General features: G+C 53.0%; 55 protein-coding genes and 2 pseudogenes (1 of these 57 running past the window's edge). 24 read left to right on the top strand and 33 right to left on the bottom strand.

What is annotated here, in order from left to right; all coding sequences use genetic code 11:
• From potD to potA, 4 genes are all read right to left on the bottom strand, one after another.
• Positions 1-1,021, bottom strand: the 5' portion of a protein-coding gene (gene potD / locus DBY68_RS14070) for a spermidine/putrescine ABC transporter substrate-binding protein PotD (RefSeq protein WP_108475714.1). It extends 26 nt beyond the left edge of the window; only the first 1,021 of its 1,047 coding nucleotides appear in the window; it begins with the start codon at positions 1,019-1,021; its stop codon lies off the left edge, out of view.
• Positions 1,022-1,088: 67 nt separating this feature from the next.
• Positions 1,089-1,880, bottom strand: a complete 792-nt coding sequence (potC, locus tag DBY68_RS14065; RefSeq protein WP_108475713.1) for a spermidine/putrescine ABC transporter permease PotC — start codon at positions 1,878-1,880, stop codon at positions 1,089-1,091.
• Positions 1,877-2,734, bottom strand: coding sequence for a spermidine/putrescine ABC transporter permease PotB (gene potB / locus DBY68_RS14060; RefSeq protein WP_108475712.1), 858 nt, complete (start codon positions 2,732-2,734; stop codon positions 1,877-1,879). Before potB ends, potC begins: the two co-directional genes overlap by 4 nt.
• Entirely contained in the window at positions 2,718-3,854 is a 1,137-nt protein-coding gene (potA, locus tag DBY68_RS14055; RefSeq protein ID WP_108475711.1) for a spermidine/putrescine ABC transporter ATP-binding protein PotA, read from the bottom strand. Before potA ends, potB begins: the two co-directional genes overlap by 17 nt.
• 266 nt (positions 3,855-4,120) lie before the next feature.
• Here potA and pepT point away from each other — a divergent pair, with 266 nt between their 5' ends.
• Entirely contained in the window at positions 4,121-5,350 is a 1,230-nt protein-coding gene (gene pepT, locus DBY68_RS14050; protein WP_108475710.1) for a peptidase T, read from the top strand.
• 58 nt (positions 5,351-5,408) lie between these two features.
• On the opposite strand, the gene DBY68_RS14045 is transcribed toward pepT, so the two are convergent.
• From DBY68_RS14045 to rluE, 9 genes are all read right to left on the bottom strand, one after another.
• On the bottom strand, positions 5,409-6,530 hold the full coding sequence (locus DBY68_RS14045; protein ID WP_108475709.1) for a cupin domain-containing protein: 1,122 nt from the start codon (positions 6,528-6,530) through the stop codon (positions 5,409-5,411).
• A 75-nt stretch (positions 6,531-6,605) separates the two neighbouring features.
• The gene (gene phoQ / locus DBY68_RS14040) at positions 6,606-8,069 is read right to left on the bottom strand and encodes a two-component system sensor histidine kinase PhoQ (RefSeq protein WP_108475708.1); all 1,464 of its coding nucleotides are present in this window, start codon (positions 8,067-8,069) and stop codon (positions 6,606-6,608) included.
• The gene (phoP, locus tag DBY68_RS14035; protein ID WP_015964830.1) at positions 8,066-8,740 is read right to left on the bottom strand and encodes a two-component system response regulator PhoP; all 675 of its coding nucleotides are present in this window, start codon (positions 8,738-8,740) and stop codon (positions 8,066-8,068) included. Before phoP ends, phoQ begins: the two co-directional genes overlap by 4 nt.
• A 103-nt stretch (positions 8,741-8,843) precedes the next feature.
• On the bottom strand, positions 8,844-10,376 hold the full coding sequence (locus DBY68_RS14030; RefSeq protein WP_108475707.1) for a cyclic diguanylate phosphodiesterase: 1,533 nt from the start codon (positions 10,374-10,376) through the stop codon (positions 8,844-8,846).
• 182 nt (positions 10,377-10,558) lie between these two features.
• Entirely contained in the window at positions 10,559-11,929 is a 1,371-nt protein-coding gene (purB, locus tag DBY68_RS14025; protein ID WP_108475706.1) for an adenylosuccinate lyase, read from the bottom strand.
• Positions 11,930-11,932: 3 nt separating this feature from the next.
• On the bottom strand, positions 11,933-12,574 hold the full coding sequence (hflD, locus tag DBY68_RS14020; RefSeq protein WP_108475705.1) for a high frequency lysogenization protein HflD: 642 nt from the start codon (positions 12,572-12,574) through the stop codon (positions 11,933-11,935).
• 81 nt (positions 12,575-12,655) lie between these two features.
• Positions 12,656-13,762 carry a tRNA 2-thiouridine(34) synthase MnmA gene (gene mnmA, locus DBY68_RS14015; RefSeq protein WP_146745460.1) on the bottom strand — a complete coding sequence of 369 codons (1,107 nt, stop codon included), beginning with the start codon at positions 13,760-13,762 and terminating at the stop codon, positions 12,656-12,658.
• A gap of 53 nt (positions 13,763-13,815) precedes the next feature.
• Positions 13,816-14,277, bottom strand: a complete 462-nt coding sequence (locus tag DBY68_RS14010) for an NUDIX hydrolase (RefSeq protein ID WP_108475703.1) — start codon at positions 14,275-14,277, stop codon at positions 13,816-13,818.
• 12 nt (positions 14,278-14,289) lie between these two features.
• Positions 14,290-14,940, bottom strand: a complete 651-nt coding sequence (gene rluE, locus DBY68_RS14005; RefSeq protein WP_108475702.1) for a 23S rRNA pseudouridine(2457) synthase RluE — start codon at positions 14,938-14,940, stop codon at positions 14,290-14,292.
• 214 nt (positions 14,941-15,154) lie between these two features.
• Between rluE and icd the strand changes: the two genes are divergently transcribed.
• Together icd and DBY68_RS13995 are read left to right on the top strand one after the other, a co-directional pair.
• On the top strand, positions 15,155-16,405 hold the full coding sequence (icd, locus tag DBY68_RS14000; protein WP_015964823.1) for an NADP-dependent isocitrate dehydrogenase: 1,251 nt from the start codon (positions 15,155-15,157) through the stop codon (positions 16,403-16,405).
• A gap of 259 nt (positions 16,406-16,664) precedes the next feature.
• Positions 16,665-17,237: a DapH/DapD/GlmU-related protein gene (locus DBY68_RS13995; protein ID WP_108475701.1), complete on the top strand. Its 573-nt coding sequence runs from the start codon at positions 16,665-16,667 to the stop codon at positions 17,235-17,237.
• A 94-nt stretch (positions 17,238-17,331) separates the two neighbouring features.
• Here DBY68_RS13995 and DBY68_RS13990 read toward each other — a convergent pair whose 3' ends face one another.
• Together DBY68_RS13990 and fhuE are read right to left on the bottom strand one after the other, a co-directional pair.
• Positions 17,332-18,462, bottom strand: coding sequence for an MFS transporter (locus DBY68_RS13990; RefSeq protein ID WP_108475700.1), 1,131 nt, complete (start codon positions 18,460-18,462; stop codon positions 17,332-17,334).
• A 113-nt stretch (positions 18,463-18,575) separates the two neighbouring features.
• Positions 18,576-20,762 (bottom strand): ferric-rhodotorulic acid/ferric-coprogen receptor FhuE, encoded by a 2,187-nt coding sequence (fhuE, locus tag DBY68_RS13985; protein WP_108475699.1) that lies wholly within the window; start codon positions 20,760-20,762, stop codon positions 18,576-18,578.
• Between the two features lie 351 nt (positions 20,763-21,113).
• On the opposite strand from fhuE, the gene DBY68_RS13980 reads away from it, so the two are divergent.
• Positions 21,114-22,205: a hypothetical protein gene (locus DBY68_RS13980; protein WP_108475698.1), complete on the top strand. Its 1,092-nt coding sequence runs from the start codon at positions 21,114-21,116 to the stop codon at positions 22,203-22,205.
• 48 nt (positions 22,206-22,253) lie between these two features.
• On the opposite strand, the gene DBY68_RS13975 is transcribed toward DBY68_RS13980, so the two are convergent.
• Genes DBY68_RS13975 through DBY68_RS13965 form a run of 3 tightly spaced genes read right to left on the bottom strand, consistent with a single transcriptional unit; the run spans position 22,254 to position 23,152 of the window.
• Complete coding sequence (locus DBY68_RS13975; RefSeq protein ID WP_108475697.1) at positions 22,254-22,436, bottom strand: DUF1869 domain-containing protein; 183 nt, start codon at positions 22,434-22,436, stop codon at positions 22,254-22,256.
• A gap of 5 nt (positions 22,437-22,441) precedes the next feature.
• Positions 22,442-22,795, bottom strand: a complete 354-nt coding sequence (locus DBY68_RS13970) for a DUF1971 domain-containing protein (protein ID WP_108475696.1) — start codon at positions 22,793-22,795, stop codon at positions 22,442-22,444.
• Positions 22,796-22,825: 30 nt separating this feature from the next.
• Entirely contained in the window at positions 22,826-23,152 is a 327-nt protein-coding gene (locus tag DBY68_RS13965; protein WP_108475695.1) for a DUF1971 domain-containing protein, read from the bottom strand.
• Between the two features lie 184 nt (positions 23,153-23,336).
• Here DBY68_RS13965 and DBY68_RS13960 point away from each other — a divergent pair, with 184 nt between their 5' ends.
• Positions 23,337-23,600: a DUF2534 family protein gene (locus DBY68_RS13960; protein WP_015964815.1), complete on the top strand. Its 264-nt coding sequence runs from the start codon at positions 23,337-23,339 to the stop codon at positions 23,598-23,600.
• 41 nt (positions 23,601-23,641) lie between these two features.
• Here DBY68_RS13960 and DBY68_RS23255 read toward each other — a convergent pair whose 3' ends face one another.
• Positions 23,642-23,758, bottom strand: coding sequence for a hypothetical protein (locus tag DBY68_RS23255; RefSeq protein WP_308434222.1), 117 nt, complete (start codon positions 23,756-23,758; stop codon positions 23,642-23,644).
• A gap of 292 nt (positions 23,759-24,050) precedes the next feature.
• Between DBY68_RS23255 and DBY68_RS13955 the strand changes: the two genes are divergently transcribed.
• Positions 24,051-25,535 (top strand): GGDEF domain-containing protein, encoded by a 1,485-nt coding sequence (locus tag DBY68_RS13955; protein ID WP_233503891.1) that lies wholly within the window; start codon positions 24,051-24,053, stop codon positions 25,533-25,535.
• A gap of 88 nt (positions 25,536-25,623) precedes the next feature.
• On the opposite strand, the gene DBY68_RS13945 is transcribed toward DBY68_RS13955, so the two are convergent.
• Both DBY68_RS13945 and DBY68_RS13940 read right to left on the bottom strand, forming a co-directional pair.
• Entirely contained in the window at positions 25,624-25,728 is a 105-nt protein-coding gene (locus DBY68_RS13945) for a YoaK family small membrane protein (protein WP_108475694.1), read from the bottom strand.
• 45 nt (positions 25,729-25,773) lie between these two features.
• Positions 25,774-26,790, bottom strand: a complete 1,017-nt coding sequence (locus tag DBY68_RS13940) for a sensor domain-containing diguanylate cyclase (RefSeq protein WP_108475693.1) — start codon at positions 26,788-26,790, stop codon at positions 25,774-25,776.
• A 293-nt stretch (positions 26,791-27,083) separates the two neighbouring features.
• On the opposite strand from DBY68_RS13940, the gene DBY68_RS13935 reads away from it, so the two are divergent.
• Together DBY68_RS13935 and DBY68_RS13930 are read left to right on the top strand one after the other, a co-directional pair.
• Positions 27,084-27,332 (top strand): DUF333 domain-containing protein, encoded by a 249-nt coding sequence (locus tag DBY68_RS13935; protein ID WP_108475780.1) that lies wholly within the window; start codon positions 27,084-27,086, stop codon positions 27,330-27,332.
• Between the two features lie 71 nt (positions 27,333-27,403).
• Positions 27,404-27,709 (top strand): hypothetical protein, encoded by a 306-nt coding sequence (locus DBY68_RS13930; RefSeq protein WP_108475692.1) that lies wholly within the window; start codon positions 27,404-27,406, stop codon positions 27,707-27,709.
• Between the two features lie 32 nt (positions 27,710-27,741).
• Here the strand turns inward: DBY68_RS13930 and DBY68_RS13925 are convergent, their stop codons facing one another.
• On the bottom strand, positions 27,742-28,086 hold the full coding sequence (locus DBY68_RS13925; protein WP_108475691.1) for a DUF488 domain-containing protein: 345 nt from the start codon (positions 28,084-28,086) through the stop codon (positions 27,742-27,744).
• 139 nt (positions 28,087-28,225) lie between these two features.
• On the opposite strand from DBY68_RS13925, the gene DBY68_RS13920 reads away from it, so the two are divergent.
• On the top strand, positions 28,226-28,933 hold the full coding sequence (locus DBY68_RS13920) for a CTP synthase (protein ID WP_108475690.1): 708 nt from the start codon (positions 28,226-28,228) through the stop codon (positions 28,931-28,933).
• 4 nt (positions 28,934-28,937) lie between these two features.
• Here DBY68_RS13920 and DBY68_RS13915 read toward each other — a convergent pair whose 3' ends face one another.
• Complete coding sequence (locus DBY68_RS13915; RefSeq protein WP_108475689.1) at positions 28,938-30,119, bottom strand: CynX/NimT family MFS transporter; 1,182 nt, start codon at positions 30,117-30,119, stop codon at positions 28,938-28,940.
• A gap of 96 nt (positions 30,120-30,215) precedes the next feature.
• On the opposite strand from DBY68_RS13915, the gene DBY68_RS13910 reads away from it, so the two are divergent.
• Positions 30,216-31,007, top strand: coding sequence for a helix-turn-helix transcriptional regulator (locus DBY68_RS13910; RefSeq protein ID WP_167405918.1), 792 nt, complete (start codon positions 30,216-30,218; stop codon positions 31,005-31,007).
• Here the strand turns inward: DBY68_RS13910 and DBY68_RS13905 are convergent.
• From DBY68_RS13905 to yeaG, 6 genes are all read right to left on the bottom strand, one after another.
• On the bottom strand, positions 30,991-31,437 hold the full coding sequence (locus tag DBY68_RS13905; RefSeq protein WP_015964805.1) for a DUF441 domain-containing protein: 447 nt from the start codon (positions 31,435-31,437) through the stop codon (positions 30,991-30,993). The two genes, DBY68_RS13910 and DBY68_RS13905, sit on opposite strands and share 17 nt — an antisense overlap.
• A 122-nt stretch (positions 31,438-31,559) precedes the next feature.
• Positions 31,560-32,063 carry a YbaK/prolyl-tRNA synthetase associated domain-containing protein gene (locus DBY68_RS13900; protein WP_108475687.1) on the bottom strand — a complete coding sequence of 168 codons (504 nt, stop codon included), beginning with the start codon at positions 32,061-32,063 and terminating at the stop codon, positions 31,560-31,562.
• A 69-nt stretch (positions 32,064-32,132) separates the two neighbouring features.
• On the bottom strand, positions 32,133-33,632 hold the full coding sequence (gene dgcJ / locus DBY68_RS13895) for a diguanylate cyclase DgcJ (protein WP_108475686.1): 1,500 nt from the start codon (positions 33,630-33,632) through the stop codon (positions 32,133-32,135).
• Between the two features lie 102 nt (positions 33,633-33,734).
• A complete protein-coding gene (gene uspF / locus DBY68_RS13890) occupies positions 33,735-34,169 on the bottom strand; it encodes a universal stress protein UspF (protein WP_108475685.1) in 435 nt (144 codons plus the stop codon).
• Positions 34,170-34,356: 187 nt separating this feature from the next.
• Positions 34,357-35,628: a YeaH/YhbH family protein gene (locus tag DBY68_RS13885; protein WP_108475684.1), complete on the bottom strand. Its 1,272-nt coding sequence runs from the start codon at positions 35,626-35,628 to the stop codon at positions 34,357-34,359.
• A gap of 117 nt (positions 35,629-35,745) precedes the next feature.
• Positions 35,746-37,680, bottom strand: coding sequence for a protein kinase YeaG (gene yeaG / locus DBY68_RS13880; protein WP_015964800.1), 1,935 nt, complete (start codon positions 37,678-37,680; stop codon positions 35,746-35,748).
• A gap of 439 nt (positions 37,681-38,119) precedes the next feature.
• On the opposite strand from yeaG, the gene DBY68_RS13875 reads away from it, so the two are divergent.
• Positions 38,120-38,866 carry a MipA/OmpV family protein gene (locus DBY68_RS13875; RefSeq protein ID WP_108475683.1) on the top strand — a complete coding sequence of 249 codons (747 nt, stop codon included), beginning with the start codon at positions 38,120-38,122 and terminating at the stop codon, positions 38,864-38,866.
• A 143-nt stretch (positions 38,867-39,009) separates the two neighbouring features.
• Positions 39,010-39,861, top strand: coding sequence for an aldo/keto reductase (locus DBY68_RS13870; protein ID WP_108475682.1), 852 nt, complete (start codon positions 39,010-39,012; stop codon positions 39,859-39,861).
• Positions 39,862-39,938: 77 nt separating this feature from the next.
• Here DBY68_RS13870 and DBY68_RS13865 read toward each other — a convergent pair whose 3' ends face one another.
• Together DBY68_RS13865 and gapA are read right to left on the bottom strand one after the other, a co-directional pair.
• The gene (locus DBY68_RS13865) at positions 39,939-40,823 is read right to left on the bottom strand and encodes a D-hexose-6-phosphate mutarotase (RefSeq protein ID WP_108475681.1); all 885 of its coding nucleotides are present in this window, start codon (positions 40,821-40,823) and stop codon (positions 39,939-39,941) included.
• A 73-nt stretch (positions 40,824-40,896) separates the two neighbouring features.
• Positions 40,897-41,892, bottom strand: a complete 996-nt coding sequence (gene gapA, locus DBY68_RS13860; RefSeq protein WP_015964796.1) for a glyceraldehyde-3-phosphate dehydrogenase — start codon at positions 41,890-41,892, stop codon at positions 40,897-40,899.
• A 339-nt stretch (positions 41,893-42,231) separates the two neighbouring features.
• Here gapA and msrB point away from each other — a divergent pair, with 339 nt between their 5' ends.
• Complete coding sequence (gene msrB, locus DBY68_RS13855) at positions 42,232-42,645, top strand: peptide-methionine (R)-S-oxide reductase MsrB (protein ID WP_015964795.1); 414 nt, start codon at positions 42,232-42,234, stop codon at positions 42,643-42,645.
• Between the two features lie 43 nt (positions 42,646-42,688).
• The gene (locus tag DBY68_RS13850; RefSeq protein WP_015964794.1) at positions 42,689-42,967 is read left to right on the top strand and encodes a YeaC family protein; all 279 of its coding nucleotides are present in this window, start codon (positions 42,689-42,691) and stop codon (positions 42,965-42,967) included.
• A gap of 6 nt (positions 42,968-42,973) precedes the next feature.
• Here DBY68_RS13850 and DBY68_RS13845 read toward each other — a convergent pair whose 3' ends face one another.
• Positions 42,974-44,896, bottom strand: coding sequence for a sigma-54-dependent Fis family transcriptional regulator (locus DBY68_RS13845; RefSeq protein ID WP_108475680.1), 1,923 nt, complete (start codon positions 44,894-44,896; stop codon positions 42,974-42,976).
• Between the two features lie 274 nt (positions 44,897-45,170).
• Between DBY68_RS13845 and ssuD the strand changes: the two genes are divergently transcribed.
• The 8 genes from ssuD (at position 45,171) to DBY68_RS13805 (ending at position 54,493) form a co-directional block, all read left to right on the top strand.
• The gene (ssuD, locus tag DBY68_RS13840) at positions 45,171-46,343 is read left to right on the top strand and encodes an FMNH2-dependent alkanesulfonate monooxygenase (protein WP_108475679.1); all 1,173 of its coding nucleotides are present in this window, start codon (positions 45,171-45,173) and stop codon (positions 46,341-46,343) included.
• A 22-nt stretch (positions 46,344-46,365) separates the two neighbouring features.
• A complete protein-coding gene (locus DBY68_RS13835) occupies positions 46,366-47,748 on the top strand; it encodes an FAD-dependent oxidoreductase (RefSeq protein WP_108475678.1) in 1,383 nt (460 codons plus the stop codon).
• A 70-nt stretch (positions 47,749-47,818) separates the two neighbouring features.
• Positions 47,819-49,225: an LLM class flavin-dependent oxidoreductase gene (locus DBY68_RS13830; protein ID WP_108475677.1), complete on the top strand. Its 1,407-nt coding sequence runs from the start codon at positions 47,819-47,821 to the stop codon at positions 49,223-49,225.
• Positions 49,222-50,241 carry a methionine ABC transporter ATP-binding protein gene (locus tag DBY68_RS13825; protein ID WP_108475676.1) on the top strand — a complete coding sequence of 340 codons (1,020 nt, stop codon included), beginning with the start codon at positions 49,222-49,224 and terminating at the stop codon, positions 50,239-50,241. Before DBY68_RS13830 ends, DBY68_RS13825 begins: the two co-directional genes overlap by 4 nt.
• On the top strand, positions 50,238-50,933 hold the full coding sequence (locus tag DBY68_RS13820; protein ID WP_108475675.1) for a methionine ABC transporter permease: 696 nt from the start codon (positions 50,238-50,240) through the stop codon (positions 50,931-50,933). The genes DBY68_RS13825 and DBY68_RS13820 overlap by 4 nt, the downstream gene beginning before the upstream one ends.
• On the top strand, positions 50,933-51,808 hold the full coding sequence (locus DBY68_RS13815) for a MetQ/NlpA family ABC transporter substrate-binding protein (RefSeq protein WP_108475674.1): 876 nt from the start codon (positions 50,933-50,935) through the stop codon (positions 51,806-51,808). Before DBY68_RS13820 ends, DBY68_RS13815 begins: the two co-directional genes overlap by 1 nt.
• A gap of 47 nt (positions 51,809-51,855) precedes the next feature.
• Positions 51,856-53,271 carry an MFS transporter gene (locus DBY68_RS13810; RefSeq protein WP_108475673.1) on the top strand — a complete coding sequence of 472 codons (1,416 nt, stop codon included), beginning with the start codon at positions 51,856-51,858 and terminating at the stop codon, positions 53,269-53,271.
• A gap of 10 nt (positions 53,272-53,281) precedes the next feature.
• Positions 53,282-54,493 (top strand): acyl-CoA dehydrogenase family protein, encoded by a 1,212-nt coding sequence (locus tag DBY68_RS13805; protein WP_108475672.1) that lies wholly within the window; start codon positions 53,282-53,284, stop codon positions 54,491-54,493.
• Between the two features lie 36 nt (positions 54,494-54,529).
• Here DBY68_RS13805 and DBY68_RS13800 read toward each other — a convergent pair.
• A pseudogene (locus tag DBY68_RS13800) lies at positions 54,530-55,408 on the bottom strand (LysR substrate-binding domain-containing protein).
• 251 nt (positions 55,409-55,659) lie between these two features.
• Here DBY68_RS13800 and DBY68_RS13795 point away from each other — a divergent pair.
• Together DBY68_RS13795 and DBY68_RS13790 are read left to right on the top strand one after the other, a co-directional pair.
• A complete protein-coding gene (locus DBY68_RS13795) occupies positions 55,660-56,262 on the top strand; it encodes an SDR family oxidoreductase (protein WP_108475779.1) in 603 nt (200 codons plus the stop codon).
• A 238-nt stretch (positions 56,263-56,500) separates the two neighbouring features.
• A pseudogene (locus tag DBY68_RS13790) lies at positions 56,501-56,837 on the top strand (STM2901 family protein); the annotation flags it as partial.

Below are 56,837 nucleotides of genomic sequence, written 5' to 3'. Positions count from 1 at the left end.
AATACTCTTCATAAATCGCGCTGGCCGCACCAACGTCGTTCTGCCATTCGCCTTTGCTGATGGTATCAGCGTCAGGGTAGAGCGATTTATCGTTAGCCACGTCCGGGCTCAGCAGCTTACGTGCCGCGAGGTTTGGCGTTGGGTAGCCGATGGTTTCCGCGACCTGTTTTGCCACTTCCGGGCGTAGCAGGAAGTTGATGAGCTTCAGCGCACCTTCCTTGTTTTTGGCATTTGCTGGAATTGATAGGCTATCCATCCAGAAAATTCCACCTTCTTTCGGCCAGACGACCTCCAGCGGCGTGCCGTTCTGACGCGCGACCCACGCCGAGCCGTTCCACACCATACCCAGATTCACTTCGCCTTCCATATACGGGTTTGCCGGGTTATCCGAGTTGAAGGCGGCCACATTTGGCATCAGTTTTTTCAGCTCGTTATAGGCCGCTTCAATCTCTTTTGGATCGGTGGTGTTGCCTGAATAACCCAGCTTGCGCAGCGCCATCTGGAATACTTCGCGCGCATCGTCGGTTAACAGCAGGCTATTTTTATATTCTGGCTTCCACAGATCGGCCCAACTGGTGATGCTTTTCGGATCGATACTGTCGCTGTTTACACCGATAGCGGTCGCCCCCCAGATATACGGAATGGAGTAATCATTATTCGGGTCGAACGGTTTATTGAGCATTTCCGGATCGAGGTTGTTGAAGTTGGTTAACTTCGTCTTATCGATCTTCTGGATCATACCCTCTTTGCGCATTTTATCGACGTAGTAGGTGGAAGGCACCACCAGGTCATAGGCGCCGTCTTTGTAGGTTTTGAGTTTGGCGTACATGGTTTCATTCGATTCATAGGTCGAATAGATAACCTTGATGCCCGTCTCTTTCGTGAACTGTTCTAGCAGTCCCGGCGGAACATATTCCGTCCAGTTGTAGAAGTAGAGGGTTTTCGTGTCATCAGCGTGAGCGGTGCTCATTCCCAGTGCTAAAGCACCCGCTGCGAGCAGGTGGCGTGACCATTTTTTCATTTAACGTCCCCTGATTGAGCCCCGAAAGGCTGCTGTGTTGATTGGCCTGAATTCAGGCCAATTCCCATTATGCCTGGCGCGCCAGACCTTTCGTTTTATCGCGTGCGATAAGCTGGCTGGCAATCACCAGTACCAGTGACAGCACCAGTAAAATCGTCGCCAGCGCATTCACTTCCGGCGATACGCCCACTTTCACCATTGAGTAAATCTTCAATGGTAAAATTTCATAGCCCGGCCCGGTCACAAACGACGAAACCACCACATCATCCATCGAGAGCGTGAAGCTCAACAGCCAGCCGGCGGCCACCGCAGGCATCGCCAGCGGTAAAATGATTTTACGCAGGATGGTGAATTCGCTGGCACCTAAATCTTTCGCCGCTTCCAGCATCCGCACATCAAACCCTTTCAGGCGCGAGTAGACGGTGACCACCACAAACGGCAGGCAGAAGGTGATATGCGAGAACAGCAGCGACCAGAAGCCGAGCTGGATCCCCAGTAGCATAAACAGTACCAGCAGCGAGATGGCCATCACGATGTCCGGCGACATCATCACCACGAACAGCATGCCGCTGACAAACGGTTTGCCGCGAAAACGGTAGCGGTAGAGCGCCACCGCCGTCAGCGAACCAATCAGCGTGGCGAAGGTGGCCGAGAAAATAGCCATCGTTAGCGAGTGTTGGGCGGCCTGCAGCAGGCTGTCATTGTTCATCAACAGGCTATACCAGTTGGTGGTGAAACCCTGCCAGTTAATCCCGAAACGCGAGCTGTTAAAGGAGTTCACGATCAAAATAATAATCGGGATGTAGAGATAAGCGTAAATGGCGGTCATAAAACCGCCGCGCAGCAGTTTACCGATCATTCCAGCTCCACCTTTTTGTTCAGCAGACGCGAGGCGCGCCAGTAAACCAGCAGCATTAGCCCCATCACTACGGTCAATGTAATGCTGGTGGCCGCACCGAACGGCCAGTCGCGAATATTAAGGAACTGGCTCTTAATAACGTTACCAATAAGCAGGTTTTTCGCGCCACCCATCAGGTCAGAGACGTAGAACAGCCCCATCGCCGGCAGCATGACCAGCAGACAGCCTGCGATAATGCCAGGCATCGTCAACGGAAGGATAATGCGGATGAATGTTTGCAGTTTATTGGCCCCCAGATCCTTCGCCGCTTCCAGCAGGGGTTTATCGAGTTTTTCGATGCTGGAGTAGAGCGGCATCACCATAAACGGCAACAGGATATAGACCAGGCCAATGATGACCGCGCTCGGCGTGAACATGATGCGAATCGGCGTATCGATAATGCCCAGCCATAGCAAAAACTCGTTCAGATAGCCTTTGGTACTGAGAAAAATCTTCAGGCCGTAGATGCGAATCAACGAGTTCGTCCAGAAGGGGACGATCAGCAGAAATAGCAGCAGCGGGCGCACCTTCTGCGGCAGCTTCGCCAGAAACCAGGCAAACGGATAACCCAGCACCAGGCAGGCCAGCGTGGCGATGAGCGCCATATTCAGCGAGTGCAGCAGCACCTCGAAGTAAAGCGGGTCGAGCAGGCGCGCGTAGTTATCCAGCGTAAAGACCATTTTGACGAAACTGGCGTCGTCACGGGTCAGAAAGCTGGTACCGATGATCATCAGGTTGGGCAGAAAGACAAATAACACAAGCCAACCGACGATTGTGGCAATCACCACATTCTGGAACTTACTTGTGTTCTTCATCAGCCAGTACGACCTCCCAGCTTTCTACCCAGTTGATAGCCATTTTTTGATCGAGCGAATGGTCGAAGTCCGGGTCATCTTCATTAAAGAATTCACTGACCAGCACCATCTTGCCGTTTTCCAGCTCGACGACCGATTCCAGCGTCATGCCCTTATAGTTGCGCTCGCGGACGTAGCCAATCAGACCTTCAATATGATCGTTGTGGTTGATTTCATCAACACGCAGATCCTCCGGGCGCAGCAGCACATTCAGCTTCTGGCCAGGCGTGACCGGGAAATTGACGTCAATATTACACTCGCGACCTTCGACGTTGGCGCGAACCCGCCGTTCATCAAGGCGCTCAATGACGGTCGCGTCGAAAATATTGATCTCGCCAATGAAACTGGCGACGAACAGGTTTTTCGGCTCTTCATAAATTTCACGTGGCGTGCCGTCCTGCTCAATACGTCCGTCGCGCATCACGACAATACGGTCGGACATGGTGAGCGCTTCTTCCTGATCGTGCGTAACAAACACAAAGGTGATGCCAAGCTTACGCTGCAATGCTTTGAGTTCGTTCTGCATCTGCTTACGCAGTTTGTAGTCGAGCGCCGAGAGCGATTCGTCCAGCAACAGTAAACTCGGTTTATTGACCACCGCACGGGCAATCGCCACGCGCTGCTGCTGGCCACCGGAGAGCTGATGCGGCTTGCGCTCAGCGAACTCTTCCAGTTGCACCATTCGCAGCGCGTCGGTTACGCGAGGGGTAATTTGATCGGCAGGGGTTTTCTGCATGCGCAAGCCAAATGCCACGTTTTCGAAGACGGACATGTGCGGGAAAAGCGCATAACTCTGGAAAACGGTGTTCACGTGGCGATCTTCAGCCGGGATATTAGTAATATCCTGATTTTCCAGATGAATCGTCCCTGAGTCTACATTTTCCAGACCCGCAATAAGACGAAGGACGGTTGTTTTACCGCAGCCAGAGGGCCCAAGCAGCGTAAGGAACTCGCCGTTATTGATGGTCAGGTTCAGATCGGAGATGACCGTTTTACCATCGAAGCCTTTGCGAATTCCCGCCAGTTGCACCAGCGGTGAAAGCGAACGCGATTGTGTATTCAATTTTTTACTCTGTCCCATTCAGACGCACCGGATGGCTTACCGATGCGGGGTTTGTGGTTAACCACCTTTATTAAATGTATAGAGGTCTGACACATATTAAGGCCTGGCATTCTACGGCAATCATGTTAAATCGCCAATCCTCTATGCATACAGATGAGCTATCTTTAAGCCTGTAAATGATTTAGCGAAAAAAAATGGGCTTTGCCGGGGTAAAAGTGACCTGACGCAATATTTGTGTTTTCTCGCTTATTGATAATGTTGTCACAAAAAGTGAGGGTGACTGCATGGATAAATTACTTGAGCGTTTTTTACAGTATGTTTCTCTGGACACGCAATCGAAGCCCGGCGTGCGTCAGGTGCCGAGTACAGAGGGGCAGTGGAAACTGTTGCATCTGCTCAAAGAACAGCTTGAAGCAATGGGGCTGGTGAATGTCACTCTGAGCGAAAAAGGCACTGTGATGGGCACGTTGCCGGCGAATATTGATGGCGATATTCCGGCAGTGGGCTTTATTTCACACGTCGATACCGCACCTGATTTCAGCGGTAAAAACGTCAATCCGCAAATCGTGGAAAACTATCGCGGCGGTGATATTGCGCTGGGCATCGGCGATGAAGTGCTTTCGCCAGTGATGTTCCCGGTGCTGCATCAACTGCTGGGGCAGACGCTTATCACCACCGACGGTAAAACGCTGCTCGGCGCAGATGATAAAGCGGGCATCGCGGAAATCATGACCGCGCTGGCGGTACTGAAAGAGAAAAACATTCCTCATGGTGACATCCGCGTGGCGTTTACGCCGGACGAAGAAGTAGGCAAGGGCGCAAAACACTTTGATGTGGAAGCCTTTAACGCCCGCTGGGCGTACACTGTCGATGGCGGCGGCGTGGGTGAGCTGGAATATGAAAACTTCAACGCCGCATCGGTGATTATCAAGATCGTCGGTAATAATGTGCATCCAGGTACTGCGAAAGGCGTAATGGTTAACGCGCTGTCGCTGGCCGCGCGAATTCACGCAGAAGTGCCCGCTGACGAGAGTCCGGAAAAAACAGACGGTTACGAAGGTTTTTATCATCTCAACACGATGAAAGGCTCCGTTGACCGTGCAGAGATGCACTACATCATTCGCGATTTTGACCGTAAGCAGTTTGAAGCGCGTAAACGCAAAATGATGGAGATCGCCAAGAAGGTCGGCAAAGGCCTGCATCCGGACTGCTACATTGAACTGGTGATTGAAGACAGCTATTACAACATGCGCGAAAAAGTGATGGAGCATCCGCACATCATTGATATCGCGCAGCAGGCGATGCGTGATTGCCATATCGAGCCGGATCTCAAACCGATTCGCGGCGGCACCGACGGCGCGCAGCTCTCCTTTATGGGGCTGCCATGCCCGAACCTCTTCACCGGTGGCTACAACTATCATGGTAAACATGAGTTTGTGACGCTGGAAGGGATGGAAAAAGCGGTGCAGGTGATTGTGCGTATCGCGGAGTTGACGGCGAAGCGGGCCGGGTAAGTCTCCCCCCTCACTCTAACCCTCTCCACAGGGAGAGGGCCGGGGTGAGGGGCCTCACTCATCCCTCAAAAAACCAGTACCCGCTGTTCACCAGCGCGGCCAGCATGGCAAGGAATGACGGGTCTTCCAGCGCATCACCGAAATGTTCGCTTTCCAGCACCATATTGCCTGCCAGCGCATTGAGCGCCGGGCGATGAGGCGAGTCGACTTTCTCACCGTTAACGAAAACATCGTCGCCGATTTTCAGTACGCGTAACCCGCCCAGACGTGCCAGTTTATCACCCTGTTGGAGTGCGTCGTAAATTTCATCCGGCTGATACGGCGGCTCTGGTGGCGCCACGTCAAGCTCGTGGCGTGACTGACTGATAAACTCGCCGAGCCATTGCTGGAACTGCTCGGGTTGATTCATTAACCCCTGCATCATGTCACGCAGACGGTCGACTTCCTGCGGCAGAATCTCCGCCGGATGCTCGCGTGCGGGCACGTCCGGATCGGTATAGCGCTGGCTGCCCAGTTCACGTTGCAGGATGTAATCGGCAAAACCACTGAACAATTCACGGCCACTGGGCGCGCGGAAGCCTACGGAGTAATTCAGCGAGTTTTCCAGCGAATAACCTTCGTGTGGGAATCCAGGCGGAATGTAGAGAATGTCGCCAGGCTCCAGCTCTTCATCAATAATGCCTTCGAAAGGATCGACCTGGAGTAAATCAGGGTGCGGGCAGTGCTGCTTCATCGGCACCTTCTCGCCCACGCACCAGCGACGGCGGCCCGTACCCTGGATAATGAAGACGTCGTACTGATCGAGATGCGGGCCAACGCCGCCGCCCGGTACAGAGAAGGAGATCATTAAGTCGTCAATGCGCCAGTCGGGAAGTGCGCGGAAGGGACGCATCAGCGCCGCAGAGGGCTCGTGCCAGTGATCAACCGCCTGAACCAGCAACGACCAGTTGGTTTCATCCAGGTGATCGTAGCTTTCAAACGGCCCGTGGCTGACCTGCCATTTCCCGTCGAGATGACTCACCAGGCGGCTGTCGACCTCATTTTCCATCGCCAGCCCCGCCAGCTCATCCGGCGAAATAGGGTCAACAAAGTTGGCGAACCCACGTTTGAGTACCACCGGGCGTTTCTGCCAGTAGCGTTCGATAAAGTCGGGCCAGTTGAGCGTTAAGTGATAATCCATATGAGTATGTCCGCAGCAGGTGTTTCCCCGGATTATACACATAATCTGCGGAAACACCTGCTGCACAACCCGGATTTAGCCGACGTGATGTTCCAGGTTCTGGCGGCCAAACACCACGTCCATTTTTGCGCCGCCCAGCAGGCTGTCGGCGGTGATGATTTGCCCGTCATACTGTTCGACAATATCACGCGCCACGGAGAGCCCGACGCCCTGACCGGGCCTGAGCGTATCAGCACGCTGCCCGCGGTCGAACACCAGATCGCGCTTACCCTGGGGGATCCCCGGGCCATCATCTTCGACAATCACGTGCAGTTGGTTGTCAGACTGGTGCGCGGAAACTTCGACGAATTCAAGGCAGTATTTGCAGGCGTTATCCAGTACGTTCCCCATGACTTCCATAAAGTCGTTTTTCTCGCCGACAAAGCTGATCTCCGGCGAAATATCGAGGCTAATGCTCACGCCCTTACGCTGATACACCTTATTCAACGCGGAAATTAAACTATCCAGCGTCGGCGCGACCGGGTGAAGCTCGCGGCTCAACAAGGTGCTGTCGGTACGCATGCTGGCGCGATTGAGGTAATAGCCGATCTGCTGTGAAATGCGGCTGATTTGCTCCAGCATGATGGGTTCGGCCTCGCTGACGCTGATTTTTTCACTGCGTAGCGAACGTAGTGAACTTTGCAGTACCGCCAGTGGCGTTTTCAGACTGTGAGTCAGGTCGGTGAGGGTGGTGCGATATTTATCATAACGTTCGCGTTCGCTTTTCAGCAGGCGATTAAGATTGCGCACCAGACCAGTCAACTCACGCGTGGTTTCCGGGTTTAACGCTTCACGGTTATGCTCTTCAAGCTCGCGTACCTCGCGAGTCAGCGCCGCGAGCGGGCGCAGGCTCCAGTGCGCCGCCACCCAGAGCAGGGGAACGACCAGCAAGAGATTGGCCGCCAGTACGTAAATAAACCAGCTCCAGACCATATAGGAGCGTTTTAGCTCAATAGGTATCGTATCGATCACCACGATCACCAGCGCGGGCATCATCTTTGTAGCCGGGTAGCTGTTGACGGCAACCGAGTGCGTCATCTCAGAATCATCATCTTCTTTGCGAATTTCGCTTAATTGTTCCTGTGCTTCATGATTGTCCGTCAGCAAGGTGCTGGAAGAGGTTATGTCCGCTTCAATCTCATGAAAACCGTTTCCGCGAAGCCACTCCTTCTGAATACGGTTTTTGAGCCAGGGAATATCTTTCTGCTGCCAAAGCAAATTGCCTTTGGTGTCATAGATAATGGCCATTGTCGGGCTTTGACGGATGAGATTATCGGGCATATCGACGGTTAATTTTCCGTCTTCCCATTTGGAAAAGGTGTAGAACAGATTGCTTTCGCCGCGCAGCAGACGAAAAGTGGTTTTGTCGAAGCTGACGCTGTAGCCCACCAGGGCGACCATACCGTAAGCAAGAGAAAGCACCATTACCACGGCTGCGGTCGCCAGCAAGAAGCGAACCCGCAGCGAGAGGGGCAGCATATGCCGCAATAGCTTATTCATCCGCGCAGTTCGAACAGATAGCCCTGTCCCCGAACAGTGTTGATTACGTCATGCGGATATTGCGCCTGAATTTTTTTGCGCAGACGCCCCATCAGTACATCAATGGTGTGGCTCTCACGCAGTTCTGCGTCAGGGTAGAGCTGAAGCATCAGGGAATCTTTACTGACGACTTTACCGTTATTGCGGATTAGCGTCTCAATAATGGTGTATTCGAATGCCGTTAGCTTGATCACTTCATCGTTAATCGACAGTTCACGACGTGAGAGATCCACCTGGAACGGCGGCAAGGAGATCACCTGCGATGCGTGACCGCTGTTACGGCGCATCAGCGCCTGCATGCGCGCAGCCACTTCTTCAATATGGAACGGTTTGGTGACGTAGTCATCCGCCCCGGCGCTCAGCACTTCGACTTTATCCTGCCAGCCTTCGCGAGCGGTCAGTACCAGAACCGGTAACGAGATATCGTGACTGCGCCAGCGGCGTATCAGAGAAAGACCGTCTTCATCCGGCAACCCGAGGTCGACAATAGCGATATCCGGCAGATGCTCGCCCAAATAGTAATCCGCTTCCTTTGCGTCTTCCGCTGCATCAACCTGATGACCCAGCTCCTGAAGCTGAACCTTCAGATGGTGACGTAACAGGGCGTTATCCTCTACCACGAGTACGCGCATGTTTTTTCTCCATATCATTATTGAAGCTAATAGTTTAACCCTGCCTGGTTATACTAAAACTAAACATCGGGCAGGAAAAGGTGCGTTATCCTGATTCCCTTATTTAGGGTTCCATGTAGCGCTCTATTCGGGCTTTTGGCTTCGTCAGTAATATTTTTACCAGTTCGACAAACTTAACGGGTTTATAGAAATAGTAGCCTTGCAGCAGCGTGATATGGTTGCGGTTGAGGTAGTCCAACTGCGTACGTGTTTCAACCCCTTCGGCCACGATAATTAACGAAAGCTTACGCGCCAGCTCAAGCACGCAATCCAGAAGTTTTGTGGAGTCTTCATCGTCATTTACTCTGCCGACAAAACTTTGGTCGATTTTGATGTAATCAATTTTTAGGTCATGAAGATAGGAGAGACCAGAATAACCGGTGCCAAAATCATCCAGCGCAATAGCAAAATGATGCGTATGAAGTCTGTTAAGTTTGTTCAGTAATTGCTCATCCACAGATAACGGTTCTCGCTCCGTCACTTCCAGAACCAGCGTCAAATGTTGATGAATAAAGCCAGACTGGTACTTCAGACAATCCTCAACAAACCCCGGTGAATTGATATGTGCGGCGCTAACGTTAATGCCGATATGAAACCCTTCAGGAAGTTTTGTGCTGATTAAATTCATGTGTTCTACCACCTGCCGCATCAGGGACTGGGTCAGGGGGATGATCAACCCGGTTTTTTCCGCAAGCGGGATAAACGTTGCCGGAGAAATGAACCCCGCGGTGGGATGTTTCCAGCGGGCGAGGACTTCGATACCTCGGATTGAGTTGTCTCTGCCATCGACTACGGGTTGGTAATACGGAACGATCTCCCCCAGGGTAATAGCCTGTCTTAGGGCATCCGCAGGCGTCGCCACATTGCCTGAATATTTCCTCAATAACCAGAAACCAATACAGGAAATGAAGAAAATAAAGAGCAGCATTCCACCTCCCTGGTGGAAAATACGCGTCAGGCTAAATAACGGTGGCAATTGGTACTGAATCCCGAAAGGATAGGCAGCGGAGCTAATAAACGCCGTATCCGTTCCGCCAGGGTGAAATGTCTGAACGTCGCCCCTGAGTCCGAGCGCATTCGGCCCAATCACTAATTGTGGATCGACATTTTGTTGCGAGGTAAACAGAGCGGTACGTAACTGTGAATCACTTACGGTCACCAGAATAGTGACGTCTGCGGTACGGGTTTGATACACCATTGACGCGGTGTCGTGAATGTTTTGCCCGGAAGCGGTAAGGAAGAGCGGGCTATCAGGCAAATCAGTGACGTTGGTGAGCAGTAAACGATTTCCCGGCAGAGAAGTACACCAGATCTTGCCCTCCTTTAAGAGCAAAATTGTTCTCAGGTGTGGTTTGAGGGTGGCGACGGTAGCAAGTCGGTATTGTTCTTCCAGCGAGCATTGCGCGCGCGCTACAGCCAATCCAGTTTGCGTAGCCTGGCTGGCCTCTTCCAGAATTTGATCGATATTTTTCAGCGCGTACTGGGCCGCCGCGACATATTCACTCTTGTTAGAATACCAAATTTGTAAATTCAGAATGAACGATCCGCTCAGGAAGAAGAGCAATGCAGCAACAAAAGGAAGAATGACTCTGTACATAGTGATTCTCTGATGAGAAAAACGCGCCCCAAATACAGGAGTGTCTTACTGATTCATTAACGCTCCCGCCAGTGGTGGAAGTATAGATGACGTGGGTAGGATATTAGCGGTGAAAAAATAAGATATTCAGAGAACTCGATTTGGCGAGAAACCCTCCTCCCGATTGGAAGGAGGGGCATATATTATTTCAGATCATCAACCATCTGAATCGCGCGGCCAATATAATTCGCTGGCGTCATTGCTTTCAGGCGAACTTTTTCGTCTTCCGGCAGGGCCAGACCGTCGATAAACTGTTTCATACCTTCGGCATCAACGCGCTTACCGCGCGTCAGCTCTTTCAGTTTTTCGTACGGTTTTTCAATACCGTAACGACGCATTACCGTTTGAATCGGCTCCGCAAGCACTTCCCAGTTGTGATCCAGTTCGTCCAGCAGACGGTCACGGTTTACTTCCAGTTTACTTACACCTTTCAGGGTTGATTGGTAAGCAATCAGCGCATAACCAATACCGACACCCAGGTTACGCAGCACGGTGGAATCCGTCAGGTCACGCTGCCAGCGGGAGACAGGCAGTTTGCTCGCCAGGTGCTGAAGCACGGCGTTTGACAGGCCCAAATTGCCTTCGGAGTTTTCGAAGTCAATCGGATTAACTTTGTGCGGCATGGTGGAAGAACCAATTTCACCGGCGATGGTTTTCTGCTTGAAGTGGTTCAGGGCGATGTAGCCCCACACATCACGATCGAAATCGATAAGGATGGTGTTAAAGCGCGCCATGCAGTCAAACAGTTCGGCGATGTAGTCGTGCGGTTCAATCTGCGTGGTGTACGGGTTCCACTGAATGCCCAGAGACGTCACGAACTCTTCGCTGAACTGATGCCAGTCAACTTCCGGATACGCCACAATGTGGGCGTTATAGTTACCGACTGCACCATTGATTTTACCCAGAATCTCGACCTGGTTAAGCTGGCGATACTGACGCTCCATGCGGTAGGCCACGTTGGCCATCTCTTTACCGATGGTGGACGGTGTCGCCGGCTGGCCGTGAGTGCGCGACAGCAGCGGAATATCACGATACTGCACCGCTAAGTCTTTAATGCTGTCGATAAGCTTGCGCCAGTAGGGCAGGATCACTTCATCGCGCGCCGTTTTTAACATCAGCGCGTGAGACAAGTTGTTGATGTCTTCAGAGGTACAGGCGAAGTGAATGAACTCAGAAACCGCATGCAGTTCTGGGACATCCGCCACTTTTTCTTTCAGGAAATACTCAACCGCTTTCACGTCATGGTTAGTGGTGCGCTCAATGGTTTTGATGCGCGCGGCATCGTCTTCATTGAAGTCTGCAACGATTTTATCGAGGAAACCGTTTGCGTCTGCGGCAAAAGCAGGAACTTCCTTGATCGCTGCCTGTGCGGCCAGCTTTTGCAGCCAGCGCACTTCAACTTGCACACGGAATTTCAGCAAACCGAATTCGCTGAAAATGCCGCGCAGCGCGCTGACTTTATCGCCGTAGCGGCCGTCGACAGGGGAAACGGCGGTCAGTGAGGATAATTCCATAGATCATAACTCCGGGGTTAAATGAGCAAGAATTTGTTTGGCCTGAGTGGTCAGGCGATTACGGGAAAACATGAGCTGCAGGCGTCCACCACCAACCTGGTGCCAGAGCACGGCGGAGCGGATGCCGGCCAGCAACGAGGCGCGGACTTTCGCCTGCACCTGCGGGCTTTGCAGTACGGCAGGGGAGCCGGTAACCTGAATACGCGGGCCAAGCGGGCTGATCACATCAACATAAATGCCGGCCATCGCGCTCAGCAGGGTCTCAGACTGTAAATCAAAGTGGTCAAGCTGGCGCTGCAGGCCAGCGATGCGGTTGCCGAGTGTATCCATCGCGCCTTTCGCGGAGGCCAGTTTACGCTCGAGCACCATTAAACTCAGAGTATAGCGGGTGAGCTCGGCATTGAGTCCCTGACGGCTGCTGGCATTCAGCACGCCTAACAGTGTTTCCAGACCGAGACGAAGATTCGCTTCACTGCCACCGAATACGCCGAGGGTAGAATCCGGGTTCAGATCGATAACGCTGTTCAGCGACACGTGCAGCGCGTCGCCATCGCAGTGACCCTGATGGGCCAATTGTTGCACCAGGCTGGCGGACTGGCAGATACCCGCCAGCGCCAGAGTGATGTCGTAATAGTTCTTCGCCACGCTAACTCCTTGTTGATTCCCCGCGCTTAAGCGCGGCCAGGGCGTCTGGTGCCCCGGCGTTGGGGAGACGACTGCTGTTTATTATGCCGGCAGCGGGATGCGCTGTTCGATCACGCCGCCGCCCAGGCATACTTCGCCGTTGTAGAACACGGCGGACTGGCCCGGCGTGACTGCGGCAACGGGCTCATCAAAACGCACTTCAATGCGCTCTTCATCCAGTGCAGTGACGGTGCAGGGAATATCCGTTTGGCGGTAACGTGTTTTGACCGTACAGCGGAACGTACCCTTAACCGGTTCGCGATCGACCCAATGCAGTTGCTGGGCAATTAATCCCACTGACATCAGGCGTGGATGATCGTGGCCCTGGGCTACGACCAAAATATTGTTTTCGACATCTTTATCGACAACGTACCACGGATCTTCTGTCCCTTCTTTGGTTCCGCCAATGCCAAGGCCTTTACGCTGGCCCAGGGTGTGATACATCAACCCCTGGTGTTCGCCAATCTCTTCGCCATCAACCGTGACGATTTTACCCGGCTGAGCGGGGAGGTAGCGACCTAAGAACTCACGGAATTTACGCTCACCGATGAAACAAATACCGGTAGAGTCTTTTTTCTTCGCGGTGATGAGATCCAGCTCTTCCGCGATTTTACGCACCTGCGGTTTTTCCAGCTCGCCAACCGGGAAGAGGCTTTGGGCAATCTGTTCGTGGCCGAGTGTGTAAAGGAAGTAGCTCTGATCTTTATTGCCGTCCAGCCCGCGTAGCAGTTGGCTTTTGCCGTCCACATCTTTACGGCGCACATAGTGGCCGGTGGCGATGTAATCAGCACCTAAATCCTCTGCGGCGAATTCAAGGAAGGCTTTGAATTTGATCTCTTTGTTGCACAGGATATCCGGATTTGGCGTGCGGCCCGCTTTGTACTCTTCCAGGAAGAGCTCAAATACGTTGTCCCAGTATTCAGCAGCAAAGTTAACGGTGTGCAGCTCAATGCCGAGCTTATCGCAGACCGCTTGCGCATCGGCAAGATCGGCGGCGGCAGTACAATATTCCTCGCCGTCGTCTTCCTCCCAGTTCTTCATGAACAGGCCCTCAACCTTATAACCTTGTTGTTGCAACAGGTAGGCTGAGACGGAGGAATCAACACCGCCGGACATGCCGACGATCACTTTTTTCTGGCTTTCTGACATTGGAATACTCACGACATTGAACTTCAAGGCGGCATATTCTAGCACGCAGCCCCTTACTTGACACCCTCTGTAAACGGCCAGTTAAATGCGCCGATAAGCGAGAGAGGATAACGCTCGCCGCTCTGGTAGGCATGAATGCTTTCCGCGACCAGCTTTGAACGCAGGTGAGGGGCATTAAGAATTTCCTCGGCACTGACCCACAGGCAGCGATCAATGTCACTGTCGTGCGGTTCGGTCGGACAAATATCCTCCAGCTCAATCAGAAACAAAAAACGCAGGAACGGCGTTTTATCGGGCGCTATCCACTGGTGCATACGGATAAAGTGCTGCGGCGTGGCGCGAATCCCGGTTTCTTCCCACAGTTCACGCTCAGCGGCCTGGACTAATGTTTCATCAGCTTCAAGGTGTCCCGCGGGTTGATTCCATAATGCTTTACCGTTGATGGACTCTTCAACAACCAGAAATTTCTCTTTGGCATGCACAATGCACGCGACGGTCACATGAGGTTTGAACATGTTCTCTCCTTTTTATTCGGCGTCACGCCATTCGCCGTTTGCCAGCCCATCCAAACGATAATCACCCATCGCGTAGCGAATCAGACGCAAAGTAGGGTGGCCGACATGAGCCGTCATGCGGCGTACCTGACGGTTGCGGCCTTCGTACAGCGTGACTTTCAGCCAGGTGGTGGGGATTGATTTACGCTCGCGAATCGGCGGATTACGCGGCCACAGCCATTCGGGTTCATTGACCACTTCAATACCTGCGGGCAGTGTGGGGCCATCGTTGAGCGTCACACCCGTGCGCAGAGCCGCCAGCGATGCCTCGCTCGGTTCACCTTCAACCTGCACATAGTAAATTTTTCCGGTGCGCTTGCCCGGTTGCGTCAAGCGTGCCTGCAGCACGCCGTCGTTGGTGAGCACTAAAAGGCCTTCGCTATCGCGATCGAGACGTCCGGCGGCGTAAACGCCCTGCACCGGAATAAAATCTTTCAGCGTGCTGCGGCCTGCTTCGTCAGTAAATTGTGGCAAAACATCGTAGGGTTTATTGAACAAAACTACGCGTTTTGGCGGGTTATCTTTGCGTTGTTTGGCAGCTTGTTTTGAGCTGAATCGCTTAACCGGGTGATTTCTAAAAGAAGTTTTCTGCATGGTATTTTCAGATGTTATGTATTCGCGCATTATAGCCTAATAACGAGTGTCTTTCATGGCGCCGAACAATAAGGTAGTATTGACACGATCATTACAAATCATTAACAAAAATGCTCTAACTCTTTGTGTTGCAGGAAGGCGGTAAGACAGTGCATTCCCGGGGTTTAACCGGTATGTAGTAAACAGCGAGAACCTGTGGCGTAAAGGATGACGAGCACACCAGAAGCGCTCGAAGGAGAGGTGAATGGAAAGCAAAGTAGTTGTTCCGGCAGAAGGTCAAAAAATCACCCTGAAAGACGGCAAGCTGAACGTGCCGCACAATCCGATTATCCCATTCATTGAAGGCGACGGCATCGGTGTTGATGTAACCCCACCGATGATCAAAGTTGTGAATGCCGCAGTTGAGAAAGCCTACAAAGGTGAGCGTAAAATTTCCTGGATGGAAATCTACACCGGCGAGAAATCCACTCAGGTTTATGGCCAGGATGTCTGGCTGCCAGCTGAAACGCTGGATCTGGTTCGCGAATATCGCGTTGCCATCAAAGGCCCGTTGACCACACCCGTTGGCGGCGGTATCCGTTCTCTGAACGTTGCCCTGCGTCAGGAACTGGACCTCTACGTTTGCCTGCGCCCGGTACGTTACTACCAGGGCACTCCAAGCCCGGTGAAACACCCTGAACTGACCGACATGGTTATCTTCCGTGAAAACTCAGAAGATATCTACGCGGGTATCGAGTGGAAAGCGGACTCTGCTGATGCAGAAAAAGTGATCAAATTCTTGCGCGAAGAGATGGGCGTGAAGAAAATTCGCTTCCCGGAACATTGCGGTATCGGTATCAAGCCGTGCTCCGAAGAAGGCACCAAACGCCTGGTTCGCGCCGCTATCGAATACGCAATTGCCAACGACCGTGACTCTGTGACCCTGGTTCACAAAGGCAACATCATGAAGTTCACCGAAGGGGCGTTCAAAGACTGGGGCTACCAGTTGGCTCGCGAAGAGTTCGGTGGCGAACTGATCGACGGCGGCCCGTGGCTGAAAATCAAAAACCCGAAAACGGGTAAAGAGATCGTTGTGAAAGACGTTATCGCGGATGCTTTCCTGCAGCAGATCCTGCTGCGTCCGGCTGAGTACGACGTGATTGCCTGTATGAACCTGAACGGTGACTACATTTCTGACGCCCTGGCAGCGCAGGTTGGCGGTATCGGTATTGCTCCGGGCGCGAACATCGGCGACGAATGTGCTCTGTTCGAAGCAACCCACGGTACTGCACCGAAATACGCAGGCCAGGATAAAGTCAACCCAGGCTCCATTATTCTGTCCGCAGAAATGATGCTGCGTCATATGGAATGGTTCGAAGCGGCTGACCTGATTGTTAAAGGCATGGAAGGCGCGATTGCTAACAAGACCGTGACTTATGACTTCGAACGTCTGATGGAAGGCGCTAAGCTGCTGAAATGTTCAGAGTTTGGTGACGCGATTATCGCGAATATGTAATGCTTCCTGGTTCGTGATAACAAAAGGAGCCGAAAGGCTCCTTTTATATTATCAAGAAGTTATAAACTTTAATATACTCATAACATATTTTGAATTATTTATGCCTAACCTACGGTATGTACACAAAAGGATTTGTGTTACATTTACCTCTACCAAAGTGAAGCTTATTCCTAATTTGTGACTTGAATCACAAAAGGAGTCTTATATTAATATTTTATTTTGTATCTCATTTGTTTTTTCAAGTAAATCTCATGATCTTATGGAGTTCTGGCGTATAGAAGTTGTACGCAAAGAAAAATTTTCCTGGAGACGTCTATTACGTAATAAAAGAAACCGGCGACGTAATTTTCTATTCTGGTGGCGTCTGGCTAGTGAAATGAATCGGCACGGTTCGAAGCGTCAAAAAGAAGTCGCATCAAGAATTTCGGCGCGACTTAAGGATAAGTTTGCCTGCGATGTTGCGCTTGAGGCCGAGATTGGCCCTTGCCTGCATATGCCTCATCACACGGGGGTCGTTATTTCCAATAGAGCCAGAATTGGCGCAAATTTCACTATTCGGCAAAACACAACCATTGGTGGTGTGCAGGGAATGACCGATAGTGATTATATTACTATCGGCAACAATGTTGATATTGGTGCCAACTCTTGCCTTATCGGCCCGATTACGGTGGGTGATAATGTTATTATTGGGGCGATGTCGTTTGTTAATAAAAATATCCCAGATAACATGATTTATATTACCACCAAACAGAGCGAAATGCGGCCCGTACCCACTTCATTTCCACATATGCGCACGCCAGAAATAATTCCTGCGCGTGCCACGCGTGTCTAAGTCGTTCAATCATTCTTCATCATGTCAATACGTAATGATTCGGGGATCGTAAGATCCCCTCTGCCCTGGATTAATCCTCTTTCTACCTCAGTTACTACTTCGTCTCTGGCTGTATAAAGAACATTAATATTGAAAACGCCGAAAATATCAGCAGCGATGGAAAAATGCCCATGCCGCTATACAGGAGCCCGAAAAGCGAGGATCCAAATGCCTGTCCTGCAGCGAGCATAAAAAATAGTAGGCTGACGCCAACTGCTGGAGTCGCGTTTAGCGCACCCGCAGCATAGACTAACAATACGCCAGAAAGTGTAATGTAGCCTGCCCCAGATAATGTTACGCATGCGATCAACCACCCGGAATATTTTTGGCTGAAAGCCAGAAAAAGTAATGAAAAAGCCATAAATAGTTGCGCAAGGCGATAAATCTGTTGCCAGGAGATGTGACGTGATAATACGCCGGTAAAGATGGCCAGGATCCCCGCCACTCCGCTTATCACCCACAAAAAGTTTCGCCGTTGTTCCCCGATATTAAGCTGATTTTGCATAATATCCGGGCCAAAACTCCACCAGGCTGCGCTCGCAGCCCCGCTTATCAGGGCGATGATGGATAAGCGTAACATCGCGGGAGAAAGCAATTCACATAGGCTGAAGGGGAGATGCGCTGATTTTGCATGTGGTCGGTCAGGAAGGTGACGATAAGCCATTGCCAGACACAGTGCTGCCAGTGCGGCAAAGGACACACATGCCATTCGCCAACCACCGGGCATCGCCATTACTATGGGAACGCTGATAATAATTCCCGCGCCGGTACCCGCATTGATGACGGTATTCACCTGTGGCTGGTGGGGCGCAGAAATTCGCTGTGAAACAGCTTCTGCCAGCGCCGGAGAAGATAACCCTGCGCTAGTGCCTGCGATAAAAAGCCCAACGGCGAGCATGAAAGGGGAGTGCGCCAGCGCCAGCAAAATGAGCCCAAGCGCTGCCGCCAGTGCAGCAGTCAGCGCCGGCATCCGTGGGCCGAAACGCGAGACCAGAAACGGTGCACAAACGATCGCCAGGCAGTAGGCCAGGTAGCTACAGGCGGCGATAATCCCGGCGATTTGCGGGCTAAACGGCACCTCTTTCACCACTTCCGGCATCATCAATCCCCACGAAAATCTCGCCATCCCGTAGGTTACAGCGATAAGCGAAAAACCGGTTATGCCCAGTGCAGTGGTATGTTTCATGCTTTCAAGCCTGGAATAACATCGCGCTAAGATCCAGTTAATGCGCGGTTAATCAGTCTGAAAGCGGAGGGGGGAAAGGGAAAAACGCAGAGGATATCCTCTGCGTGTGTCGGTCAGAATGCCCAGGAGACGTTCACTGAATAGTTACGCGGTTCGCCATACACCACGTAATCACTGGCCCAGGAATAGTATTCGCGGTCGAAGAGGTTTTCGATATTCGCCTGCACCGCCAGCTGTTTCGTGACCTGGTAGCGGGCAAACAGATTCGCCAATGGATAACTGCCCTGATGGACGCGGGCGGTTTCACCATCCGGTCCACTGGCATCCTGATACGTTCGATTCTGCCAGGTGAGGCCGCCGCCCACGGTCAGGTCGCGCAGCATCGGTAACTGGTAACGGCTGAAGAGCTTAAACTGCGTCTGAGGCATATTGCTGTTGAAGCGCCCTGTGGAATCGCGTGCGACGTAGCGCGTGGCGCCAAAGGTCATTTGCAGGTTATCGGTCACTGCACCGTTCAGCTCAAACTCCGCGCCCTTGCTGACCGCGCCTTTTGCTGCGTAGTAGGCCTGCTCGCTGCTGCCGTTGACGTGATTATCGCCATCGGCCTGGCCTACGTTATCCTGCTCAATGCGGAACACGGCAACCGTCGCGGTTAACCGACCGTCCAGCCAGGCGGATTTCAGGCCCGTTTCGTAACTTTTTCCGGTGACCGGCGAGAGGTAACTGCCTTTCTGGTCGCGGTAGGTCTGCGGCTGGAAGATGGAGGTATAACTGGCATACGCCGACCAGATTTCATTGATGTCATAGACCAGCCCGGCATACGGCGTGATGTTGTTTTTGCTCATATCCCCGCTCGAGCCGTGGGTGCTCCACTGGGTGTAGCGCGCGCCCACAATCAAGGAGACCGGGTCGGCCAGCGAGAAACGCGCCGCAGTGTAAGCAGATTTTTGCCGTACGATGTCATCGGACGTTAGCGTCCAGTCGCTCCACGCGGGCTCCGTGAGGCTGCCGTTCCAGTTGTTATCAAACACGCCAATGTCTGCTGCATCAATATCCGCCCCGGCGCTGTAATAGCGGTTGGTCTGTCGGCTGTAGCTCATGCCCGCCACCAGCTCGTGCTGGCGTCCCAGCAGCATGAAGGGGCCGGTGGTGTAGGTATCCACGGAATCGAGTTTCCGCTTGCCTCGATCGAGACTGCCATAACCGGACAGGCCTTCCCCGGTGGATTGATCCGGGAAGCCGAAAGAGTAGAGCAGTTTCGAGTCAAACGAGGCTTCCGCATGCGTACCATTCACCCGCAGGCTCCAGCCATTATCAAATTCGCGGGTCAGGTCGGCGAAAACTTTGCGTGATTCAAGATAATAGTGCGCCCAGTCTGCTGAAGGGTTAGTACTGCGATCGTAATGGGTTTTTACGCCATTACGGTACCAGGTTGGCAGCCCGCCCCAGGTTGGATTGCGGGTAGTGCTTTGCTGATAATCATAGCCCAGCGAAACGGTCGTGTTGTCAGTGATGTCAGCATCCACCACGCCGTAGAAGAATTTTTTGCGTTTATGATAACGGTCCAGCCAGCTGTCCTGATCCTGATATCCGGCGATGATTCTGCCGCGCACGGAGCCCGTATCATTCAGCGGGGCTGAGAGATCGGCAACATAGCGCTGTTTATTCCAACTGCCATAAGTGACACCGACGTTGCCCATGAATTCACGGCTATTGGCGCGTTTGCGCACCATATTGACCGAGGCCGCCGGGTTGCCTGCGCCGGTCATCAACCCGGTTGCGCCGCGCACCACTTCAATTCGATCATAAATAGCGGTGTCGTCACCCGCGTCGCCAAAGTTCCACTCATCGCTGACGGAGGTGGGAATATCATCAAAGGTATAGTTGTTGATGTAAAAACCACGGGAAAAATAGCTGGAGCGTTCACTGTCAAAAATATTGGCGGAGATCCCCGTGGTATTCGCCAGCACATCGCCGACGGTTTCGAGGTTTTGGTCCTGCATGCGTTGTTCGGTAATGACGCTTACCGACTGTGGCACATCCCGTGGGGTGAGCAGCATTTTGGTGCCCGCACGCGTCGTTTTTACACTGTAGTCGTGCTCATCCTGTATCCCGTCTACCGCATCCGTCGCTGCACCATCAACCACCATGACATCCTGCGTATCGGTATTTTCCGCAGCGACAGCCGAGCCAGAGGCGAGGGCGAGATGAATCATCGCCGCCAGGCTTGTAAAAAGAAAGCGTGATGCCTTTGCTGAAGATCTCTGTGCGGAACGGGGAACCCTGTCAAAACAACCCATTGTACGTTCTCATATGTTGTGTTTGTTATAGAAAAACCTGCCACTGTAACCATCGCCCTTGATGAGCGAATGGCAATGATAATCATTTGCTTTACATAATTGAGAAATGATCTCATCTAAAATGTAAGTTAATGTAAATCCTTTAATTATCACAGTGTTGTAAGGGTTTTTCGCCAACAGGCCTGGGGCGGGCGTTGTACGAAGAGAAAGGTGATTAACCGCCGCAAAGAGCGGGTGAGGCGATATGACAGCAGAGCAGGGACCGTTTGCCAAAGTGGCGATAATAAGTATGATTCTCATTCTCTAATGGTTGCCTTTACGGGAACCTTTATCCATCGAATGGAGTACAGAATGAAATTAGTGCTTACGCGCCGTCACGTTACGGTGGCTTTTGTGATTGCTGCTGCGCTGGGGCTTTCAGCATGTCAGTCTCAGGCGGCGAAGAACCTGCCGGTAGAATCCAAAACGCAACCGCTTGCTGTCAGCAGTGATGTTACTCAGCGTGTATTAGCGAATGGACTCTATGAGATGAATTACGCGCCGACGGAAAAGGCGCTTTATGTCGCCAGCGCACAGGGTTTTAAAGATATTAACGGTGGCGTGTTGTATCGTCTGGACCCGGCAACCCTTGCCACTACCGGCGAAACGCATACTGATTATAAAAACTTTGGCATGGCGAGCGAGCCGGATGGTAGCGTCTTCTACACCACCAACTCCCTTGATGGTGCCGTATCGAAAGTGGATGCCAAAACCGGCAAGATTCTGCAACGGGTGAAATTTAGCGAAAAAGGCCCGGACGGCGACCCGGTTGGCGCGCGTGAAATCCTGTGGCACGACGGACTGTTGTTTATCGGCGGGGTGGCAGATCCCGGCCTGATTTGGGTGGTGGATGCCAAAACCATGACCCTGAAAACCCGCATCAAAAATGCCGGAAAATGGGTGACCGGACTTATCTACTCGCCTACCACCGATCGTATTTACGCGGCCAACGGCGGCGGTGAAATTCTGGTGATTAACCCGAAAAACTACCGTATTGAAAAACGCCTGACCGCAGGCGATGGCAAAAGCTACCTGTTCCTGAATATGGCGACAGATCCACAAACGGGGCGCCTGTTCGTGACCGATGACTCAAAAGCGAAAACCACGCTGGTGTTTGATGAGCGCACTGGACGCGTGATTAAACGTCTTGAAGGTGATGCGCTGGGCATCAAGTTTGACGCGAAACGCAATGAGATCTTTATCAGCCAGCGTGAATCGAAGAAAGTGTTGCAACTGGATGCCACCACCTATGCGGTGAAGAAAAGTTGGTCGTTTGACGCACGCCCGAACAGCCTGCTGTTGACGCCGGACGGTCAAACGCTGTATGTCACTCTGAAGCAAGACTTCAATGATGACAGCACCACTAAAGGCCCGGATAGCGTGGCGCGGATTGCGCTGAAGTAATTAAAAACGGGAGCCTGTTGGCTCCCGCTGTCTCTTCCGCCGGATACGTTACCAGCCACACACGTCGTGTTCATTCTCGGTATCGTATGCTCGCACGGTGTTGATCAGATCTTTTACCACATCGGCAGCAACATCAGGTATCAGCAGCTCCATCGGTTTATCGGTTTCATAATCTACTGAAACGCCGTTGCTGTTGTTCGTGACGGTCACCGTATAGGTTGCTTTACCCATGATGTTTACTCCTTATGCGAATTAACCACTTTGCCCAGGCCTGCGCCTTCAAGTTTGACATCCGGGTCGGCAAAGAAGTCGATATTGAAATAAGTGTCGTCGGTCAGCAGCTCGATTCGGTGCCATTTTTGCGGCGGCGAAATACCGAAGGAACCGGCCTCAATGACGATATCGACGTCAGGCTCAGTGGCCTCGGCGTCAGGAAAACCAAAGTAGCGTACCGCGCCCTGCATTACCGACAGGCGGCCATAAACATGTGCTTTGGTGTTGTGGTGAGTGAACAGCGCTTTTGGCGCGGTGTCTTTATTCCAGAACGGTGTTGAACGGGAATGAACAAAATTTTCAGGAATACGCAGCATAATGGGCTCCTTACTCGTCGCCTTGTGAGCTTAAAGGGATCGCAAAACATCAGCTTCCACGAAAAAATCAATTTGAAAAACAGTATCTTCGGTCATCAGTTCTATCCGATGCCATTTCTCAGGAGGGAACACGCCAAAGTGACCCGCTTCAATCAGTAGCTCGGCTTCAGGCTGTTCAATCGTCTCATCAGCATAGCCCAGGTATTTCACCGCCCCTTTATGTACTGACAGACGAGGGTAGACACCCTGGCGCGTACCTTTATCGAGATGACGCTGGAAAATTCCGGCGGGTGCCGTCTCTTTGTTCCAGAACGGCGTAGAACGCGTATGAACACAACTTTGCGGAATCCGTAACATGTTTCCCCCTGTTTTGTTACGGGTTATTAGAGCACGAAGTGCAGGTGAAAATTTATCAAAAAGTGCATTTTAAATACTACTTTAAAAGGGGTAGATTACTGCAAATTCACAAAAAAATTCATTTATCGGCACATAAATGTTACAACTACAGCGTAATATATCGCCATGAAGGGGAGCGTTGAGTATGGTGCTGGAAAAATTGCGGACAAGGAACGGCAAAAAATTTCTGCTGTGTGCCTGTACAATATTTGTGATTGCGTTGTTTGTCGTGGGGCGGGCAACGTTTGGCGGTGTGGTGCGTGAGTACAACCTGCCTTATTCAGAGTGGACAACGGGCATGTTCTTTTTACAGGGCGCGATGGTCATGGTCTACAGCTGCATTTTCACCGTACTGGGATCAATTCCATTCGGGTTTATTTTCCTGGGCCCCAAAGAGAGTCACAGTTAAATAGATCAGGCGAGCACTGCTCGCCTGAATTTTCCTTGCTATCAACGATGGTGTGAGTGGTGATGTCCGCCACGATGGTGATGATCGTGATCGATGATGCATCCGCTGAGTGTGCTGCTCAATACAATTAATAAAGAGAATGCGAGCAATTTTTTCATTATAAGTGTCTCCAGTAACACGCTGTCGCTGTAAATAGTCTATGCGATTCAGCTGAGACGATTGTTATAAAAGCCCATGCATTAGTAGATAAGATTACTCCGTATTCCTCACGATCTACTCCATCTTTGCGCTTAATTCTCATGCACATAAAGTATCCAGTTGTACAATAATTTGTTAATAACCATGCATTTAATGCATGAATAGCCTATTTTTCTGATAGGTTCTTTCTGGACACGCTAAAAACACAAAGTGTGTTACGTTTAAAAGGATGACTTTTATGATGGTGCGCATGTGAGACGTGTTCAGGACAGCTTACGAAAGAAGCAGGCGTTGCTGGTGGCCGCAGGGGTCACAGGCCTGTTAATTTTCCTGTATCTCTTTTTTATGTATCAGCGTGCGATTACTCAGGTCAATGACGGCATTAATGCGCTGGAAAGCAATATGCTGGCCATCTTCAATGATAATGAATTAATTGCCGATGCCGCAGGTGTGCGCTATCAGCAGCTAAAAAGTAATAACCTGTGCGGTAACTTGAGTGATTTTCGTCCACGTAATCGTGACGAATGGGGTATCAATGCTGACCGGTCGGTTATCAATCCGGGGTACGGTACGCTGATATCCAGAACGCAGAGCAAAGAAGCGCGCTGTATGTTTGCCGCAGGTGAGTTTGTGCGTGCCAGAATGAACACGCTGAATCCTGGGCATTATGATACCCATCGTTATATTGTGGCGCATGATGCGCACTGGTTTTATTGGTTTACCAGTAAAGACTCGGTTCGTTTTTCCTTTGATACGTCTCAAATGGCGCGTAATCCTGCCGCCTTTTTCCAGATTCCTGAATCGTTTTATGACCGCTTATTACTCAAAGATTCTCGTAAAAAAGCGCGGAGTTCGACCAATTTTTATACGGATAAAATAACCGGCGAAAAAGCCTACAGCCTGGTAAGTTATATCTACGATCTTTCTGCAGGGCAGGTGAGTAATCATATAGTCGGTTATTTACTGTACGATTTTTCGAAGCCAGAGTTACAGCGCGCCTTACGCGAGTCGTTCAAAAATAACGTCCCCTCTGAGCTGATGCTGAAATTTGTTAACCGGCAGGACGGTAGTCATCTTTGCTTGACAGATAACTGCGACTGGCCAACGGTTTACCAGGTTTACGATCTCTCCGAGCGTTATGAATTCCGCTATGCACTACCGCTTTATTTATACATTTTGCATGATCCGATGGCTTCCACTGCTGTTCTGCTGACGCCGTTACTCTTTATATTACTGTTCTTTGTTATTCGCCGTCGGTTAAATAAAGGTGACAATCGATTCTATTCTGATGCGCTTACCGGTAGTTACACGCGTAATATCCTGGAACTCATTCAGAAGCATGAATTACGTTATACAACAGTGCTCCTCTTTGATTGCAACAAGTTTAAAGCGATAAACGATGCCTGGGGCCATAGCGTGGGCGACCGCGCGCTAAAGGTTATCGCGCAATGTATGTTGGATAATGTACGGGCCGTTCATGATCTGGTGATCCGTACTGGCGGTGATGAGTTTGTCATCCTGCTGGCCAGCGCGAGCAAAGAGGAGGCGCGCTATATCGCTGAACGTATTGCTTTGCAGATAACGCAGCATGCTTTTACGGTCAAGGGCGAAAGGGTGCCGTTATCCGTATCATGGGGAATGTCGACAGATGCAGATAATCTGGATAACGCAATCCAGCAGGCGGATGCCGACATGTATCGCATGAAGAAGGGCGAAAAGGCGTCATCAGGCCGGTGAACCGGCCTTTATGCGGATTACCACCAGCCCAGTTGAGTCCCGGCGACGGCAACAATTGCAACAATCAACATAATGATGGTTGTTTTTCTCATCTTACACCGTCCGGGAGTGCGTAACCGCCGATAAAGAACCAGCCCAGAAAAATGACCGCCACTATAAAGATGACGATAGGAAAAGCGATACCAAGCCTCATTATTTTATCCTGAATGTTATTTATTCATATTGCGTAGGGTGAATCTTAACCGTTATACCATGGCGAATACACCTGACGGCGCATTTGTTTATCCAGATACATCGCTCCATCAGCGTCTCGCATAGCGCTTTCAATATCCGTTGTGTTAGGGTCAATATCAATCACGCCGATACTGGTTCCCGGATAGTGGAAGGTGGTTTCTGCTAATAAATAATCCCCACTGAGCTGCTCGCGCAACGAAGTGACAAACTGCGTTGGTTTATGCGTTGAGGTACAGAGTACCGCAGCCAGAAATTCATCGCCACCCAGGCGGCCTACAAGGCCATCTTCCGTTTTGAAGTCTAAAAGCCGTTGCCCAATCTGCTGTAAGAACTGATCGCCACAGTGATGTCCGTAGCGATCATTGATTGCCTTAAAGTCATCGAGGTCGATATAGGCTAATGTAATATGGCAACCCACTTTTCGGGCATGAGAGAACAGGGTCTCCAGATTCTCAAATATCGCCCGGCGATTCGGCAAACCCGTAAGCGCATCGGTGTAGGAGTGGTATATCAGCGCCGCATTCGCCGCACGCAGTTGATTTACCAGTGACTCTTTCTCAATATAACGAGCAATAATACTGGCGAACAGCTGAAGAACCTGCTCACCGTTAAGGCTAAAGGGCATGGTTTGCTTACTGGAGGCGCACAGCGTTCCATACAGTGAACCATCCGCCAGATGCACCGGGGTACTGAGAAAGGTGGTGATACCAAGCTCGCGCGCACGCTCACAATCGGCCCAGTGGACATCGACGTCATTACAAAAGAAAAAGTTCTCATCCATCGCCCGTTTGCATAACGACCCTTCCCAGGGAACGGAGGCGTTTTCCGGGATGGTCATTTCACCGCTATTGCGCGCATAAACAATATGTTGCAGCTGGGCTTCCGTATCGATTTTAGTCAGATACGTTGACTCCATATTGGTGACCAGCTCAAGCATTTCGAGCAACTGGCGAACCAGACACTCCAGTGATTGTTCTGTGGCAAGGGTATGTGATACCCGGGCAAGAATGTTGTCGGACATGAAAAAAGCTCCCGTACAGCGGTGGAGATTGCGGTACGTTGGTAAGAATTTTCTGACTGCGTAATAAGAATACAGCCTGGATATATCAAATTTTATACATTCTGGCGCAGGAAAATAAGGCTTTGAGGACAAAAAAAAGCCCCATCGGGGGAGATGGGGCAAAAACTCATTGATTATGGAATGATCTGTTCTCTGGTCAGTTCGAGAACGGGGAGTACTTTATTCGGCAAAAGTGCAGTTAAAATGGAGAAATCATGGAGTTTAAAGTGAAACCTCATCTAAAAGGAAAAAGCATGTCGAAACAGATTCTGATCGGTGCCGCACTACTTCTTGTCGGATGCGCACAACAACAACCCGATGCGCCACCGCCGCCAAAACAGATAGGTATGGCTAACCCGGCGTCGGTGTACTGCGTGGAAAAGGGCGGTAAATTGATTGCGCAAAAGAGTGCGCAGGGAGAGAGCAATCTTTGCCTATTGCCGGGTGGCGAGCGTATAGATGAGTGGGCGCTCTGGCGGCGCGATCATCCGCAGAAATCGTGACAATATCGCGGCTCTTGAGTAAACTTCGTTTCGGATAATTCTTAACCGAAGAACGTGAGTAGAACGAGAGCATGTTTTTGCATAAACCGGGTAGCACTGCCCTGATTATTGCCGCGCGTACCCCAGCAGGTCGCGCGAATATTGGTAAAGCCGTTGAGCTGTTTGCGCTTTGCGCGCCGGGAGAGCGTATTTTAAATCCGGTGAATGGCGTGATGACGCAAATGCCTGCGCAATCACCCCGCGCGTTATGGCTGGTTACCGGTGATGTGCGGGCGGCAGATGGGCAATACGGATTCGCGTTTGTGCGCAGCGAGTATCTTTTGCCGCTTACGCCGGATGCGTTGCCCGAAGCGGAAAAAACGCTCAGTCTTGCATAATGCTACGCCGCCAGGCGTAGCATTGAGGCGCTTTACAGTTTGCTCAACCAGTCGGCTAACACGCGCGCATGGTTTTGTGTGGTATTGGTCGCGGCATAAAGTAGCGTAAGGCCCTGGGTATTGGCGATACCTTGCAGACGAATGCCTTCCTCGCGATGCTGATTCAGTTCATCGCGGTAGTGCTGGCAGAAGGTCGCAAAATCGATCACCTCGCTGTGATACGCCTTACGCAGTTCGGCGGAGGGCGTGAGCACTTTACACCAGTCATCGTAGACAAGGTTTTCCTTTTTGATGCCGCGTGGCCATAGCCGGTCGACGAGCACGCGATAACCATCTTCGGGTGTTGCTGCGTCATAAACGCGTTTACACTGGATCATCTCCTGCCTCCTTTACGCTCATCCAGATGATAGACTTTCCACAATACCACCCCCTCCCGGGTATTGCTATTCAAGGGCGACTCCACCAGGATTACGCGCATCATGTTGTTCGAAAAATTGTTACGTATAAGGACCACTCATGGAAAACCCTGCTGTCAAAAATTCCCTTCGCATTGCCCTGGTTGGCGACTATAACCCAGACGTGACAGCCCATCAGGCGATTCCGCTGGCGATCGATGACGCGGCAGCGGTGCTGGATATTCCCGTGGACTACCACTGGCTCGCGACTTCAGATATCCACAGCATCGATGATTTAACCGATTTCGACGCCATCTGGGTGGTACCGGCCAGTCCGTATAAAAACAGTGAAGGCGCATTTTTGGCGATTCGTTACGCGCGCGAAAACAGCCTGCCATTCCTGGGCACCTGTGGTGGTTTCCAGCATGCGATGATTGAATACGCGCGTAATGTCATGGGATGGAACGATGCAGCTCACGCCGAGACCGACAGCGAAGGCCGCATGGTGATTGCGCCACTGACCTGCTCGCTGGTGGAAAAAACCGACACTGTCGAACTGCGCGCCAACACGCTGATTGCGCGCGCGTACGGGCGCGATGAAATTACAGAGGGATACCACTGTAACTACGGGATTTCAGCGGAATTCGCGGCGGCGTTACAGGATCAGCCGCTGCGGGTGACCGGCTGGGATGAAGAAGGGGAGATTCGCGCCGTTGAACTGGTGACGCATCCGTTTTTTGTGGCGACCCTATTCCAGCATGAACGCAATGCACTGGAAGGTCGCCCTGCGCCGCTGGTACAGGCTTTCCTGTACACAGCGGCCAATTAAACGCTTAGTGAATTTCCCGGTCGCGTCCGGCGAGTGCGCCAAACAGCGCCATCACCAGTGAAATGACCGCCACGGCGTAGAGCGGGATATGCCAGTCACCGCTGGCGTCGTGGATTTTTCCCATCAGCGGCGGCCCACAGGCTGCCAGCAAATAACCCACAGACTGCGCCATTCCGGACAGTGCCGCTGCCTGATGTGCCGAGCTGGCGCGCAGGCCAATAAAGGTCAGACCGAGGATCATTGTCGCCCCGGAACCGAAGCCGAAAATGAGCGTCCAGACCACGGCCTGCGCCGGGAAGAGCCAGTAGCCCGCCGCACTCACGGCACACATTAGCGCGACGAGGATGGCGATCCCACGCTGATCTTTGAGCCGATGCAGGATCAGCGGAATCACCAATCCCGGTGCGGCGGTCGCCAACTGCAACAGCCCGTGCAGCGAACCCGCCTGCGCTTCGCTGTAGCCCTGCCCAATCAAAATAGCGGGCAGCCAGCCGATCACGACATAATAGACCAGTGAGTTGATCCCCAAAAAGAGAGTGACCTGCCACGCCAGCGATGAACGCCAAATCCCGCGGCTTTTCAGGGTACGCGAGGTGGTCAGCGTGGCGGTTTTTGCCGCGCGCCACTGCGGTAACCACAGCAGTAACGCCAGGAGCGGAAAGATCATCAGCCCCAGTAATGCGCCACGCCAGCCGAAACCGTTCAGAGCCAGCGGCACGACCATGGCGGAGCCCAGTGCGGCGGCGGCCCCCATGGTGACAGAATATGCGCCGGTCATGCGGGCGACGTTGCCCGCAAAATCGCGTTTGATTAACCCCGGCAGCAGTACGTTACCCAACGCAATTCCGCAACCAATGATCGCCGTGCCGACGAACAGCAGACTCACTGCCGGTAACGAGCGCACCGCAATGCCGCTGCAAATGAGTAGCAGGGCGACTAACAGGCTGCGTTCAATGCCCAGCCGCTGCGCGATACCCGCAGCCAGTGGGGAGACCAGCCCAAAAGCCAGCAGGGGAAGGGTTGTCAGCAAACCGGTTTGGGCAGTGGTTAAGCTGTATTGCGCGCGAATAGCGTCAAGCAGTGGCGCGGCTCCGGTAAAGGTGACGCGTAGCGTCGAGGCGATCAGTAAGATGCCCGCAATCAAAAGCCAGGTGTGGCGGGTGGCAGAAGGTGAAACAGTACGCATAGCATTCTCAATAAAACGATGGGAGGAAGACGATACCCTGTTTAGTACAGGATGAAATCAAGCTAAAATGACAAATTATCGCTAAATTCGGACAAAATTATGTTGGGCCTTGGTCTCGATGGTTATCACCCCGACGGTCATCATGATGCGGCAGTGGCATTCAGCGTTCAGGTTGCACCCGATGAGCAGTACATCCCACAGCATCAGCATCGTAAAGGGCAACTGATTCTGGCGTTGCACGGCGCGATCACCTGTGAGGTGGAAAACGCGCGCTGGATGGTGCCGCCACAGTTTGCGGTATGGATCCCCGGCGGTATGCCGCACAGCAATCGGGCGACGCCGCAGGCGCAGCTCTGTTTTCTGTTTATCGAACCCGGCGCGGCGCAGATGCCTGATCACTGCTGTTCCCTGAAAATTTCACCGCTGGTGCGCGAGTTGATTCTGGCGCTCGCGCAACGGCCTGGTAATGCGCGACAGACGCCGCAAAATCAGCGTCTGACGCAGGTACTGTTCGATGAGCTCCCGCAACAGGCTGAGCAGCAGCTACAGCTACCGGTATCGGGGCATCCGAAGATCCGCCTGATGGTCGAGACCATGGAGGCGGAGCCCGCGCAGTGGCAGACGCTCAGCCAGTGGGCCAGCCGTTTTGCCATGAGTGAGCGCAATCTGGCGCGGCTGGTGGTCAAAGAAACCGGGCTCAATTTTCGCCGCTGGCGGCATCAGTTGCAGTTGATTCTGGCGTTGCAGTTGCTGGTGCGTGGAATGGCGGTGCAGCAGGTGGCGCTGGCGCTCGGCTATGACTCCACCACTGCATTTATCACTATGTTTCGTAAAGGACTCGGCCAGACGCCGGGGCGCTATCTGGCGAGCCTTACGACTTCCCAATAAGAATGGAGACCAGCCCGGCGGCAATCAACGGGCCCACCGGAACGCCGCGAAACAGCGCTACGCCCAGTACGGTGCCAATCAGTAGCCCGGCCACCAGCTGCGGCTGGCTACCCATCAGCACGACGCCGCGTCCCCCCAGCCACGAGACGAAGACGCCAACCGCTATCGCCACCAGCGATTTCCAGTTAACGAAGGAATGCAGAAGCGTAGAAGGGGGCAGGGTACCGCTGGCAATGGGCGCCATGACGCCGATGGTCAGGATAATAATCCCGATGGTCAGCCCCTGTTTTTCAATCCACGGGAAAAAGGTATTAAGCGGAGTGACACGAACAATAATCAGTACCAGGATGGAGACGGCTACGGTGGTGTTATGACTGACGAAGCTGAGCGCCGCCAGACCCAGGAGGATCAGCAGAGTGGTATCGAACATGAAAGGAAATCCTTGCCAGAAAAAGTAAGCCTGCTTACTTTACGCGCAACTGCGTGAATAAGCAGGCTTTTTGTTCTTCGGATTGATATTTGTGGCACTTGCACCAGGTATATTATTAATTCTTATAATTCGCGCCGAAACGTCACCAGTTCTGGCTGCGCAATACGTAAATAGTCTTCGGTATTCAAAATAACGGACTTTTCCAGACGGCCGGCGTTAAACGCAATTTCATCAAATCGTGTAAACAATAACGGGTCTGCAATCAGACGCAGTGAGGGATGAAATGAGAAAGGCGGGATAGCACCAAAAACGCAGGCAGTGAGTTGCTCAACCTCGGCTGGGCTGGCGAGTGAGGCTTTTAGACCGCCCACGTGCTCAGCAATACGCGATAAGTCAGCTTGTTGGTCGGCGGCGAGCACCGCCAGAATATGTTGCTTAACGCCGTTGCCCTTGACTTTACACACCAGCGCTTTGGCGCCCTGGCCCAGCGCGGTGCCACGCATCTCAGAAACGGCTTCGCATTTACCCACCGCTTCGTGGGTCATGACACGGTAGCGGGCGCGGTTTTCCGCTAACAGGGCTAGCAGATGCTGGTGAACATCCTGGGGCGCGTTGATTTCAGACATACCTTCTCCTTGCGACGAAAAACAGCCTTCAGGGTAGACCTTTTCACGGCTAACTCAAGTGGTGAACGCTTATCGGGAACGCTTCCCTTTTTTGTGCAGATACAGCGCGCCGTCGGCTTTCGCAAACGCGCTGTCCAGTGATTCACCCGGCTGCATTTGATAACCGCCCCAGGAAAAGTTCACCGGGAAATCGGTATCCATGGCTGCCAGATTGTTTTCGATACGTTTCACCACCTGCTGTGCCGCATCCAGGGTATTATCGATGAGGATGATATTAAACTCGTCACCGCCAAGGCGAATGCCGTAATCACTCTTACGAATCGACTGATCGATGGCTTTTCCCAACGCCTGAATCATGCGATCTCCCGCCGGATGGCCCAGCGTGTCGTTGATGCGCTTCAGGCCGTCGCAGTCCAGTGCGATGACGCTTACGGCAATCCCTTTTTCGAGTAGCTCGTCGATTTTGGCCTGCAGGGAAGGCGAGAGAAGTTTTCGGTTATACAGGCCGGTCATCACATCCGTGATGTTCTCTCGTGAGAGTCGCGCATTACGTGTCAGATGATAATTGGCATACGCACAAAGCAAATAGGTGGTTAAGAGATAACTGAAGATAAGCCAGGCATTCGAGATGATAAAGTAGACGATGTCCAGGCTGATATGCAGCGAGTAATATTGCGTGATCGCTTCTTTATGATGAATAAGCGTACGCACTCGCCAGGTAGGGTTGTGGAAATTGATTTTTTTTCCGGTGGCGTTGTCTTCGATATGCATCGACAGGAATTTCCAGATAACCGGTCTGTCGGCAGTATAGAACGAAGTCGCCAGATCACTGATATTTATATCCGTGATTATAATGCCTTTAAACGTACTGTCTTTAAACACCGGCGTTAGCATGCTAATAATATTATGGTGAGTATAGCCATCCCGATAAACATGCGAAATGATGTTTTCACCCATCGCCAGATCTTTCAAGCTGCTGTCATCAATGCTGATTGTTTGCGCGCTCTTTTTAATATCGATTGAATTATGGTGGATAACCAGCCAGTTATTAAAGGTGTACTGAGAGCTATCAACCAGTTTATTGATATAGATATAGGAATTCGCCACGTCGATGTAATAGCGAATGTTATCAAATGCGTAGCCGGAATAGTTGGAAAAGGTATACTTTGACGTTTTTCTGGCTGGCAGTGAATTGATGAGCGGAAGATAAGCGATATCCTTGACCCACTGTTCACATGAGGCATTGGTGGTCTGCAGCGTGCCCGGTAGCGCCTGAAAATCATGGCTGGCAAGGTTAAAGCCATTCACACCGTTAAGGTGCTCGAGTTTGTGACAGGCGCGGGTATCATGCTTCTTTATATTGGCATCTGCTGAAAAAGCGCGCGATAGCCGAAAGGCCAGATTCTGATTGATATACTCTTCGTGAAAAAGCGCGGAACGCCCATTTTCAGAGATATAATTCATATAGTTATTAAGATTGCTGTACTCTTTATACAGCAGCCCAAGGAATACACAGGTCGATAAGATGATTATCACAAACGTTGTTTTTTTGCTGCTGAAATGTGACACATTTATATCCTGAACTTCGCGGGCGACGCTGAATTATAGCATGCATTTTTTCAGGATAGGGCACTAAGCGGAAATACCCTTTTCCGCTTAGTGTAAAGATAATTAGCGAATAACCAATACAGAACACTCTGCGTGTCTGACCACTGCCGCAGCGGTAGAGCCCAGTAAATAAGTGGTAAAATCAGGACGATGCGAGCTAATAATAACCAAATCCGCAGGAATGGTTTTTGCCAGCTCGAGGATTTTATCCTTTGGCGCACCTTCCGCGAAGTGTTTGTAAACCCGATCTTCCGGTAAAGAAAACTGCTTAACAATCTCGTCGAGCTTTTTCATGGCATCGGTTTCGAGATCGTCCATCACCGGCAGATCGGCAACATAGCGTGCACCAAGGGTGGCATAGTATGGATACAAAGGGAGTACGGTCAGGAAATGGACTTCCGCATCATCCAGCCGAGCTTGCGCTTCTACCTGCGCAATCACGCGCTGAGTGAGTTCAGTTTCTGAAATATCAATCGGTACAAGAATCTTCGTGGTCATAATACCTCCTTTTGTCATCACCAATTTAAAAGTAACCGTTTATGGTGTGGGGGTATATTAAAAAGTGTACGTTTCGTGAGCTATACCATTTTTTAATGATAATTACCCCGATGAAAGACGTGTTGAGATTCAGCTGATAAGAAAATGAGGAAATCAGCCAGCAAACGGTGTTGCTGGCTGACGGATGTCAGGCATCCTGCTTATGAAAAAGTTCGCGGAATACCGGGTAGATATCTTCCTGATCGCGAATATGCTGCATCGCGAAGTTATCAAATGTCGCCTGTAGATGCTCATATTCCCGCCACAGGGTTTGATGCGCCCGACGGGTAATTTCGATATAGCTGTAATACCGCACCATTGGCAGGATCTTCTTCGCCAGCAGTTCATGACACAGCGGGGAATCATCCGCCCAGTTGTCACCATCTGACGCCTGGGCGGCATAGATATTCCACTGTGCCGGGTTATAACGTTCCGTCACCACTTCATCCATCAGTTTCAGTGCACTGGAGACAATTGTGCCGCCCGTTTCCTGAGAGTAGAAGAACTCATGTTCATCCACTTCTTTCGCCTGCGTATGGTGGCGAATATAGACCACCTCAACGTTTTTATAGGTTCGACTCAGGAACAGATAGAGCAGAATGTAAAAACGTTTGGCCATATCTTTGGTAGCCTGATCCATTGATCCTGAAACGTCCATCAGGCAGAACATTACCGCCTGGCTGGTAGGCTCAGGGCGTTTCTCATAGTTTTTATAACGCAGGTCAAAAGTGTCGATAAACGGCACGCGATCGATTTTTGCCCGCAGCTCAGCAATCTCTTTACGCAGCCGCTCCTCCTCAAGCAACTGGGCAGGCTCACTTTTGGCGACGATTTCCAGACTGGTTTCCAGTTCATGCAATTCGCGCCGTTTTCCCGCCGTCATGGCGGTGCGTCGGGCCAGCGAGTTTTGTAGCGAGCGAACGACGCTGATGTTGGCCGGTACACCGTTTGAGGTAAAACCCGCACGGTGCGTTTTATACTCGGTCAACTGGCGCTGCTGGTTTTTTCGCAGGTTCGGCAGGGCCAAATCTTCGAAAAGCAGATCCAGATATTCGTCTTTCGAAATCTGAAAAACAAATTCATCCTGGCCTTCGCCGTCAGGGCTGGCCTGGCCCTGACCGCTTCCGCCGCCACCACCGCCTCCTTGAGGGCGCTCAATGCGGTCGTTTTGCACAAAATGATCGTTACCGGGATGCACCCGATGGCGAAGCCCGCCGCGCCCCTGATGGAACATCGGCTCGTTAATATCATCCGTAGGAATGGAGACAGACTCACCGCTGTCTATGTCGGTAACCGAACGCTTATTGATGGCCTCGGAAATCGACTGTTTAATCTGCGCTTTATAACGGCGTAAAAAGCGCTGGCGATTCACCGCGCTCTTGTTTTTGCCGTTAAGACGCCGGTCTATAAACCAGGTCATATTTCCCCTCCCGTACTGCCAACTTTTCGCCGTAGGTAGATGCCGAATGGCGCTGCGCTTATCCGGCCTACGGAACGCTGTTATATGCCCGGCGGGCAAAAGCCGCCGGGCATCACATCATGACGATTTACGCACGCGCAGATACCATTCACACAACAGTCGTACCTGTTTACGGGTATAACCTTTTTCCATCATGCGATCGACAAAGTCGTCGTGTTTTTTCTGCTCATCCGTTGACGTTTTGGCGTTGAAGGAGATAACCGGCAGCAGCTCTTCGGTATTGGAGAACATTTTCTTCTCAATAACCGTGCGCAGTTTTTCATAGCTGGTCCAGTTCGGATTGCGCCCGTTGTTGTGTGCTCTGGCGCGCAGCACGAAGTTGACGATTTCATTACGGAAGTCTTTCGGGTTACTGATCCCGGCCGGCTTCTCAATTTTTTCAAGTTCTGCGTTGAGCGATTCGCGGTCAAACAGCTGGCCGGTATCCGGGTCGCGATACTCCTGATCCTGAATCCAGAAATCCGCATAAGTGACATAACGGTCAAAAATGTTCTGACCGTATTCAGAGTAGGACTCCAGATAGGCAGTCTGAATCTCTTTGCCGATAAACTCGGCGTATTTCGGGATCAGATACCCTTTCAGGAACTCAAGATAGCGTTCCGCCATTTCCTGCGGGAACTGCTCGCGCTCAATCTGCTGTTCCAGCACATAGAAGAGATGAACCGGGTTCGCCGCCACTTCCGCATGGTCGAAGTTGAACACGCGAGAAAGAATTTTAAAGGCGAAGCGGGTTGAGAGGCCGTTCATCCCTTCGTCCACGCCAGCATAGTCGCGATACTCCTGATACGACTTCGCTTTCGGATCGGTGTCTTTCAGACTTTCGCCATCATAGACGCGCATTTTGGAGTAAATGCTCGAGTTTTCCGGCTCTTTCAGACGCGACAGAATCGAGAAGCGCGACAAGGTTTCCAGCGTGCCAGGGGCGCAAGGCGCATGCACCAGCTCACTGTGATTAAGCAGTTTTTCGTAAATCTTGATCTCTTCCGAAATGCGCAGGCAATAAGGCACTTTGACGATGTAAACACGGTCAAGGAACGCCTCGTTGTTTTTGTTATTGCGGAAGGTGACCCACTCCGATTCGTTGGAGTGGGCGAGGATAATGCCGTTGAACGGCAGGGCAGAGAGACCCTCGGTACCGTTGTAGTTGCCTTCCTGGGTTGCGGTCAGCAGGGGGTGCAACACCTTAATGGGTGCCTTGAACATCTCGACGAATTCCATGATCCCCTGGTTAGCGCGGCACAGCGCGCCGGAATAGCCATAGGCATCCGGATCGTTCTGCGCGAAGTGTTCCAGCTTACGGATATCCACTTTCCCGACCAGCGCCGAGATGTCCTGGTTGTTTTCATCGCCTGGTTCGGTTTTGGCAATCGCCACCTGCTCCAGAATGGATGGCCACACTTTGACCACGCGGAATTTGGTGATATCGCCACCAAACTCATGCAGACGTTTAGCCGCCCACGGCGACATGATGGTGCCGAGGTAACGTGAAGGCACGCCGTACTCTTTTTCAAGAATCTGCGCATCTTCCTGCGGGTTAAACAGACACAGCGGATGATCGTTGACCGGGCTGCGTTCGCCGTTGGCGCTCAGCACGTAAATCGGCACCCGCTGCATCAAAGATTTCAGTCGTTCCGCCAGGGACGATTTACCGCCCCCAACCGGGCCCAGTAAATAAAGGATCTGTTTCTTCTCTTCCAGTCCCTGGGCGGCGTGTTTCAGGTAGGAGACGATTTGCTCAATCGCATCCTCCATGCCATAAAATTCTTCAAACGCCGGATAGCGTCCAATGACGCGGTTCGAAAACAGACGGGAAAGCCGTGGCTCCTGGGCCGTGTCGACCATTACAGGCTCACCAATAGCCATTAACAGCCGTTCTGCCGCATTAGCATAGGCACTGCGGTCTTGCCGACAAATGGTAAGAAACTCCTGCAGTGTGAACTCTTCGTCCTTGGCAGCTTCATAACGCTGGCGATAGTGATCGAATATATTCATGGCATGCCGTCCTTTCGTCTTTTTTAGCACAGGTGGTTAAGAGCCGTTCGTATGAATAGTGGAGGCTCCCGGAAGCGGTCTGCCGCACGACGCTCGCTGTCAATTCAGCACCCGAACTCCCCGGCTGTTGAACCTTTAACGAAAACGTGCCCTGCGATGACGACTTCTAAAAATAAGCGTAGATGGCATTTGCAAAACTTGCATGCTGTCAAAAATGAATTTCAATGACATATCAATAACTCATCAAAAAATACGGTCATTTATTCTTTTTATGGAGATAAGGGATTTCTTTCTGCTGTCACGTGTTTGCAAACACGCTGTCATCTATTTTCGAGAGAATATCGAGTCAAATTGTGCCATTTCAGGTAAATAATTTGTGATAAGCGGACCTGACGGGTAAACTTCCGCCGCTGATAAGTTGAAAAAGGAATAAAGGATTGTGAATAAAATCAAACTTCTGACGCTGGGCGTGCTGCTGGCTACTTCTGCAACTGCCGTGCAGGCTGAAAGCAAACTGACCCTGGGGGCAGGCGTTGGTGTCATTCAACATCCCTATAAACAGTACGGCAACGATGTTGTGCCGGTGCCAGTACTGACCTATGAAAGTGAGAACTTCTGGTTCCGCGGCCTGGGCGGTGGTTACTACCTGTGGAACGACGGTACCGATCAGCTTTCCCTGACCGCGTACTGGCTGCCGATGTATTTCAAACCGAGCGACAGCGACAGCCATAAACTGCGCCGCCTTGACAGCCGTCACTCGACGATGATGGCCGGGGTCTCCTGGTTCCACCACACCCAGTACGGTTCTCTGCGCACCACGCTTTCCGGCGATACGCTGGACAAAAGCAACGGTCTGATTTGGGATTTGGGCTGGATCTATCGCTACACCAACGGCAACCTGACGCTGACGCCAGGTATCGGTGTCGAGTGGAACAGCGACAACATGAACGACTACTACTACGGCGTGTCGCACAAAGAATCGCGTAAAAGCGGCCTGCGTGACTACAAAGCTGATGGCGGCTGGAACCCGTATCTGGAGCTGAGCGCGAACTATCGCTTCCTCGGCAACTGGAGCGTATACGGTACTGCCCGTTACACCCGCCTGTCTGATGAAATTACCGACAGCCCGATGGTAGACAAAAGCTGGACCGGCCTGCTCTCAACCGGTGTCACTTACACCTTCTGATGACAGCAACGCTGTATCGAGCCCGCCACTGGCGGGCTTTTTTTTGGCTTTTCCCCGGAAACTGGCGTCATAATTCAGGCAATTGACCAACATAATGGCACGCGCTTTTCCTTTAGGGTAAGAGATAACAAAAGGAGGATGTCATGGCAGAAAGAACGGTTTTAGTCGCCGGGCAACGGTCACCGGCGATTGGTCAGGGGACGTGGTATATGGGCGAGGATGCCAGCGCGCGGCGTGAAGAAGTCATGGCGCTGCGGGCGGGCGTTGATTGCGGGTTAACATTAATTGATACGGCAGAGATGTACGCGGAAGGCGGCGCGGAAGAGGTGGTGGGCGACGCAATTCGCGGGATCCGCGACCGCGTATTTGTGGTGTCGAAGGTGTACCCGTGGAATGCCGGGGGCAGCAATATGGCCGCCGCCTGCGAAGCCAGCCTGCGGCGATTAGGTACCGATTATCTTGATCTTTATCTCCTGCACTGGCGGGGGAACTATTCGTTGCAGGAAACTGTAACGGCAATGGAAACGCTGGTGGCGCAGGGAAAAATCCGTCACTGGGGCGTGTCGAACCTCGATTACGCCGATATGCAGGAATTGTGGCAGGTGAAAGGGGGTAAGGCCTGCGCAGCGAATCAGGTGCTCTATCATCTGGCCTCACGGGGAATCGAATACGATCTCCTTCCCTGGTGTCAGCAGCAATCAATGCCGGTAATGGCATACTGTCCGCTGGCGCAGGCCGGGCGTTTACGCAGTGGATTGTTTGCCAACCCGACAGTGAAAGCCATTGCGGATGCGCATCAGGTTACCGTCGCGCAGGTGCTGCTTGCATGGGTAATTCGTCAGCAGGGCATCATGGCCATTCCGAAAGCGGCAACAGTGAAACATGTGGAAGAGAATGCGGCGGCACTGGCGCTGATGTTAAGCGAGGAAGAACAGGCATTGCTGAACCGCGCGTTTCCGGCCCCGGGGCATAAAACGGCGTTGGATGTCGTTTGAAAATAATGCGGTCATTGTAGGCCGGATAGGCGTAGCGCATCCGGCAGACAGCCCGCACAAAAGTGCGGGCTAACCACTTAGCCTTTCACAACCTGGATGGTCTGGCTCAAACGAGACGGTTTATCCGCCGTCGCTTTTTGCGTTTTGCTGGCGCACGCGGTTTCTACACACACGAAGGTTTTATAGCCATCGTCTGGCATATCGCCCATGCTGACAGACAGCGCCGGGCCAGGGTTCCAGCCTACCACGTCCGGGTTATGGTGGTGAATCACGTTAATGCTGCGGTTCAGCGCCGCATCGTGGATCACGCTGCATGATTCCGGATTCAGATAAACGCGGTCGGTACGATCCGGGAAGGTTTGTACGCCGTCGCTCAACACGCCTTCTTTAGCATCGTTCACTTTATCGATAAAGCGGTCGCCAAGGCCACTCACTTTCACCGCGTGGATATCGCCCACGTTGAAATAGGTGTGCAGCGCGCTGGTGGTGTCGAAATCACCGTGTGCTTCCAGTTCGATTTCGCAGGTTTTACCCAGTTTGAAACGAGCGAGCAGGGTGAAGTCGTGTGACCAGTACTGGCGAGAAGCCTCGCTGCTCTGCAGTTCAAAGGTCAGCACCACGCCGTTGTCATCTTCGTTGTGCGCCTTCAGCGCCCACGGCAGGTTGCGGGCAAAACCGTGAGAAGGCAGACCCTTTTGGGCTGCCGGGCCAAACCACGGCCAGCAAATCGGCACGCCGCCGCGCAGCGCAACGCCGGTTTTAAACGGGGTATTGTTGCTGAGCCACAGCACATCCGCTTCTCCCGCCGGTTTCCACGACAGCAGATGAGCGCCCTGAAGCGCAACGGAGGCCTTAACCGCCGGGTGATCAACAACGATAATTTCCAGCTCATCAAGCTGACGACGGGAGAGCACAGGGGTAAGTTGTTCGATTACCGGAAGTGCAAAAATTTTATTAATCATTACGCAATCCTTCTTTTCAAACAAAAAAAAGAGCGACCGAAGTCGCTCTTTCAGATTACTGTTTCATCTCAACTTATTTGGAGATGTGAGCAATCAGGTCCAGAACTTTGTTGGAGTAACCGGTTTCGTTGTCGTACCAGGATACCAGTTTCACGAAGTTGTCGTTCAGTGCGATACCTGCTTTAGCATCGAACACGGAAGTGCAAACTTCGCCGTTGAAATCGGTAGATACCACGTCATCTTCGGTGTAACCCAGAACGCCTTTCATCGGGCCTTCGGAAGCAGCTTTGATTGCTTTCTTAATTTCTTCGTAAGAAGCAGCTTTTTCCAGACGAACGGTCAGGTCAACAACGGATACGTTCGGAGTAGGAACGCGGAACGCCATACCAGTCAGTTTGCCATTCAGTTCTGGCAGTACTTTACCTACTGCTTTAGCAGCACCGGTAGAGGACGGGATGATGTTCTGAGCTGCGCCGCGGCCGCCACGCCAGTCTTTGTGAGACGGGCCATCAACGGTTTTCTGAGTTGCGGTGGTCGCGTGAACAGTCGTCATCAGACCTTCGATGATGCCGAAGTTGTCGTTGATAACTTTTGCCAGCGGTGCCAGGCAGTTGGTGGTGCAGGATGCGTTAGAAACGATGTCCTGACCTTCGTATTTGTCAAAGTTAGCGCCTTTAACAAACATCGGAGTGTTGTCTTTGGACGGGCCAGTCAGAACAACTTTTTTCGCGCCAGCAGTGATGTGCTTACGAGCGGTTTCGTCAGTCAGGAAGATACCGGTAGCTTCAGCAACTACGTCAACACCAACTTCGTCCCATTTCAGGTTAGCCGGATCACGTTCAGCGGTAACACGGATTTTTTTACCGTTAACGATCAGATGACCGTCTTTCACTTCAACGGTACCGTCGAAACGGCCGTGAGTGGAGTCATATTTCAGCATGTATGCCATGTAATCAGCGTCTAACAGGTCGTTGATTGCAACGATCTCGATGTCAGAACGTTTCTGAGCAGCACGGAAAACAATGCGACCGATACGGCCAAAACCGTTGATACCTACTTTGATAGTCATATATTCCACCAGCTATTTGTTAGTGAATAAAAGGTTGCCTGTAAAATTACAAAAACCTTACGCAGCGTCAAGCGGAATCGTGTCAATCATTGCGACAAATCAATCCTCAGCACAACCTTTGCTCGATTGAAATGCCTCACTCTCCCTTTGAGCTTGTAACCACATGGGGTCGGCGCGGCGAATTTTAAAGGTTACAGCAGATAAAAATGTGAAATGAATCACAATAATCCGGCACTCTTATCGTATCGAATAAGTTTAGAACAAAAGTCGATACGTCATTGTTAATGTTTTGTTAGAATCGAAGTTGAGATGTACTTTTCATAGCGAGATGTGAGCAAAATGGCGAACAAACCTACCCCCGAAGAACTCAAAAAAAATTTAAGCGAAATGCAGTTCTACGTTACGCAGAATCACGGCACTGAGCCGCCATTCACCGGGCGTTTGCTGCATAATAAGCGTGACGGGATCTACCACTGTTTAGTGTGCGATGCGCCACTTTTCCACTCCGAAAGTAAGTACGATTCCGGATGCGGCTGGCCAAGTTTTTATGAGCCCGTGAGCGACACGGCGATTCGCTATCTCAATGATTACTCCCACGGCATGCAACGTACTGAAATCCGTTGCGGAAATTGCGATGCCCACCTCGGCCATGTCTTCCCCGATGGGCCTCAGCCGACGGGTGAACGTTTTTGCGTTAATTCGGCCTCCCTGAGCTTCACGGATGGCGAGAAAGGTGAGTCAACCAAAGGTTGAAAAAACGATTCAGCAAATTATTCCTTAACAGTCGGAGTCGGACATGAGTATTGAGCAAATTATCGACAATATGACACCGGACGTTTATCAGCGTTTGATGACGGCGGTGGAACTGGGGAAATGGCCGGATGGCGTGGCCCTGACCGCAGAACAAAAAGAGAACTGTCTGCAACTGGTGATGCTCTGGCAGGCGCGCTACAACAGCGACGCCCAGCATATGACCATCGACACCAACGGGCAGATGGTGATGAAAAGTAAGCAGCAGCTGAAAGAGGATTTCGGCATCTCACCGAAGCCTATCGCCACCTTTAAGCAGCACTGAGTGTTATCAGGCCGCAATCCACGGTTCGGCCTGTTCCACTTTCGCATTCCAGATGGCATCACGTACCGACACGGGCTTGCTCAGCAGGCCCAGCGCGTAGAAGCGGTCGGCGATGGTTTGTTGTGCGCGAATCACTTTCAGATCCATTTCCCGCGTCTGATGACTGCGACGGGCCAGCGCACACTCCAGCGAGGCGATATCGAGCCCCAGCTCGCTGGAAAGCAGTTGTGCCGCGTCATGACGCTGCCTGTCGATAAACTTGCCGGTTCTGCCGAGCGCATCCACCACCTGCGCAATGATGTCAATGTTGTGCTGCGCGTACTGGCGGCCGGCGATGTAAAACTGATGGTTGTTTACGCGTCCCTCGCCGGTGGCGACAATCCGTAGCTGACCGCTTTTTTCCGCATCACTGAGCACCGGATCCCACATCATCCACGCATCGGCGGCCAGATAGTCGCTGGGCGTCAGCGGATACTTGGGCGGCGCGTACACCACTTTTACATCCTCAAGGCGTAAACCTGCTTCTTCCAGAATCTGCACCAGCAGCCAGTGCACATTGGAACCTTTATTCAATGCAATACGCTTACCCCGTAGCTGATGAATGTGCTGAATGTCGCTGTCATTCGGCACCACCATAGCGACGCTGCGCGGGGCGGGGGGCTCCCAGGCGACATAAAGCAGCGTGTTTTCACGTGATTGGGCAAAGACCGGCGGTGCTTCGCCCGTGGTGCCAAAATCGATATCGTTGTTACTCAGCGCCTGCAACATTTGCGGGCCTGCCGGGAATTCACTCCACAACACGTTCACGCCGCGCCCGGCAAATTCGCGCTCCAGCGTCTGACGCGCCTTCAGCACGCCAAGGTTCCCGAAACGTTGATAACCAATACGCAGCTCACGCTCGCGAGGGGCAGGTGAGGCGGTGCTCATCAGTACCGCCTCCGGTTTACGGCGGCTTTTTATCACCCCGAGATGCGCCAGTTGAGTGCGCAACGAGTGGCGGCTGATGCCCAGCAGTGCGGCGGCCTGGCTCTGATTATTGTCGCTTTGGGTCATCGCCGTATGAATCATCGCGTTCATCACCCGATCGTACAGCTGCCCGCCGTGCAGGGTTAATTGCTGGCGCATAAACGCCGCCAATGCATCTTCTTCTTGCTCATCGATCCTGGCTGGCGCGGAAGTAAAGCGCAGTTGCGCAGGCGTTATAACTTCCTCCTGGCTAAGCAATACGGCCGTATGCAGCATATTCTCCAGCTCACGAACGTTGCCAGGCCATGAATACTCCATCATCGCGCTCAGGGTTTCCGGGGCTAAACGGCGTGAGGGTTTGCCTAAGCGTTTTGCATAAAGCTGTAAAAAATGCTCCGCCAGCAGCGGGATATCCTGGCGGCGCTGGCGCAGTGCCGGAAGATTAACCGCGGCAATGTTGAGGCGGTAAAAGAGGTCTTCCCGGAACCGTCGCTCACGAATGGCCTGTTCAAGGTCAACATGGGTGGCCGCAATGACCCGCACGTTTACCTTGATGGGCTTGCGTGAGCCCACGCGGGTGATTTCGCGCTCCTGTAACACGCGCAACAGTTTGACCTGCAACGCCAGGCTCAGCTCGCCAATTTCATCGAGCAGCAGCGTGCCGCCTTCTGCGGCCTCAAACCAGCCTGGCTGCGCCTGCATCGCACCGGTAAATGCCCCTTTCTCATGACCGAACAGTTCCGCTTCTGCCAGCGACTCGGTTAATGCACCGCAGTTCACCGCCAGAAAGGGCGCGTGGCTACGTGGGCTATGGTGATGGAGATATCGGGCGACCACCTCTTTGCCGCTTCCGGTTTCACCAATGATCAGCACGGTGGCATCGGTTGGGGCAAAGCGGTCAAGCAGGCTTTGAAAGGCTTTGGAAGCCGGGTCAATCAGCACAGGGGTTGAGGCGTTCAGCATAATTTTGGCTCCGCATGATTCATATGCCGAACTTATCTTTTACCGGGGCAATACACCAGAGGGGGGAAGGCCCGGTTTGTTGCATTTGCAGCAGGGAATGGTCGGACGGTGTTGCATTTGCAACGAGATGCCGATCTCGCCATATCTGTTAACTTCATGATATTTAATGTTTTAATTATTGTTAAATTCTGGCACGAATTTCGCTAACACCGTTATAACCATCTTGAAGAAACGCTTCGATAAATAGTGAATATAGTTATAAAGGAAAGAGATAATGACAGCGAAATCCGATAATAACCTGAATGTCTTCTGGTTCCTGCCAACCCACGGTGATGGTCGCTATCTGGGCACTACCCAGGGCGGGCGTCCGGTTGATTTGCCTTATCTGCAACAGGTGGCAGTGGCCGCCGATAGCCTGGGCTATTACGGTGTGCTGATCCCAACCGGTAAAAGCTGCGAAGACTCCTGGCTGGTCGCTGCCGCGCTGGCCCCGCAGACGCGTAATCTGCGTTATCTGGTAGCGGTGCGTCCTGGGCTTCAGCCGCCTACGCTTGCGGCACGCATGGCGGCGACGCTGGATCGCCTGTCAGAAGGCCGTTTGCTGATTAACGTGGTCACCGGCGGCGATCCGGTAGAAAACAAAGGCGACGGGATTTTCCTGAATCATACTGAACGTTATGAAGTCACAGATGAATTTCTCAACGTTTATCGCCGCCTGTTGGCGGGTGAAAAGGTCGATTACGAAGGCAAGCACATTAAAGTGGAAGGCGCGGAAGTGCTGTTCCCGCCGGTACAGGAAAATGGCCCGCCGCTGTACTTTGGTGGTTCATCCGATGCGGCGATTGACGTCGCGGGCGATCATATCGACGCTTATCTCACCTGGGGCGAACCGCCTGCGCAGGTGGCGGAGAAGCTGGAAGTGGTGAAAGCGCGGGCGAAAGCAAAAGGACGCGAGCTGCAATACGGCATCCGTCTGCACGTGATCGTGCGCGAAACGGAAGAAGAGGCATGGGCTGCCGCCGACAAACTGATTGCGCACCTGGATGATGACACCATCGCGCAGGCCCAGCAGATCTTCTCGCGCATGGATTCCACCGGCCAGGCGCGGATGAGCGCGTTACACAAAGGCAATCGCGACAATCTGGTTATCTCGCCCAATCTGTGGGCCGGCGTTGGTCTGGTACGCGGCGGGGCTGGCACTGCGCTGGTAGGCAATCCGCAGCAGGTGGCAGAACGCATTCGTGAGTACCAGGCTTTAGGGATAACGAACTTTATTTTCTCCGGCTACCCGCATCTCGAAGAGGCACATCGCTTCGCCGAGTTGGTCATGCCGCTGCTGCCGCTGAGTACGCGTCCGCGTAGCCAGTCCGGCAACGTGAATACCGGCCCATTTGGCGAAACCATCGGCGGTGCGGCGCGTCCGACTAAACAGGTCAGCGCCAGTTAAACAAGGTTTGGGGAGACGAGCGATGAGTGAACCTCATATTGTGATTATTGGCGGAGGCTTCAGCGGGGCGGCGGTGGCAATTCACCTGCTGCGCGAAGCGCAAGCGCCTGTGCGTATCACTCTCATTGAGCCCAGGGAGCAACCGGGGCTGGGCGTGGCATACTCCGCCGCTGACCCGGCGCATCGCATCAATGTTCCGGCGTCGAGGATGCAACTTTCCGGTGAAGAAGAGGGCGCGTTTGACCGTTGGTATCGCCAGCAGACGAGTTTTCTGCGCGATGCTGATGCCCGTCGCCCCGATGGCAGCGTCTACCCGCAGCGCGGCGAGTTTGGCCGCTATGTCGCCCAGGCGTTTGTTACGGAGGCGCAAAAGCAGCCCGGGCGCGTGGTGCACCTGCGTGATACGGCCGTGGCCTGGCAGGATAATCAGGTGATCACCGCACAGGGCCGTAAGATCACTGCCGATCGCGTAGTGCTGGCGGTCAGCCATCCACCGCCGGACTTGCCAAAAGAAGTGCGGGCGATTGCCGAACATCCGCGCCTGGTCGCCAACCCGTGGGTTACCGGGGCGCTGGAAAACATCCCGCCTGAAGCGAATGTGGCGATTGTCGGTACTGCACTGAGCATGGCGGATGTCGTCGCATCGCTGACCCGCTTAGGTCATCGCGGCAAACTGCTGGCGTTCTCACGTCACGGCTTGCTGTCGCGGCCTAACGCGGCGGCCGGGCTGCCAAAATGGCAGGCGGAGTATGCGCACGGTTCTCTGCGCCAGCGCCTGCGGCAGATTCGCCAGGATATTGCTCGTGCCGCTGAAAACGGCCTGCCGTGGCAGGTGGTGCTTGATGAAGTCCGCAGTCAGGGGCAGTCAATCTGGCAACAGTTAAGCGAACGCGAACAGCGCCAGTTCCTGCGTCATCTGCGCCGCTTCTGGGATGTGCATCGTTACCGCATTGCGCCACAGGTTGCCGATGCCATTACCGCGAAACAGCAGGCGGGCTTGCTCACTGTGCTGGCGGCCAGGCTGAAAACGGTGACGGCGAAGGAGAATCATCTGCGTGTGCAACTGGCTGTCCGCAATGATGAGCAGCAGGATCTTTCCGTCGATTATCTGATTTTAACCACCGGCCCCGCGCACGCTTCGCTCACTGAAAGCCAGCCCTTTTTACGTGATTTGCGCCGGGCTGGCGTGATTCGCCCCGATGCGCTGGGGCTTGGGATCGACGTCGATATCCATTCGCAAACGCTGGATGCGCAGGGTAAACCTTCAACGATATTCCTGGTTTCCGGGCCTGCCGCCCGTGGCCGCTTTGGTGAACTGATGGGCCTGCCGCAGGTGGCGGATCATGCTCAGGCCGTCGCGCGCGAAGTCCTGCTGACGCTGTCAGCACGATGTCCCATCATCTAAAAAATTCCCCCTTTAAAAAACGATGAAAAGAGATAGCGCCAGGTTTCCCCTGGCGCGACAGGAGAGTGCTATGCCATCGCAACGTGAAATTCGTCTTAATGCTTTTGATATGAACTGTGTCGGCCATCAGTCGCCGGGGCTGTGGGCGCATCCGCGCGATCGTTCCTGGCAGTATAAAGATCTGGATTACTGGGTCGATCTGGCGCGTTTACTGGAGCGCGGTAAGTTTGACGGGCTGTTTATCGCCGATGTGCTGGGCGTTTATGACGTCCTGAACGGTAACGGTGAGGCGGCGATTCGCCAGGCTGCACAGGTGCCGGTGAACGATCCGCTGGCGCTGATTACCCCGATGGCGCTGGTGACCGAACATCTTGGTTTTGGTCTGACCGCGTCGCTGTCGTTTGAGCATCCATACCCATTCGCCCGCCGTCTTTCGACCCTTGACCATCTGACTAAAGGCCGCGTGGGCTGGAATATCGTCACCTCTTACCTGGAAAGCGGGGCGCGGAATATCGGACATAAAGCGCAAACGGATCACGACGCACGCTACGACTACGCCGATGAGTATCTTGACGTGGTGTACAAACTGCTGGAGGGCAGTTGGGAAGAGGGCGCGATCCTGCGTGACCGCGAGCGCCGCATCTTTAGCGATCCGAGCAAAATTCACAATATTAACCACCACGGCAAATTCTTTGACGTACCGGGTTTTCACCTTTGCGAGCCTTCGCCACAGCGCACGCCGGTGCTGTATCAGGCGGGAGCCTCCAGCCGGGGTAAACAGTTTGCCGCCAGCCACGCGGAATGCGTGTTCGTGGCCGCGCCCTCCAAAGCGTTGCTCAAAAAAACCGTGGCTGATATTCGTCGCCGCGCCGCTGAAGCCGGGCGCGACCCGCACAGCATCCTGATTTTCAACATGCAAACGGTCATCGTCGGCGAAACGGACAAAGCCGCGCAGGCGAAATGGAATGAGTACAAATCTTACGTCAGTTATGAAGGCGCGCTGGCGCTGATCTCCGGCTGGACAGGAATCGACTTCGGCCAGTTTAAACCGGACCAAATCTTCACTTACTCGCAGACTAACGCCATTCAGTCAGTGGTTGAGGCGTTCTCAACTGCTGACCCCAACCGTCAATGGACGGTGGAGGCGATGGCGGAGTGGGTTGGCATTGGCGGCTTCGGCCCGTTAATCGTCGGTAGCGCGCAAACCGTCGCCGATGAACTGCAATCGTGGGTGGAAGAGACCGACGTGGACGGCTTCAACCTCGCCTATGCCGTGACTCACGAAACCTTTACCGATGTGGTGGAACTGTTGATCCCGGAACTGCAAAAGCGCGGTGTCTTCAAGAAAGAGTATCGCCCCGGCACTCTTCGCGAAAAACTGTTCGCCGGGGATGCCCGTTTGCAGGCGCCACACCCTGGCGCGAGCTATCGCATTCACGCGGGACAGGCCGTAGAGGCAGGAGAAAAAGTCGCATGATTGAAATCGAAAATCTTTCAAAGAGTTACCGTAGCGCAAGCGGCAACGTGACGCCGGTTTTGAAAGGGATTTCGTTGCAGGTTCAGGCGGGCTCGATCACGGCAGTGGTCGGCCCGAGCGGGGCGGGGAAATCGACGCTGGCGAAGTGCATCAGCCTGCTGGAGCGCCCGGATAGCGGCAGCATCAGGGTTAACGGTAACGATCTCTCGCTGCTCTCAGGTGTTGCCCTGCGCCGTGAACGACGCGCGATTGGTACTGTTTTCCAGTCCTCGGCGTTGCTCGGGCGGAAAACGGCGTGGCAGAACATTGCCCTGCCGCTGGAATACCTTGGCGTGGTCGATAGGGACATTCATGCCCGTGTGGGTGAACTGCTTGAAAGCGTCGGGCTGAGTCACAAAGCGCAGGCTTATCCGGCGCAGCTTTCCGGCGGCCAGCGTCAGCGTATCGGCATTGCCCGTGCGCTGGCGCTACGCCCGTCGGTGTTGCTGGCGGACGAAGCCACTTCCGGGTTGGATCCGCAGGCGACTGATTCGGTGCTGAAACTGCTGCGTCAGTTACGCGACGACTATCGACTGGCCATTGTGTTGATTACCCACGAAATGGACGTTGTGCGAACCACGGCGGATGCGGTCGCGGAGATTCGCGAGGGCGAGATTGTGCAGTCAGGGGCGCTGAAAACGCTGCTGGCGCAGCCGGATTCCCACCTCGGTCAGCAACTGATGCCGCTGGCGCCGGCCTCGACGCCATCTGATGTGTTATTACGCGTCAGCTATCGCACGGACGGTAGCGTACGCACGGATTGGATCAGCCAGCTTAGCCAACAGCACGGTCTGCGGGTTGATGTGCTGGGCGGTCATGTTGAGCAAATTAATGGCTTGCTCAGCGGAAGAATGCAGATAGGCATCAGCTTTACCCATGAAAGGGTGTCGATTCCTCGCCTGGTCGCGCAGTTAGCGCATCTCGGCGTAGTCGCGCAGGTTCTGGACGCGCCGCGAGTATTGAGGGAGGCGGTATGAAACCCACCACTGTCAGTCAGGATACGCCGTGGAGCGAGATTCACACGCTGCTACTTCCCGCCCTGGGTGAAACGGCGCTGATGGTCTCTATTGTGATGCTGTTTGTTGTGACGTTGGGAGGCGTGGGGGGCGTTGTCCTGTTCAATACCTCTGCGCGTGGGTTGTTTCCACGTCCGGCACTGCATCGTGTACTCAACAGCATTGCCAACGTCGGGCGATCGTTGCCGTTTCTGGTGCTGATGGCCGCCATCATTCCGTTCACCTGGTGGCTGACGGGAACCACTATCGGCATTCCCGCGGCGGTGGTGCCGATGATTGTCGCCGGGATCCCGTTCTTCGCGCGACTGGTGGAGAACGCGTTGCGCGAACTGCCCGCAGATGTGACGGCGGTCGGGCTGGTTTGCGGCGGCTCCGCCTGGCAAATCATTACCAAAGCGCAACTGAGCGAAGCGCTGCCTGCGCTGGTGGCGGCGGTGACACTTAACATCATCTCGATGATTGAGTATTCAGCGATCGCGGGCACCATCGGGGCAGGGGGAATCGGTTATCTCGCGGTGGTGTACGGCTATCAGCGTTTCGACAACCACATCATGATTGCCACCATTGTGGTGCTGATTGTGGCTATTCAGCTTATCCAGTTTTTGGGCGACCGCCTGGTTACCCGGCTTCGACACACACAGGGGAGCATTTGATGACGACAGAACAGTTTGAACTGCGTAAAGCCCGGCGCTGGCCGTGGCTGGCGGCGCTGGCAATTTTACTCATTGCGATTGCCGCGTTCGCCTGGTGGCGCGCACAAGGGCCCGCGCAGGTGGTCTTTGGCACCACGCTGAAAATTCATTATGAACCGGCGATGGCGGGCGAACAGCGCATCATTGAATACATCGGTGAGCATATCGCGCCAGACTATGGATTGACGCTGGAAGCCGTAGGCGTGCAGGACCCGGTGCAGGCGGATCGCGCAGTAGCGGAGGGCACCTATGCGGGCACCATTTATCAACATCAGTGGTGGCTCAAGCAGGTTGTCGATGCCAATGGTTTTGCGCTGAGCACCACCGTGCCGGTTTTCCAGTGGGCGTTTGGGATTTACTCCGACCGTTATCCGTCTATCGATAAGCTGCCGAAAGGCGCAACGATTGTGGTACCGGACGACGGCGCAAATCAGGGGCAGGCCCTGTGGCTATTGGCGCGTATCGGGCTGATTAAACTCGACCCGGCGGTTGAACCACGGACTGCGAAACTAAAAAACATCGTTGAAAACCCACATCAGTATCAGTTTAAAGAACTGGACTTGCTGACCATGCCGCGTGCGCTGAACTCGGTGGATGCAGCGATTGGCTATGTCTCGCAGTTTGATGCCGGGAAAATTCCACGCGAGAAGGGCATCCTTTTCCCGCCCGCGCCACGAACCTTTGCATCGCAACTGGTGATAGGTACGCCGTATCTCAACCAGGAGAATATTCAAAAACTGAAACAGGCATTTGCTGACCCCCGGATCCAAACCTGGCTTAAGACCACGGACGATCCGTTAGTCAAAGGTGTGCTGGTGCCCGTTTCCGCAGAATAACCATTCTTAGCCGGTCAGCCGACCGGCCTTTAAGGCAAGGTAAAACTATGAGTTCAATCCCGGTAGAAAATGCGGGCGGGGTTTCTGTACCCGTCGGTTCGGTGAGTGATGTCGCGAAGCTGATTAACAACCATGGCGAACAGGCAAAATATGCACGCATGATTGTCTTTTTAGCGCTTGGCGGCGTCTTTCTGGATGCTTACGATCTCACTACGCTCTCGTACGGTATCGATGATGTCGTAAAGGCGTTTCAGCTAACGCCACTGCTCACCGGGCTGGTGACGTCGTCAATTATGGTCGGCACCATTTTCGGCAATCTTATTGGCGGCTGGCTGACCGACAAATATGGCCGCTATTCGGTCTTTATGGCGGATATGCTGTTCTTTGTGGTGTCGGCGATTGCCGCCGGACTGGCGCCGAATGTGTGGGTGTTGATCGGCGCGCGTTTCCTGATGGGGATCGGCGTTGGGATCGATCTTCCGGTGGCAATGTCCTATCTCGCTGAATTTTCGAAATTCGCCGGGAAGGGCAACAAAGCCGCGCGCCTCGCTGCCTGGTGCCCGATGTGGTACGCGGCATCTACTGTCTGTTTTTTAATTATCTTCGCGCTGTACTTCCTGTTACCCACACAGCATCTCGACTGGCTCTGGCGAGCGTCGCTGTTGTTCGGCGCGGTGCCTGCCCTGTTGATTATTGCCGTGCGCAGCAAGTTTATGAACGAGTCGCCCCTGTGGGCGGCTAATCAGGGCGATTTGCAGGGCGCGGCGCGTATTCTGCGCGAATCTTATGGTATCGCCGCCCATGAAGCACCGGACGTAAATGTCGAGCCGCCGCCGAAAGTGAGCTACCGCGTACTGTTTGAGAAACCGTATCGCGAGCGCACGATTGTGTCCGGGGTGATGAATATCTGTATCGCGTTTGAATACACCGCGATTGCCTTCTTCCTCCCAACCATTCTGGCGCAGTTCCTCGGCGCGGGCGTGTTTGAAACCATTGCTGCCTCGCTTGGGCTGAACGCACTGTTCGCGTTTACCGGCGGCCTGCTCGGGATGCATCTGGCGTGGAAATATCCCTCCCGACACGTGGCGATTGCCGGGTTCGCCCTGCAATTTGTCGCGCTGATTGTGTTGGCGCTGGTGGGGCAACCGCACGCGGCGCTGGGCGTAGCGATTGCGGTAGGAATGCTCGGCCTGTGGCTGTTTGCCGAAGGTTTTGGCCCCGGTGCGCAACTGATGATTTACCCGGCGCTCTCTTACCCGACGCATATTCGTGCGACGGGCGTCGGTTTCAGCCGCGCACTGTCCGGCATAGGCAGCGCGCTGGCGCTGTTTATTCTGCCGCTGTTGCAGGCCTCACTCGGAACCAACATGTTCTGGGTGGTGTCGCTTGCCGCCCTGATCCCCATTTTCTTCCTGCTGGCGGTGCGCCATGAGCCTACACGCCACGATATTGACGACCAATAAGGAGCCTATGATGACCTTACTCTCAACCGGAACCGATTATGAGGCGCTGGCGACGCGTTTCCGCCCGATATTTGAGCGCATTGCCACCGAGACGGTCGCGCGGGAACTTAACCGTACGCTGCCGTACGAACCGATTCGCTGGCTGAAGGAAGCCGGTTTCGGCACGGTGCGCATCCCGCAGGGAAAGGGCGGTTTTGGCGCATCGCTGCCGCAGCTTTTCGCGCTGTTTAGCGAACTGGCGCAGGCGGATTCAAATCTTCCGCAGGCGCTGCGCGGGCACTTTGCTTTTGTTGAAGACCAGCTCAACCGCCCCGAAAGCGAACTGCGCGATCGCTGGTTCCGCCGTTTTCTGGATGGCGACATTGTCGGCAATGGCTGGACGGAAACTGGCGAAGTTAAACTGGGTGACGTCATCACCAAAGTCACGCCGACAGAGAACGGCTGGCGGCTGACGGGGGAGAAGTTCTACAGCACCGGCACGCTATTTGCCGACTGGATAGACGTCTTCGGGCGGCGCAGCGATACCGGTGGCGACATCATCGCGCTGGTCAGCACGCATCAACCGGAAGTTGAGCGCGACGATGACTGGGATGGTTTTGGCCAGCGCCTGACGGGCAGCGGCACCACCCGTTTTCGCGATGCGTTTGTTGAACAGGAACACGTGACGGATTTTGCCGAGCGATTCCGCTATCAGACGGCGTTCTATCAACACGTCCTGCTCGCCACGCTAGCCGGTGTTGGTCGGGCTATTGAACGCGATGCCGCAGAGGGGGTGAAAAATCGCCGTCGTGTCTATAGCCACGGCAACGCGCCCGCCGCCCGCGATGACGCGCAGGTGTTGCAGGTGGTCGGGCAAATCAGCAGTTGGGTCTATGCGGTAGAGGCTACGGTCGAACGCGCTGCACAGGCGATGCAGGCGGCGTATGAAGTACACGCCGATGCTGATCCGTCAGTGGTCACGCGCGCCAACGAACAGGCGGAAGTGGCATCCGCACAGGCGCAGGTGGTGGTCAGTGAATTAATCCCGCGCGCGGCAACCGAGTTGTTTAACGCACTGGGGGCATCGGACACGCGCACCTCAAAAGCGCTGGATCGCCACTGGCGCAATGCGCGGACACTGGCATCCCATAACCCGGTTATTTACAAGAGCCGCAGCGTTGGCAACTGGCGGGTAAACGGCGTGCCGCCAGTATTTTTATGGCAGATTGGCAACGGAAGTTAAAAGGCGTAGGCCCGGTAAGCGAAGCGCCACCGGGCATTACTGCATGCTAACATCCTGTACCAACCTGTCATGAAACAGCTTCACTCCAGCACGCATCACGGCATTTTCCGGCGTGACAATATAATAAGCCCACGCCAGGGGCCAGCAGCGTTGTGGGTGCAGTTGAACAAACTGGCCTGCGGCAATTAACTGCTCGACCAGCGCGTGGCGCACAATGGCCACGCCGCGCCCGCTCAGTGCGGCAAGTATGACTGCCGACGAGGAGTTGATGTGCAGCCCATTTTCGACGGCATCTGGCGCACCTACAGCCGAAAGCACTGCATCCCGGGAGGGAAAGTTGGCACCGGGATGCGGCGTGTCATCATGAATCAGTCTTTGTGACGCGAGCCACTTTTCACAGGCGATCTTTCCCGGTGGTACCAGCCGCGGGCTGCACACCAGCAAGGCTTCTTCATCCATCAGCCAGGTTTTATGGACACCTTTCCAGTCTCCCCGCCCGCAGCGAATGCCGACATCCGCCTCGCCATGTGCAACATCCATAACTCGCTCGGTAACGTCAAGACGCAGATCAATGGTGTTATGCAGTTCTGAAAAACGATTCAATCGTTCCATAAGCCAGTTCATCACCAGCACCTGCGAGGCGGTGATCACCACAACCGAACGCGCGCGGCGGCCAAGAAGTTTACTGAGGCCCGACTCCAGTTTTTTTTACCCAAGGGTAATATCAGCCAGTGCGTCGCGGGCCTAATCAACCAGCGTCAGTCGTTCTTGACCCGTGCGCGTGCGATGCAGTGGGATGCCCGCCCCACTCTTCAAGCGCACGAACAGTTGTCCGACGGCGGCTGGAGTGACACCCAGCTCGCGAGCCGCGCCGGTGAAACTGCCATGCCGCGTGGTGGCTTCAAAGGCGTGCAGTCATTTCAATCGATTGAGCGAGGGCATTCTCGTCTCCTGAGTCCATATTGCAACTCAGTACACATCACGAGAAAGATTTTCTTTCTTGCAATGAAATTTCTTCTGAATAGTTACGCCCTTAATAGAGTGGCATTCTGGCCTCACTCGATGAGAACACATCAACTCATCACCGAAAAAATTCTTTCTCAGAGGTAAATCATGAACGCATCTTTTGCAGGAAAAAACTGTTAGTGGTCGGGGGTACCAGCGGTATGGGCTTTGAAACGGAAAAACGAATTCTGCAACAGGGTAGCAGCGTGGTGCTCGTGGTAAACCGTCAGGACAAAGCCGAGCAGGCGCGTCAGGCGCTCTCAGCTCTGAGGCCGGTTTCGTTGAACATCGCGAATCTGATGACGGATACGGGGATGAAGCAGGTGATGGACACTATCAACGCAGAACATAAGGACATCAGCCTGCTGGTCAACGCGGCGGGTATCAAAGGCGCTACCGTCAATATTGGTTCGATGTGGGCACAGCAAGCGATTGGAGCCACGATGTCTTCGGCTTACTCGATGGTGAAGGCAGGACTGCATGCGCTGACGAAAAACCTGGCGATTGAGTTGAGTGGTCACGGTATCCGCGTGAATGCCATTTCTCCGGCTGTAGTCCATACGCCGATTTATGAAGGGTTTATTGCGAAAGAAGAGGTGGATGGTGTGATGTCCAGCTTTGACAGTTTTCATCCGATTGGCCGCGTCGGCACGCCGGGGGATGTGCCTGAAACCGTGGCCTTCCTGCTGTCGGATAAAACCGAATGGGTGACTGGTGCTATCTGGGATGTGGATGGTAGGGTGATGGCGGGACGTAATAGCTAATCATTCATGCAACCGTGACGTTGCCAAATGCTTGCCTTGCGCGAGCATTTTCTTTTTGGTGTGTCACCTTTATTAATTCCGAATTATTCTGTAGCGGTATGTGCTTCACATCACCCCTGGTGACATCCATATAAAAATAACAGGTTGAAATTGAATGAATGCAATGTAAATCAATAGATTGTATTTAGTGGTTGAGTTAAGTTTTGGCGTTTTTTTAAATTATAGTAAGGGTATACATATGGATACTACAGAAACAATAAATAACACTTTTTTATGCGGGGCTTCCCAATTTGACACCGCAACAACTTTGGGGGCAATTACTTTGGTTGTTACCAGCGATCATTTAGGTATTTCATTGCTAGATGCATCACTAATTATCTCAGGTCAACCAATTTTAAAGACAAGGGCAAAGCCTGGTACTGCAACTAAAGGAACATCAATTGCTTCTAAATACTTAAGTTATTGGTTAAACTACAAATTATCAAATGGTATAAGACTACCAACACTAACTGGTAAATCTATAGATTCTCTACGTTTATCAAGCACTCGCAATCTAGGGCGGTTTGTTGGACGTA

The organism is Pseudocitrobacter sp. RIT415 (genome assembly GCF_003057695.2).
In the GTDB taxonomy this organism is placed as follows: Bacteria; Pseudomonadota; Gammaproteobacteria; order Enterobacterales; family Enterobacteriaceae; genus Pseudocitrobacter; species Pseudocitrobacter faecalis.
Note: the sequence above shows the minus strand (reverse complement) of the source record. Positions and strands in the feature narration are given on the sequence as shown.

What these genes read in the sequence shown, in the direction of transcription:
- potC (WP_108475713.1), bottom strand. Translation starts at nt 1,880, where the DNA reads ATGATCGGTAAACTGCTGCGCGGCGGTTTTATGACCGCCATTTACGCT.
- potB (WP_108475712.1), bottom strand. Translation starts at nt 2,734, where the DNA reads ATGAAGAACACAAGTAAGTTCCAGAATGTGGTGATTGCCACAATCGTC.
- potA (WP_108475711.1), bottom strand. Translation starts at nt 3,854, where the DNA reads ATGGGACAGAGTAAAAAATTGAATACACAATCGCGTTCGCTTTCACCG.
- pepT (WP_108475710.1), top strand. Translation starts at nt 4,121, where the DNA reads ATGGATAAATTACTTGAGCGTTTTTTACAGTATGTTTCTCTGGACACG.
- DBY68_RS14045 (WP_108475709.1), bottom strand. Translation starts at nt 6,530, where the DNA reads ATGGATTATCACTTAACGCTCAACTGGCCCGACTTTATCGAACGCTAC.
- phoQ (WP_108475708.1), bottom strand. Translation starts at nt 8,069, where the DNA reads ATGAATAAGCTATTGCGGCATATGCTGCCCCTCTCGCTGCGGGTTCGC.
- phoP (WP_015964830.1), bottom strand. Translation starts at nt 8,740, where the DNA reads ATGCGCGTACTCGTGGTAGAGGATAACGCCCTGTTACGTCACCATCTG.
- DBY68_RS14030 (WP_108475707.1), bottom strand. Translation starts at nt 10,376, where the DNA reads ATGTACAGAGTCATTCTTCCTTTTGTTGCTGCATTGCTCTTCTTCCTG.
- purB (WP_108475706.1), bottom strand. Translation starts at nt 11,929, where the DNA reads ATGGAATTATCCTCACTGACCGCCGTTTCCCCTGTCGACGGCCGCTAC.
- mnmA (WP_146745460.1), bottom strand. Translation starts at nt 13,762, where the DNA reads ATGTCAGAAAGCCAGAAAAAAGTGATCGTCGGCATGTCCGGCGGTGTT.
- DBY68_RS14010 (WP_108475703.1), bottom strand. Translation starts at nt 14,277, where the DNA reads ATGTTCAAACCTCATGTGACCGTCGCGTGCATTGTGCATGCCAAAGAG.
- rluE (WP_108475702.1), bottom strand. Translation starts at nt 14,940, where the DNA reads ATGCGCGAATACATAACATCTGAAAATACCATGCAGAAAACTTCTTTT.
- icd (WP_015964823.1), top strand. Translation starts at nt 15,155, where the DNA reads ATGGAAAGCAAAGTAGTTGTTCCGGCAGAAGGTCAAAAAATCACCCTG.
- DBY68_RS13995 (WP_108475701.1), top strand. Translation starts at nt 16,665, where the DNA reads ATGGAGTTCTGGCGTATAGAAGTTGTACGCAAAGAAAAATTTTCCTGG.
- DBY68_RS13990 (WP_108475700.1), bottom strand. Translation starts at nt 18,462, where the DNA reads ATGAAACATACCACTGCACTGGGCATAACCGGTTTTTCGCTTATCGCT.
- fhuE (WP_108475699.1), bottom strand. Translation starts at nt 20,762, where the DNA reads ATGGGTTGTTTTGACAGGGTTCCCCGTTCCGCACAGAGATCTTCAGCA.
- DBY68_RS13980 (WP_108475698.1), top strand. Translation starts at nt 21,114, where the DNA reads ATGAAATTAGTGCTTACGCGCCGTCACGTTACGGTGGCTTTTGTGATT.
- DBY68_RS13975 (WP_108475697.1), bottom strand. Translation starts at nt 22,436, where the DNA reads ATGGGTAAAGCAACCTATACGGTGACCGTCACGAACAACAGCAACGGC.
- DBY68_RS13970 (WP_108475696.1), bottom strand. Translation starts at nt 22,795, where the DNA reads ATGCTGCGTATTCCTGAAAATTTTGTTCATTCCCGTTCAACACCGTTC.
- DBY68_RS13965 (WP_108475695.1), bottom strand. Translation starts at nt 23,152, where the DNA reads ATGTTACGGATTCCGCAAAGTTGTGTTCATACGCGTTCTACGCCGTTC.
- DBY68_RS13960 (WP_015964815.1), top strand. Translation starts at nt 23,337, where the DNA reads ATGGTGCTGGAAAAATTGCGGACAAGGAACGGCAAAAAATTTCTGCTG.
- DBY68_RS23255 (WP_308434222.1), bottom strand. Translation starts at nt 23,758, where the DNA reads ATGAAAAAATTGCTCGCATTCTCTTTATTAATTGTATTGAGCAGCACA.
- DBY68_RS13945 (WP_108475694.1), bottom strand. Translation starts at nt 25,728, where the DNA reads ATGAGGCTTGGTATCGCTTTTCCTATCGTCATCTTTATAGTGGCGGTC.
- DBY68_RS13940 (WP_108475693.1), bottom strand. Translation starts at nt 26,790, where the DNA reads ATGTCCGACAACATTCTTGCCCGGGTATCACATACCCTTGCCACAGAA.
- DBY68_RS13935 (WP_108475780.1), top strand. Translation starts at nt 27,084, where the DNA reads ATGTCGAAACAGATTCTGATCGGTGCCGCACTACTTCTTGTCGGATGC.
- DBY68_RS13930 (WP_108475692.1), top strand. Translation starts at nt 27,404, where the DNA reads ATGTTTTTGCATAAACCGGGTAGCACTGCCCTGATTATTGCCGCGCGT.
- DBY68_RS13925 (WP_108475691.1), bottom strand. Translation starts at nt 28,086, where the DNA reads ATGATCCAGTGTAAACGCGTTTATGACGCAGCAACACCCGAAGATGGT.
- DBY68_RS13920 (WP_108475690.1), top strand. Translation starts at nt 28,226, where the DNA reads ATGGAAAACCCTGCTGTCAAAAATTCCCTTCGCATTGCCCTGGTTGGC.
- DBY68_RS13915 (WP_108475689.1), bottom strand. Translation starts at nt 30,119, where the DNA reads ATGCGTACTGTTTCACCTTCTGCCACCCGCCACACCTGGCTTTTGATT.
- DBY68_RS13905 (WP_015964805.1), bottom strand. Translation starts at nt 31,437, where the DNA reads ATGTTCGATACCACTCTGCTGATCCTCCTGGGTCTGGCGGCGCTCAGC.
- DBY68_RS13900 (WP_108475687.1), bottom strand. Translation starts at nt 32,063, where the DNA reads ATGTCTGAAATCAACGCGCCCCAGGATGTTCACCAGCATCTGCTAGCC.
- uspF (WP_108475685.1), bottom strand. Translation starts at nt 34,169, where the DNA reads ATGACCACGAAGATTCTTGTACCGATTGATATTTCAGAAACTGAACTC.
- DBY68_RS13885 (WP_108475684.1), bottom strand. Translation starts at nt 35,628, where the DNA reads ATGACCTGGTTTATAGACCGGCGTCTTAACGGCAAAAACAAGAGCGCG.
- yeaG (WP_015964800.1), bottom strand. Translation starts at nt 37,680, where the DNA reads ATGAATATATTCGATCACTATCGCCAGCGTTATGAAGCTGCCAAGGAC.
- DBY68_RS13870 (WP_108475682.1), top strand. Translation starts at nt 39,010, where the DNA reads ATGGCAGAAAGAACGGTTTTAGTCGCCGGGCAACGGTCACCGGCGATT.
- DBY68_RS13865 (WP_108475681.1), bottom strand. Translation starts at nt 40,823, where the DNA reads ATGATTAATAAAATTTTTGCACTTCCGGTAATCGAACAACTTACCCCT.
- gapA (WP_015964796.1), bottom strand. Translation starts at nt 41,892, where the DNA reads ATGACTATCAAAGTAGGTATCAACGGTTTTGGCCGTATCGGTCGCATT.
- msrB (WP_015964795.1), top strand. Translation starts at nt 42,232, where the DNA reads ATGGCGAACAAACCTACCCCCGAAGAACTCAAAAAAAATTTAAGCGAA.
- DBY68_RS13850 (WP_015964794.1), top strand. Translation starts at nt 42,689, where the DNA reads ATGAGTATTGAGCAAATTATCGACAATATGACACCGGACGTTTATCAG.
- DBY68_RS13845 (WP_108475680.1), bottom strand. Translation starts at nt 44,896, where the DNA reads ATGCTGAACGCCTCAACCCCTGTGCTGATTGACCCGGCTTCCAAAGCC.
- ssuD (WP_108475679.1), top strand. Translation starts at nt 45,171, where the DNA reads ATGACAGCGAAATCCGATAATAACCTGAATGTCTTCTGGTTCCTGCCA.
- DBY68_RS13835 (WP_108475678.1), top strand. Translation starts at nt 46,366, where the DNA reads ATGAGTGAACCTCATATTGTGATTATTGGCGGAGGCTTCAGCGGGGCG.
- DBY68_RS13830 (WP_108475677.1), top strand. Translation starts at nt 47,819, where the DNA reads ATGCCATCGCAACGTGAAATTCGTCTTAATGCTTTTGATATGAACTGT.
- DBY68_RS13825 (WP_108475676.1), top strand. Translation starts at nt 49,222, where the DNA reads ATGATTGAAATCGAAAATCTTTCAAAGAGTTACCGTAGCGCAAGCGGC.
- DBY68_RS13820 (WP_108475675.1), top strand. Translation starts at nt 50,238, where the DNA reads ATGAAACCCACCACTGTCAGTCAGGATACGCCGTGGAGCGAGATTCAC.
- DBY68_RS13815 (WP_108475674.1), top strand. Translation starts at nt 50,933, where the DNA reads ATGACGACAGAACAGTTTGAACTGCGTAAAGCCCGGCGCTGGCCGTGG.
- DBY68_RS13810 (WP_108475673.1), top strand. Translation starts at nt 51,856, where the DNA reads ATGAGTTCAATCCCGGTAGAAAATGCGGGCGGGGTTTCTGTACCCGTC.
- DBY68_RS13805 (WP_108475672.1), top strand. Translation starts at nt 53,282, where the DNA reads ATGACCTTACTCTCAACCGGAACCGATTATGAGGCGCTGGCGACGCGT.
- DBY68_RS13795 (WP_108475779.1), top strand. Translation starts at nt 55,660, where the DNA reads ATGGGCTTTGAAACGGAAAAACGAATTCTGCAACAGGGTAGCAGCGTG.